Source organism: Leucobacter salsicius M1-8 (assembly GCF_000350525.1).
Lineage (GTDB): Bacteria > Actinomycetota > Actinomycetes > Actinomycetales > Microbacteriaceae > Leucobacter > Leucobacter salsicius.
The window spans coordinates 1-57,671 of the sequence record NZ_AOCN01000003.1 but is presented as its reverse complement, the minus strand read 5'-3'; the positions used below and the strand labels follow the sequence as shown (position 1 = coordinate 57,671).

The 57,671-nt window shown below is 64.5% G+C and carries 51 protein-coding genes and 6 pseudogenes (1 of these 57 running past the window's edge); 41 read left to right on the top strand and 16 right to left on the bottom strand.

Annotated elements, in window-relative coordinates:
* The 3 genes in view from C795_RS14680 to C795_RS16225 are tightly spaced (at most 58 nt apart) and all read left to right on the top strand, a layout consistent with a single transcriptional unit that may run on beyond the window.
* On the top strand, positions 1-480 hold the 3' portion of the coding sequence (locus C795_RS14680) for a Crp/Fnr family transcriptional regulator (protein WP_026139334.1). It extends 249 nt beyond the left edge of the window; 480 of the gene's 729 nt are visible here — the last part of the coding sequence; the start codon falls outside the window, past its left edge; the stop codon is at positions 478-480.
* Between the two features lie 58 nt (positions 481-538).
* Positions 539-1,078, top strand: a complete 540-nt coding sequence (locus C795_RS17465; RefSeq protein WP_232225397.1) for a P-type ATPase — start codon at positions 539-541, stop codon at positions 1,076-1,078.
* Positions 1,075-2,418, top strand: a complete 1,344-nt coding sequence (locus tag C795_RS16225; protein ID WP_232225396.1) for a heavy metal translocating P-type ATPase — start codon at positions 1,075-1,077, stop codon at positions 2,416-2,418. The genes C795_RS17465 and C795_RS16225 overlap by 4 nt, the downstream gene beginning before the upstream one ends.
* Positions 2,419-2,440: 22 nt before the next feature.
* Here C795_RS16225 and C795_RS0100560 read toward each other — a convergent pair whose 3' ends face one another.
* The 6 genes and pseudogenes from C795_RS0100560 to C795_RS0100535 form a co-directional block, all read right to left on the bottom strand.
* On the bottom strand, positions 2,441-2,752 hold the full coding sequence (locus tag C795_RS0100560; protein WP_017791812.1) for a metal-sensitive transcriptional regulator: 312 nt from the start codon (positions 2,750-2,752) through the stop codon (positions 2,441-2,443).
* A gap of 24 nt (positions 2,753-2,776) precedes the next feature.
* A pseudogene (locus tag C795_RS0100555) lies at positions 2,777-3,172 on the bottom strand (HAD-IC family P-type ATPase); the annotation flags it as partial.
* 94 nt (positions 3,173-3,266) lie between these two features.
* Complete coding sequence (locus tag C795_RS0100550) at positions 3,267-3,674, bottom strand: arsenate reductase ArsC (RefSeq protein WP_017791810.1); 408 nt, start codon at positions 3,672-3,674, stop codon at positions 3,267-3,269.
* 24 nt (positions 3,675-3,698) lie between these two features.
* Complete coding sequence (locus tag C795_RS0100545; protein ID WP_017791809.1) at positions 3,699-4,715, bottom strand: metalloregulator ArsR/SmtB family transcription factor; 1,017 nt, start codon at positions 4,713-4,715, stop codon at positions 3,699-3,701.
* The gene (gene arsB, locus C795_RS0100540; protein ID WP_017791808.1) at positions 4,712-5,779 is read right to left on the bottom strand and encodes an ACR3 family arsenite efflux transporter; all 1,068 of its coding nucleotides are present in this window, start codon (positions 5,777-5,779) and stop codon (positions 4,712-4,714) included. The genes C795_RS0100545 and arsB overlap by 4 nt, the downstream gene beginning before the upstream one ends.
* Positions 5,780-6,269: 490 nt before the next feature.
* The gene (locus C795_RS0100535) at positions 6,270-6,488 is read right to left on the bottom strand and encodes a hypothetical protein (protein ID WP_017791807.1); all 219 of its coding nucleotides are present in this window, start codon (positions 6,486-6,488) and stop codon (positions 6,270-6,272) included.
* Positions 6,489-6,727: 239 nt separating this feature from the next.
* On the opposite strand from C795_RS0100535, the pseudogene C795_RS14670 reads away from it, so the two are divergent.
* The 6 genes and pseudogenes from C795_RS14670 to C795_RS0100510 form a co-directional block, all read left to right on the top strand.
* Positions 6,728-7,162: pseudogene (locus C795_RS14670) on the top strand (IS3 family transposase); the annotation flags it as partial.
* A 40-nt stretch (positions 7,163-7,202) separates the two neighbouring features.
* Positions 7,203-7,289, top strand: a pseudogene (locus tag C795_RS17890) (hypothetical protein); the annotation flags it as partial.
* 60 nt (positions 7,290-7,349) lie between these two features.
* Positions 7,350-8,765, top strand: a pseudogene (locus C795_RS16725) (IS30 family transposase).
* Between the two features lie 8 nt (positions 8,766-8,773).
* Positions 8,774-9,262: pseudogene (locus tag C795_RS14665) on the top strand (IS3 family transposase); the annotation flags it as partial.
* 115 nt (positions 9,263-9,377) lie between these two features.
* Complete coding sequence (gene argS, locus C795_RS0100515) at positions 9,378-11,048, top strand: arginine--tRNA ligase (protein WP_017791803.1); 1,671 nt, start codon at positions 9,378-9,380, stop codon at positions 11,046-11,048.
* Between the two features lie 18 nt (positions 11,049-11,066).
* Positions 11,067-11,828, top strand: coding sequence for an LmeA family phospholipid-binding protein (locus tag C795_RS0100510; protein ID WP_017791802.1), 762 nt, complete (start codon positions 11,067-11,069; stop codon positions 11,826-11,828).
* Positions 11,829-11,838: 10 nt separating this feature from the next.
* Here C795_RS0100510 and C795_RS0100505 read toward each other — a convergent pair whose 3' ends face one another.
* Both C795_RS0100505 and C795_RS0100500 read right to left on the bottom strand, forming a co-directional pair.
* Complete coding sequence (locus C795_RS0100505) at positions 11,839-12,153, bottom strand: hypothetical protein (RefSeq protein WP_017791801.1); 315 nt, start codon at positions 12,151-12,153, stop codon at positions 11,839-11,841.
* 130 nt (positions 12,154-12,283) lie between these two features.
* On the bottom strand, positions 12,284-13,720 hold the full coding sequence (locus C795_RS0100500) for a PucR family transcriptional regulator (RefSeq protein ID WP_017791800.1): 1,437 nt from the start codon (positions 13,718-13,720) through the stop codon (positions 12,284-12,286).
* Positions 13,721-13,875: 155 nt separating this feature from the next.
* On the opposite strand from C795_RS0100500, the gene C795_RS0100495 reads away from it, so the two are divergent.
* The 10 genes from C795_RS0100495 to C795_RS16365 all read left to right on the top strand — a co-directional run bounded on the left by C795_RS0100495 (position 13,876) and on the right by C795_RS16365 (position 28,316).
* Complete coding sequence (locus C795_RS0100495; RefSeq protein ID WP_017791799.1) at positions 13,876-14,973, top strand: alcohol dehydrogenase catalytic domain-containing protein; 1,098 nt, start codon at positions 13,876-13,878, stop codon at positions 14,971-14,973.
* 34 nt (positions 14,974-15,007) lie between these two features.
* Entirely contained in the window at positions 15,008-16,435 is a 1,428-nt protein-coding gene (locus C795_RS0100490) for an APC family permease (RefSeq protein ID WP_026139333.1), read from the top strand.
* Between the two features lie 256 nt (positions 16,436-16,691).
* Positions 16,692-18,161 (top strand): diaminopimelate decarboxylase, encoded by a 1,470-nt coding sequence (gene lysA / locus C795_RS0100485; RefSeq protein WP_017791797.1) that lies wholly within the window; start codon positions 16,692-16,694, stop codon positions 18,159-18,161.
* A 116-nt stretch (positions 18,162-18,277) separates the two neighbouring features.
* Positions 18,278-19,609 carry a homoserine dehydrogenase gene (locus C795_RS0100480; RefSeq protein ID WP_017791796.1) on the top strand — a complete coding sequence of 444 codons (1,332 nt, stop codon included), beginning with the start codon at positions 18,278-18,280 and terminating at the stop codon, positions 19,607-19,609.
* Positions 19,606-20,595, top strand: a complete 990-nt coding sequence (gene thrB / locus C795_RS0100475) for a homoserine kinase (RefSeq protein WP_017791795.1) — start codon at positions 19,606-19,608, stop codon at positions 20,593-20,595. Before C795_RS0100480 ends, thrB begins: the two co-directional genes overlap by 4 nt.
* Positions 20,596-20,782: 187 nt before the next feature.
* Positions 20,783-22,744, top strand: coding sequence for a hypothetical protein (locus tag C795_RS0100470; RefSeq protein WP_232225395.1), 1,962 nt, complete (start codon positions 20,783-20,785; stop codon positions 22,742-22,744).
* Between the two features lie 48 nt (positions 22,745-22,792).
* On the top strand, positions 22,793-23,866 hold the full coding sequence (gene prfA, locus C795_RS0100465) for a peptide chain release factor 1 (RefSeq protein ID WP_017791793.1): 1,074 nt from the start codon (positions 22,793-22,795) through the stop codon (positions 23,864-23,866).
* A gap of 102 nt (positions 23,867-23,968) precedes the next feature.
* Positions 23,969-24,556 (top strand): GNAT family N-acetyltransferase, encoded by a 588-nt coding sequence (locus C795_RS0100460; protein ID WP_017791792.1) that lies wholly within the window; start codon positions 23,969-23,971, stop codon positions 24,554-24,556.
* Between the two features lie 164 nt (positions 24,557-24,720).
* Positions 24,721-26,106: an MFS transporter gene (locus C795_RS0100455; RefSeq protein WP_026139330.1), complete on the top strand. Its 1,386-nt coding sequence runs from the start codon at positions 24,721-24,723 to the stop codon at positions 26,104-26,106.
* A gap of 308 nt (positions 26,107-26,414) precedes the next feature.
* Positions 26,415-28,316, top strand: a complete 1,902-nt coding sequence (locus C795_RS16365) for an HNH endonuclease signature motif containing protein (RefSeq protein ID WP_017791790.1) — start codon at positions 26,415-26,417, stop codon at positions 28,314-28,316.
* A 54-nt stretch (positions 28,317-28,370) separates the two neighbouring features.
* Here C795_RS16365 and epsC read toward each other — a convergent pair whose 3' ends face one another.
* Together epsC and cysK are read right to left on the bottom strand one after the other, a co-directional pair.
* A complete protein-coding gene (gene epsC / locus C795_RS0100445; RefSeq protein WP_017791789.1) occupies positions 28,371-28,940 on the bottom strand; it encodes a serine O-acetyltransferase EpsC in 570 nt (189 codons plus the stop codon).
* 225 nt (positions 28,941-29,165) lie between these two features.
* Positions 29,166-30,101, bottom strand: coding sequence for a cysteine synthase A (gene cysK / locus C795_RS0100440; RefSeq protein ID WP_017791788.1), 936 nt, complete (start codon positions 30,099-30,101; stop codon positions 29,166-29,168).
* A 195-nt stretch (positions 30,102-30,296) separates the two neighbouring features.
* Between cysK and prmC the strand changes: the two genes are divergently transcribed.
* The 14 genes from prmC (at position 30,297) to C795_RS0100370 (ending at position 42,372) form a co-directional block, all read left to right on the top strand.
* Entirely contained in the window at positions 30,297-31,232 is a 936-nt protein-coding gene (gene prmC, locus C795_RS0100435; RefSeq protein ID WP_017791787.1) for a peptide chain release factor N(5)-glutamine methyltransferase, read from the top strand.
* 11 nt (positions 31,233-31,243) lie between these two features.
* Positions 31,244-31,909 (top strand): L-threonylcarbamoyladenylate synthase, encoded by a 666-nt coding sequence (locus C795_RS0100430; RefSeq protein ID WP_017791786.1) that lies wholly within the window; start codon positions 31,244-31,246, stop codon positions 31,907-31,909.
* Between the two features lies 1 nt (position 31,910).
* Entirely contained in the window at positions 31,911-33,071 is a 1,161-nt protein-coding gene (locus C795_RS0100425; protein ID WP_017791785.1) for an MraY family glycosyltransferase, read from the top strand.
* Positions 33,068-33,565 (top strand): hypothetical protein, encoded by a 498-nt coding sequence (locus C795_RS0100420; RefSeq protein WP_017791784.1) that lies wholly within the window; start codon positions 33,068-33,070, stop codon positions 33,563-33,565. Before C795_RS0100425 ends, C795_RS0100420 begins: the two co-directional genes overlap by 4 nt.
* 210 nt (positions 33,566-33,775) lie before the next feature.
* Entirely contained in the window at positions 33,776-34,579 is an 804-nt protein-coding gene (atpB, locus tag C795_RS0100415; RefSeq protein WP_017791783.1) for a F0F1 ATP synthase subunit A, read from the top strand.
* A gap of 56 nt (positions 34,580-34,635) precedes the next feature.
* Positions 34,636-34,860, top strand: a complete 225-nt coding sequence (gene atpE, locus C795_RS0100410) for an ATP synthase F0 subunit C (RefSeq protein WP_017791782.1) — start codon at positions 34,636-34,638, stop codon at positions 34,858-34,860.
* A gap of 35 nt (positions 34,861-34,895) precedes the next feature.
* Positions 34,896-35,444 (top strand): F0F1 ATP synthase subunit B, encoded by a 549-nt coding sequence (locus C795_RS0100405; RefSeq protein WP_017791781.1) that lies wholly within the window; start codon positions 34,896-34,898, stop codon positions 35,442-35,444.
* Positions 35,444-36,220 carry a F0F1 ATP synthase subunit delta gene (locus tag C795_RS0100400; RefSeq protein WP_017791780.1) on the top strand — a complete coding sequence of 259 codons (777 nt, stop codon included), beginning with the start codon at positions 35,444-35,446 and terminating at the stop codon, positions 36,218-36,220. The genes C795_RS0100405 and C795_RS0100400 overlap by 1 nt, the downstream gene beginning before the upstream one ends.
* Before the next feature lie 54 nt (positions 36,221-36,274).
* Entirely contained in the window at positions 36,275-37,900 is a 1,626-nt protein-coding gene (gene atpA / locus C795_RS0100395; protein ID WP_017791779.1) for a F0F1 ATP synthase subunit alpha, read from the top strand.
* A 76-nt stretch (positions 37,901-37,976) separates the two neighbouring features.
* Complete coding sequence (locus tag C795_RS0100390) at positions 37,977-38,867, top strand: F0F1 ATP synthase subunit gamma (RefSeq protein ID WP_017791778.1); 891 nt, start codon at positions 37,977-37,979, stop codon at positions 38,865-38,867.
* A 23-nt stretch (positions 38,868-38,890) separates the two neighbouring features.
* Complete coding sequence (atpD, locus tag C795_RS0100385; protein ID WP_017791777.1) at positions 38,891-40,348, top strand: F0F1 ATP synthase subunit beta; 1,458 nt, start codon at positions 38,891-38,893, stop codon at positions 40,346-40,348.
* 3 nt (positions 40,349-40,351) lie between these two features.
* On the top strand, positions 40,352-40,612 hold the full coding sequence (locus tag C795_RS0100380) for a F0F1 ATP synthase subunit epsilon (RefSeq protein WP_017791776.1): 261 nt from the start codon (positions 40,352-40,354) through the stop codon (positions 40,610-40,612).
* Positions 40,613-40,668: 56 nt separating this feature from the next.
* Positions 40,669-41,466, top strand: coding sequence for a YaaA family protein (locus tag C795_RS0100375; protein ID WP_332248440.1), 798 nt, complete (start codon positions 40,669-40,671; stop codon positions 41,464-41,466).
* 69 nt (positions 41,467-41,535) lie between these two features.
* Positions 41,536-42,372, top strand: coding sequence for a PP2C family protein-serine/threonine phosphatase (locus C795_RS0100370; protein WP_017791774.1), 837 nt, complete (start codon positions 41,536-41,538; stop codon positions 42,370-42,372).
* Between the two features lie 96 nt (positions 42,373-42,468).
* Here C795_RS0100370 and C795_RS0100365 read toward each other — a convergent pair whose 3' ends face one another.
* A complete protein-coding gene (locus C795_RS0100365) occupies positions 42,469-43,809 on the bottom strand; it encodes an aminotransferase class III-fold pyridoxal phosphate-dependent enzyme (protein ID WP_017791773.1) in 1,341 nt (446 codons plus the stop codon).
* A 78-nt stretch (positions 43,810-43,887) separates the two neighbouring features.
* On the opposite strand from C795_RS0100365, the gene C795_RS0100360 reads away from it, so the two are divergent.
* The 7 genes from C795_RS0100360 (at position 43,888) to C795_RS17070 (ending at position 50,167) form a co-directional block, all read left to right on the top strand.
* A complete protein-coding gene (locus C795_RS0100360; protein ID WP_017791772.1) occupies positions 43,888-44,367 on the top strand; it encodes an OsmC family protein in 480 nt (159 codons plus the stop codon).
* A 54-nt stretch (positions 44,368-44,421) separates the two neighbouring features.
* On the top strand, positions 44,422-46,008 hold the full coding sequence (gene metG / locus C795_RS0100355; protein ID WP_017791771.1) for a methionine--tRNA ligase: 1,587 nt from the start codon (positions 44,422-44,424) through the stop codon (positions 46,006-46,008).
* Positions 46,005-46,985, top strand: a complete 981-nt coding sequence (locus tag C795_RS0100350) for a TatD family hydrolase (protein WP_017791770.1) — start codon at positions 46,005-46,007, stop codon at positions 46,983-46,985. The genes metG and C795_RS0100350 overlap by 4 nt, the downstream gene beginning before the upstream one ends.
* Positions 46,982-47,878, top strand: a complete 897-nt coding sequence (gene rsmA / locus C795_RS0100345; protein ID WP_017791769.1) for a 16S rRNA (adenine(1518)-N(6)/adenine(1519)-N(6))-dimethyltransferase RsmA — start codon at positions 46,982-46,984, stop codon at positions 47,876-47,878. The genes C795_RS0100350 and rsmA overlap by 4 nt, the downstream gene beginning before the upstream one ends.
* 47 nt (positions 47,879-47,925) lie before the next feature.
* Complete coding sequence (locus C795_RS0100340) at positions 47,926-48,858, top strand: 4-(cytidine 5'-diphospho)-2-C-methyl-D-erythritol kinase (protein WP_026139329.1); 933 nt, start codon at positions 47,926-47,928, stop codon at positions 48,856-48,858.
* A 395-nt stretch (positions 48,859-49,253) separates the two neighbouring features.
* Positions 49,254-49,946, top strand: a complete 693-nt coding sequence (locus tag C795_RS0100330; RefSeq protein WP_017791766.1) for a DsbA family oxidoreductase — start codon at positions 49,254-49,256, stop codon at positions 49,944-49,946.
* Positions 49,947-49,999: 53 nt separating this feature from the next.
* A complete protein-coding gene (locus C795_RS17070) occupies positions 50,000-50,167 on the top strand; it encodes a hypothetical protein (protein ID WP_017791765.1) in 168 nt (55 codons plus the stop codon).
* A 23-nt stretch (positions 50,168-50,190) separates the two neighbouring features.
* Here the strand turns inward: C795_RS17070 and C795_RS16220 are convergent, their stop codons facing one another.
* From C795_RS16220 to C795_RS0100315, 4 genes and pseudogenes are all read right to left on the bottom strand, one after another.
* Positions 50,191-51,117 (bottom strand): alkaline phosphatase family protein, encoded by a 927-nt coding sequence (locus C795_RS16220; protein ID WP_017791764.1) that lies wholly within the window; start codon positions 51,115-51,117, stop codon positions 50,191-50,193.
* 124 nt (positions 51,118-51,241) lie between these two features.
* Positions 51,242-51,553, bottom strand: a pseudogene (locus tag C795_RS17645) (alkaline phosphatase family protein); the annotation flags it as partial.
* Between the two features lie 123 nt (positions 51,554-51,676).
* A complete protein-coding gene (locus C795_RS17455) occupies positions 51,677-51,961 on the bottom strand; it encodes a hypothetical protein (protein ID WP_017791763.1) in 285 nt (94 codons plus the stop codon).
* Between the two features lie 60 nt (positions 51,962-52,021).
* Entirely contained in the window at positions 52,022-53,830 is a 1,809-nt protein-coding gene (locus C795_RS0100315; RefSeq protein ID WP_017791762.1) for a lipase family protein, read from the bottom strand.
* A 96-nt stretch (positions 53,831-53,926) separates the two neighbouring features.
* Here C795_RS0100315 and C795_RS0100310 point away from each other — a divergent pair, with 96 nt between their 5' ends.
* Positions 53,927-55,735: an ABC-F family ATP-binding cassette domain-containing protein gene (locus C795_RS0100310; RefSeq protein ID WP_017791761.1), complete on the top strand. Its 1,809-nt coding sequence runs from the start codon at positions 53,927-53,929 to the stop codon at positions 55,733-55,735.
* A 633-nt stretch (positions 55,736-56,368) separates the two neighbouring features.
* Here C795_RS0100310 and C795_RS0100305 read toward each other — a convergent pair.
* A complete protein-coding gene (locus tag C795_RS0100305; RefSeq protein WP_017791760.1) occupies positions 56,369-57,427 on the bottom strand; it encodes an IS110 family RNA-guided transposase in 1,059 nt (352 codons plus the stop codon).
* Positions 57,428-57,671 lie beyond the last annotated feature (244 nt).

Here is a 57,671-nt window from a genome sequence, read left to right as displayed (position 1 = left end):
CGGGTCCTCGGTCCGGGCGACTTCATCGGAGAATCCGCGTTTCTCACCGGCACGAGACCCGATCACGCAGCAGAAGCGCTCGTGCATACCGAACTGTGCGTGTTCCGTCATGCCGATCTCGGGCGTCTCGTCGAGAAGCATCCGAGCATCGGGCTGCGCATGCTGCAAGGAGTGAGTCAGCGCTTGGATGATACTGAGGCGCGGCTGGCTTCTGTCATCTCGGGAAACGTGAGCTCTCGTCTCGCCGATTACCTGCTCTCGCTCCCTGCGACGCCAGGGCCGCGAGGAGCCATCGACGTGACGCTGCCGCTCGCAAAGAAGGACATCGCTTCGCTCCTGTCCACGACACCAGAGTCCCTCAGTCGGCAACTTCGCAAACTCACCGACACCGGGGTGATCTCACAACAGGAACAGGGGCGGATCACGATTACTGATGTGACCGCGCTCACCGCACTCTCAACCCTCACGAAGAGAGACTGAGAACAGCACCGTGCCAGCCCAGACCATCGCCCCACGTACCTCGGAAGCGTCACACGCAATGTCATCGACGGTGGAATTTCTTCGCAACCGCAAGCTAATGATGTTCGTGCTCGTCGGTTTGGTGACCGGGGTTATGCTCTGGCTGACCGGCGCAGAGATGGCTCTCGGGGTCACCGCATACTTGGTGCTCGGTATCGTGATCGTGATCACCGCGATCGACATGTTCAAAGATCTGATGCGCGGGCATTGGGGGCTCGACATTCTTGCGGTCATCGCCATGATCGCGACACTCGCCGTACAGGAATATGTCGCGGGGCTCATCATCGCGTTGATGCTCACCGGAGGGGAAGCGCTCGAAGACCTCGCCGCTCGCCGCGCGAGCCGAGAACTCGACCAACTGTTGAACCGAGCCCCAGCATTCGCGGGTCGAATTCACCCGGTAACAGGTGAGGTCGAACGCATCGCGATCGAAGAGGTGAAAGTCGGCGACGAACTGCTGGTGCGCTCCTCAGAGATCCTCCCCGTCGACGGGGTGCTCCTATCGGATCACGCGACGATTGATGAATCATCCGTGACCGGTGAACACCGATCCCGGTGAACTACCGCGCGGGCGACCCACTGCTTTCTGGAACGGTCAACAGCACGACGAGCTTCACGATGCGCGCGCAGAAGGTGGCAGCCGATTCGAACTACGCCTCGATCGTACGGTTGGTCGAGGAGGCCGTGGACTCCCGGGCACCGATGGTGCGACTCGCCGACCGTTATGCGGTGCCGTTCACCATTGTGTCATTGCTGATTGCGGGCTTCGCGTGGTTTCTCAGCGGGGACCCGGTGCGATTTGCCGAGGTGCTCGTCGTGGCGACGCCGTGCCCGCTGCTCATCGCCACCCCGGTCGCGTTCATGGGCGGGATGAGTTCCGCGGCAAAGCTCAACGTCATCATCAAAGACGGTGGCGTGTTAGAGGTGCTCGCCCGGGTCCGTGCAGTCGCATTCGACAAGACCGGCACCTTGACCGAAGGTAAAGCCGACGTCGTCGAGATTCACCCTGCTGCTCGCACCGTAGACGAGACGCTGCAGCTCGCGGCCGCCGCCGAGCAGTACTCCGTGCACGTGTTCGCCGATCCGATCGTGGCATCGGCACGCACACAGCAACTTGAGCTTCCCGAAGTGGTGACGGCCGACGAGGTGGCAACAAACGGTGTCCTCGCCTCCCTGGCAGACGGCACCTCGGTGCGAGTGGGCAAGCCCTCATTTATCGAAGAGGTGACCGGGGCGATCGATCGACCCGTACTCTCAGCTGGGGAGACGGCCGTCTACGTATCGGTCGGTGACGAGCTCGCCGGAGTGATCATCTTGTCCGACCCGATTCGTGAGCAGTCTGCAGACACGGTGTCCCGTCTTCGCCGAGCAGGCGTAGCCGAGATCGCGATGGTGACCGGTGATATCACGTCGACCGCGGAGTCTGTCGCACACGCGGTCGACATTCAGACGGTGCACGCTGAGACCACTCCCCAGACCAAGGTGCGGATTGTGCAGGCGATGCGGCCGAGACCCGTACTCATGGTCGGCGATGGGATCAATGATGCCCCGGTGCTGGCGGCCGCCGACGTCGGTGTTGCGATGGCGGGCAGGGGTGCAACGGTCGCGAGCGAGTCAGCAGCGGCGGTGATCACCTCGAACGACATCGCGCGAGTGGCAGATGTGGCCTATGTCTCGCGGCGCACGGTGCAGATCGCCCTGCAGTCGATCTGGATGGGCATCATCATCTCAGTCGGTTTGATGCTCGTCGCCGCATCCGGCTATTTGCCGGCGGTGGTGGGAGCGCTGCTGCAAGAGATTGTTGACTTTGTGGCCATTCTGTCGGCGCTCCGCGCGCTCCGAGCGCACCGGGGTGCGCGGCGCGAGAGCCCTGCTCGGCGGGAAGTGCCGGTAGGCTAACCCGCGAGGCCGACTCACACAGTCACGATCGGATCAGCCGGTTGACCGCGGCAGTGGCCTCCTGAATCTTCTCGTGGGCGGCCTCGTCGCTAAGCTTGGCGGCATCGAGCACACAGTGCTTCAGGTGATCATCGAGCAGCCCCGTCGCCACCCCCTGCAGCGAGCGGGTGAGCGCACTGACCTGGGTCAGAATGTGGATACAGTAGTGCTCTTCGTCGATCATGTTCGCGATGCCCCGGGCCAAACCTTCGATTCGTTTCATGCGCTGCAGGTAGCGCTTCTTATCGCCGATATACCCGTGGTGCGACGCGTGCGATTCAGTGGTTGATGACATGTGCTGATCCTGGGCTGCGTGAGGTCAGTTCGTGCGTTCGAGCACGGCGCGAGTGCTGGCTTCTGGGCTGAGATCGATGCGGCGCAAGAGCTGGGCATTCAGCGCCACGACGATCGTCGACAGCGACATCAGAATCGCTCCGACCGACATCGGCAGCACGAACCCGACGCGGGCGAGCACACCGGCGGCAAGCGGCACCGAAATCAAGTTGTACCCCGCCGCCCACCACAGGTTCTGTTTCATCTTGCGGTAGGCAGCACGTGAGAGTTCGATCACTGAGAGCACCGAACGCGGGTCAAAGCTGGCGAGGATCACCCCTGCCGACGCGATCGCCACATCGGTGCCCGCCCCGATAGCGATACCAACATCGGCTTGCACGAGGGCGGGGGCATCGTTGACGCCGTCGCCGACGGCTGATAGAAGTCCCATTTACCGCTGCTCTCGAGTGACGAGTCCCGCCTCGACGAGCAGTTTCATGTGGTGTGAAGCCCTGAGAGAAACCCCACCGAGATGCTCAGTCGAGAAGCTCCGCGAGCAGAGCTTCAACGCGTGCCTTGATCTCGTCGCGGATGGGTCTCACCGCATCGATACCCTGCCCTGCCGGATCCTCGAGTTTCCAATCCTCGTACCGCTTGCCGGGGAAGAACGGGCATGCGTCACCGCAGCCCATAGTGATTACGGCATCAGACGCCTGCACCGCTTCGGTCGTGAGGATCTTCGGCTGCTCAGCGGTGATGTCGATGCCGACCTCGCGCATCGCTTCAACTGCGACCGAGTTAATCATTTCCGCGGGCATCGAACCCGCAGAGCGTACCTCGACGCGGTCGCCGGCGAGTTCGCGCAGCCAACCGGCCGCCATTTGCGAGCGCCCGGCGTTGTGCACGCAGACGAAGAGTACGGTGGGCTTCTGTTCGGTGGTCATGTTACGTCTTCTCTTCCAGTTCCGTCAGTGTGAGGTGAGGGTGTCGAGCAGTGTGCGCACGCGGGCTGCGATGTCGTCGCGAATCGCCTCAAGCTCTTCAGCGGAGGCGAGGGCGGGATCGCCGACGGCCCAGTCTTCGTAGCGGACCCCGGGAATGACCGGGCACACGTCGCCGCACCCCATGGTGACCACCACATCAGCCGCGCGTACAGCGTCATCGGTGAGCGGTTTTGGGAATCGCTCCTGCGCCTGGTCGCCCTCGATTTCTGTGAGGAGCGACTTGATACGTGGGTGCACGTCGGTTGCTGGGGTGGATCCTGCAGACCGTGCGAGGACCTTTCCACCCGAGAGCTGGTTGACGAGTGCTGCCGCGAGATGTGATCTGCCCGCGTTCTGCACGCATACGAAGAGCACCTGCGGGATCCCGTTTTCGTGGTCGCGGGTGAGATCTGTGAGCCGCTGTCTCGCGAAGCGCTCGGTCAGTGGAATGAGGTGTCGCGTCACCTTCGCCGAGCGTGCGAGGCTCGCGTACGACTCGCGGACGACGGTCACAACCAGGTCGCGACTAATCACGGCGTGTTCCGCGGCGAGCTCGTCCGCGAGGTGGGTGACACGTTCGTCGAGGTTCTCTACCGGTTCGGCTGGCGTGTGGGAACACTCGTGCTCCTCAGGCGCCTCGGCGGCGAGCACTGCCGCGGGCGCGAACGACTCTAACAATGCTCTGACCGCCGCCTCTTGGGTGGGCTGTAGCCGGTAGTACACCCAGGTGCTGCGGCGCTCGGAGGTGAGGAGGCCGGTGTCTTTGAGTACTTTCAGGTGGTGTGAGATGGTCGGTTGCGACACGTCGCCGAGTTCGGCGAGGTCGCAGACGCAGGCCTCACCGCGCGGATCGGAGACGATCGCTGACAGCATACGCAAGCGCAGCGGGTCGGAGAGTGCCTTGAGCCGACTCGCCACGACGGTTGCGGCATCGATCCCGATCGGGTGTGACCCATCGGGTTCACAGGTGCGATCGGTGGGAGCGGGGATGGTGTTGCTCATGATGTCCTCACGGGTGTCTCGATCGCTACCGGGGCGTAGGGGTCGGTGTGAAACCATGCTCGGGCCGCCCACAGCGACACATACACGAGACCCACCAGTACCGGCACCTCGATGAGTGGGCCGACGACACCGGCAAGGGCCTGCCCACTCGTGGCGCCGAAGGTGCCGATCGCAACCGCGATCGCGAGTTCAAAGTTGTTGCCCGCCGCGGTGAAAGCGAGCGAGGTGGATCGGGCATACCCCATGCCGAGCGCTTTGCCGAGCAGGAGACCCGCGAACCACATCACGCCGAAGTAGATGAAGAGCGGCAGTGCAATGCGTGCCACGTCGAGGGGGTTCGCGATGATCGCATCACCCTGGAGTGCGAAGAGCAGCACGATCGTGAAGAGGAACCCGTACAGCGCCCACGGGCCGATAACAGGGAGAAAGGATACCTCGTACCAGTCCCGTCCTCGCCGCCGCTCCACGATCCACCTGGAGGCGAACCCGGCGATCAGGGGGACCCCAAGGAAGACGAGCACGTTCAGCGCGATCTGCCAGACCGAGACCTCAAGGCCTTGCGTGTCGAGGCCGAGCCAGCCGGGCAGCACGGTCAGGTAGAACCAGCCGAGCAGCGCGAATGCGACCACCTGGAAGACGGAGTTGATGGCGACCAGCACCGCGGTCGCTTCCCGGTCGCCGCAGGCCAGATCGTTCCAGATCACGACCATCGCGATGCAGCGCGCGAGCCCGACGATGATGAGGCCGGTGCGGTACTCCGGCAGGTCGGGGAGGAAGAGCCACGCGAGCGTAAACATGACCGCGGGGCCAGCGATCCAATTCAGCAAAAGCGAAGAGATGAGGAGCCGTTTGTCGCCGGTGACTGCCGCGACTTTGTCGTACCGAACCTTCGCGAGCACGGGGTACATCATGACGAGCAGCCCGATGCCGATCGGCACCGAGATACCGCCCACCTCGAGTCGGGCGAGGAAGTCGGAGAGAGCGGGAACGAAGCGCCCCAGTAGGAGGCCCACGACCATGGCGAGGCCGATCCACAGCGGCAACCACTTATCGAGCGTCGACATGCGTTTCGGAGTTGCCCGGGGTGGTGCAGTTAATGAGCCGCTTCCTTGATTCGACATTCTTCTATATTGGTGAGTATCGATGGCTGAAGCAACTTCTGGCGAAGGGGTTCATGCCTTGCTCTTCCGTCGTTCACTTGCCGTTCACGAGGCGAGCGTACGACCGCCGTAGATCAGGCTTGCTGCGCGGGTGACGCCGCTACGCGGCAGTCGGGGCCGAGAATCTTGATGTCCATGTGTGTGACCTTTCGAGAGTGGATCTGCCAGCCAGTCGGCGCGATGGCCTTGGGGGCGGCTATCCAGCGATCGGGATGAGGTTGAAGATGAAAGCAGATGAGGAACGAGTAGCCCCATGAGCAGTAAAGTGATGCGAAGCTTGGGTGCGAAGGGATGTGGGCTCACTATTGATCTGACCGACAGTTTGGTTTCCACTCTCACCTCAACGAGCGGGAGGCCCGAGAGCGACTGTGCGCCTGTCGAGGAGGGCTTTATCTCAATTCATGGTCGAGGAGTTGGTGACAATTGCACCAGCTGCGATGAGTGAGATGCGCACCTGCTTGCGGTCTACACCGAGAGTGCGGGCGATCGCGCGCATCGAGATGCCGCCGCCGTGCAGCTTCACTGCTTCAGCGGCCTCGTCGATCGTAAGCCCATGCTGACGGCGCACGACTTCCTGCCGGGTGAGGTGCTTCGAGACTGTCGCGCGGTGCACACCATACTTCTGAGCGAGATAGCCGACGCTGAGACCAGCGAGGTAATCATCGACGAGCCGGTCTGCTTCAGAGGGGGTGAGAAAGGTTTAAGGTTTCCCAATCCTCCTGACACAGGGCCCTCGAGCGTCCCGAATCGGGGTGTTATCGACCCGCTGAGACACCCGGTATACCCCTCGTTTCCAGCGTGATATCAACGTTTCTAGTGCGGGTCCGGGGTTTGAAAACTGTCTACGCAGGGACCCCCAAAATAGTGTTCCCGCTCGTCCAAGAGATGGCCGCAGTAGGTGCCCCAGTGAGGGTGCCTGTCGCGGTGGCGTGCAGGGTGCTGGGATTTACGAAGCAGGCGTACTACCAGTGGGTGAAACGGCCCCAGTCCAAGCGTGAACTCGAGGAGCAACATCTCATCGAGGTGTTGCGCGAGATTCATGCGGAAGACCCCGAGTTCGGGTACCGGTTCCTCGCCGACGAGCTCCAAGGCCTGGGCTACGAAGTGTCAGAACGGCGTGTGTGGCGGCTGTGCCGTGTCGCTGGCATCCGTTCGGTGATCACGAAACGTAAGCCACGTAACGCCCGTGCTGGCGCGCCGGTGGGTGACGATCTGGTCGAGCGTGAGTTCACCGCGGAGCAGCCGAACTGGTTGTGGCTTACGGATATTACGGAGCAGTGGACGACTTGGATTCCAGCAGTCGTCGCAACACCATCCGGAAGGTGTGATGATGGCTGGAAAGAAATACACAGACGCGCAGCGGGAAGAGTTCTTTCGGCTACTCGACAAAGGCGGGACCGTTCGCGCAGCCGCGAGAGCCGCTGGCGTTCATGAGGACGCCGGCTACAACTGGTTACGGAAAACCGGCCTGACGATGCAGCGGGCTACCCCTCGCCAGTATTCCCCAGAATTGAAAGCAGAGTTTCTACGGCTGGTTCGCGAACGGCAGATCATCTCAACCGTTGCCCGTGAGTTGGATATCCACAAACCCACAGCATATGCCTGGGCACGGAAAGCTGGCATCTCAACGAGTGCAGCACGACGGGTGAACCCTCGCCGCGAGGAGTTCCTACGTTTGCGTGCTGCGGGGCTTACGCGTGCGGAGGCCAGAGTACGAGTAGGTGCCGACGCCCGATCAGTCACTGACTGGGACAAGGGCATCACGATCATCAAGCGCGGCAGAATTTATCCCGACGGCCGGATTGTCCGTTACCCTGAACGCGACAATGGAGGCATGCCCGAACGCAGATCCCGCGCTATTGGCGGGAGTGTCGACCTCAACGTTGTCGAGAGAATCATCGACCCACGATACCTCAGCGTCATTGAACGGGAGCAACTTCAAGATCTGAGAGGCACCGGATTATCGATCCGGCAGATCGCTTTGGAGATGGGAGATCACCATCAACGATTAGTCGTGAACTGCGCCGCAACACAGTCTCGACCAGGGGCTATCTGCCCCATACTGCGCACCGGCTTTCGGTCAAACGACGAGCCCGGCGGAGGCAGCCGAAGTTGCTTTCCAATGATGCTCTTTTCGCCTACGTGCAAGAGGGGCTGGCGATGAAGTGGTCGCCGCAGCAGATCAGTTGCAGGTTGGCGAAGGACCTTCCCTACCGACACGGGGATGCGTGTAAGCACCGAGACGATCTACCAAGCGGTCTATGTCCACTGCCGCGGAAAACTCAAACGAGAACTCAGCAAGCAGTTACGACGCGGCCGAGTGGCTCGTAAACCGCATCGACAGTCCGATGCCCGCCGCCCCCGGTTCATCGATCCGATGAACGCGATCTCCCAGCGGCCCGATGAAGTCGAGTCACGGGAGGTGCCCGGGCATTGGGAGGGCGACCTCATCATCGGGTCGCTGAATGGCTCGGCGATCGCTACCTTGGTTGAGCGATCCACACGGTTCGTAATGCTTGGCCACCTGGGCCAGGAACGAACCGCCGAAGCAGTTCGAGATTCACTCATCGCTACAGTCGAACATCTCCCAGCCTCGTTGCGTGGCTCGCTGACCTGGGATCAAGGAGCAGAAATGTCAGAGCATCGAGCGTTCAGCGCCGTGACTGGCTTCAGCGTCTACTTCGCTGATTCGGCATCCCCTTGGCAGCGTGGCAGCAACGAGAACACGAATGGTCTTCTGCGGCAATATTTCCCCAAGGGGACCAATCTGGCCGAACACACTCTTGAGCGCCTCGCGGCCGTTGCTACCGAGCTCAACGGTAGACCCCGGAAGTCGCTCGGGTGGGACACTCCCGCTGAGCGAATGGCTGCTTTAATAGAAGCCTTGTAGGTGCAGGTGTTGCAACGACTACTGGAATCCAAGCGAAAGAAGGCAGACTCTATCTCTGCGCGGTGAAAGACGTGTGGTCGAACCGGATCGTGGGCTACTCGATCGGTGACCGAATGCAAGCGGCCCTTGCTGTGGCCGCGCTCACGAACGCGGTGGAGCAGCGCGGGAATCCGGTAGGCACGATTGTGCATTCAGACAGAGGCGGTCAATTTCGATCGCAGAGCTTCCAACACGCGCTCACCAGGCACCAGTTGCAGGGGTCGATGGGGCGTGTAGGGGCGGCGGGCGACAACGCGGCGATGGAAAGCTTCTTCTCGCTCCTGCAGAAAAATGTGCTCGACCGGAAGGTGTGGGAAACGCGGCTGGAGCTTCGTCTCGCGATCGTGGCGTGGATTGAGGGGAAGTATCATCGCAAGCGTCGCCAGCGTGGGCTTGGGAAGTTGACCCCGGTCGAGTTTGAAGTTGTTAATGTAGGCAGCGTCGCACTCGCGGCCTGAAGAAACCCGAGTCAATCAAAGCTTCAGCAGACCCCCCGAGTGCGCAGCCGTCTACGGAAACACATAGCCACAACCTGGCAGAATGATCATCGCGAGACGAGTAGACTTACCCCTTGTGACGCCACAAGAACTCTCCGCAGCAATCGCCCGCATCCTGACCGCTATCGTCGCCGACCGAGGCAGTGACATCGAGGTCACCGAGCTTGATACGCAGGTGGAGCGACCGAAAAACCGAGCGCACGGTGACTGGGCCTCGAACGTGGCCATGAAGTTTGCCAAGAAGCTGGGCGTCAACCCGCGCGAACTGGCGGAGCAGGTCGTCGCTGAGGCTACCGCCATTGACGGTGTAGCCAAGGCCGAGATCGCCGGCCCCGGCTTCATCAACATCACCCTCGACGCCGCAAGCGCTGGCGAGACCGCCCGCCGCGTGGTCGAGCAGGGCTACGAGTACGGCCGCACCAACACGCTCGCGGGTGAGAACATCAACCTCGAGTACGTGTCGGCAAACCCCACGGGTCCGCTGCACATGGGCCACACCCGCTGGGCCGCCCTCGGTGACTCGACTGCCCGCGTACTGCGTGCCGCTGGCGCGACCGTCACGAGCGAGTACTACATCAACGATGCAGGCGCTCAGATGGACAAGTTTGGCCGTTCGGTGCTGGCTGCCGCCCTCGGCGAGGAAGCTCCCGAGGACGCGTACCCGGGAGCGTACATCCAGTCGCTCGGTGCCCGCATCAAGGAGCAGATCCCCGGCCTCGCCGAGCTCGCTGCCACGGACCGCCAGGCCGCGCAGGAGCAGGCTGAGGAGCTCGGCTACCAGATGCAGCTCGCCGAGATCAAGGATTCACTCGAGCGCTTCAACGTGCACTTCGACGTCTTCTTCTCGGAGCGCACGCTGCACGCGAAGGGCGAGAACGGCGAACCCAGCCCCATCGAGTCCGCGATTGAACGCCTGCGCGAGCAGGGCCACGTCTACGACGAAGACGGCGCCACCTGGGTGCGCACGACCGACTTCGGCGACGACAAGGACCGCGTCTTCACCCGCGGCAACGGCATCTACACCTACTTCGCGGCCGACGCGGCATACTACCTGTCGAAAAAGGATCGCGGCTTCGGCGAGAAGATCTACCTGCTCGGCGCAGACCACCACGGCTACATCGGACGCCTCACGGCAATCGCCGGTGCCGCGGGGGACAACATCGAGACCGACGTCACCGTGCTCATCGGCCAGCTCGTGAACCTCAACGGTGCACGCCTGTCGAAGCGCGCGGGCAACATCATCGAGCTCGACGACCTGCTCGAGTGGCTCGGTGCCGACGCCCTGCGCTACTGGCTCGCACGCTACCCGGCAGACTCGCCGCTCGCGCTCGACGGCGAACAGGTGCGCAGCCGCTCCAACGACAACCCGGTCTTCTACGTGCAGTACGCCCACGCGCGCACCTGCGCCGTTGACCGCAACGCTGAGGCGGCAGGCATCGACCGCAGTGCCTTCGCGCCCGAGCTGCTCACGCACGAGACCGAGGCCGAGCTGCTCGGCAAGCTGCAGCAGTACCCCGGCATCGTCGCGGGTGCCGCGGAGCTGCGCGAGCCGCACCGCGTCGCACGCTTCCTCGAGGAGCTGGCTTCGGCGTACCACAGCTGGTACGACGCTTGCCGCGTGCTGCCCCTCGGCGAGGAGCCGATCGGTGACCTGCACCGCACCCGCCTGTGGCTGAATGACGCCGCGGGTCAGGTGCTGCGCAACGGCCTCGATCTCATCGGTGTCTCGGCGCCCGAGCGCCTCTAGATCTCGATCCGGATCGCAATGACACAGCGCAAGCCACGGTGGTGGGCGCGAGCACTGGGCGTGGTTGCCGTGCTCGCGCTGCTCGTGGGCGCGGCAGAGGTCGCGCTCAGGCTCATCATTCCGGGGGTCATCGAGGGGGCGGTGCGCAGCGAGCTCAAGCTCAGCGACGACCATCCCATCGATGTTGAGCTGGGTGGTTCTACGGTGATTGGTGCGCTGCGCGGCGGCGTGAACGATGTGGCCGTCATTGCGCCCGGGGTGCCCATCATTGAGGGGCTCACTGCCGACGCGCGCGTGCACGCGGACTTCACCCCGTTCAACCCGACCACCGGCGAAATTCAGGGCGCGACCGTGGCGCTCACCGTTCCCAAGGACGAGCTCGGCCCCACGATTGAGATGCTCACGCAGGGAATCGCGCAGTCGGGGGAGGTGCGCGGAGACGACCTTGTCGTTGGCCGCTCGCTCGAGCTCTTCGGCCAAGGGGTGTCGTTGGAAGCCTCTCTGCACTTGGGCGTCGAAAACGGTGAGGTGACGGTCGAGCCGACCGGCGTGAAGGCCGCAGGGTTTGACCTGTCCGCTGAGCAGCTGGGGGCGGCGACCGGCTCGCTACTAGACCCGATCTTGAAACCGCAGAGCGTGTGCATTGCGGATCGGCTGCCGCGAGGGATTGAGCTCACGGCAATTGATCTGTCGAGTACCGGATCGGTGACCCTGCGGGCGGCGCTGTCCCCGACGATCCTGTCAGACCCTGCGCAGCAGGAACCCGGGACCTGCGCGTAGTTCGAGTCAGCTACTCGTTCCCGGTAGTGCCTGGGCTCGAGACAGTAAACCAGTTCGCGTCGTCAGCTCCGCCACAAACGACGCTGACATTCGCTGGGATACCGTAGCCCCCACCAAAGCTTGCCTTACTACCGAGTTCGTACTGGGCGCCGTCATAGGTCAACGTGGTTCCTGAAACGACGGGTGCACCCACCGAGGTGAATACCAGAAATGTTTCGGTGCCGTCATCGGCCAGCAGCGAGACGCAACCCTCGCTGTAACGCAGCTCTCCAGTGATGAGTGCCTCGGGCCCGCCCCCTGCGGGAGCATCATAGGTCGGTGGCATGTCTTACCCAGGATCGGTCGGCGTCAAACCGCTCGTGCACCCACCTAATAGCAGTACGCACGAAATCGCCGAGGCGAGTGCCCAAGCTCTATTGCTCGTCATGCTCGATTACGGTACCCGACCTGGGTGCTCATTGACCAGATGCGCGCAGGGCAAACCAGGCCGCCGCGCGGTCGTCGGCGCGGTCGAGCGATAGACCTGTGAGTTCTTCGATGCGCTGCAGACGAGCGTGGAGTGTTTGTCGATGAATGCCCAGTCGGCCGGCGCTGCGCCGGTGGGCACCGTGTTCTGCAAGGAATACCCGCAGGGTGAGTGTGAGGTCACCTTGGGCGCCGTCTGCCTGGGTCAGCGGCTGTAAGAGCAACTTGAGGGAATCGTTTGCGGGCCCGGCTAGATTCTTCAGCACGAGTTCGACGGTCGCGAGCCGGGAGAACCGAACTGTCCGCTCACCATTCTCGAGTGCGGACTCTAGCGCTTGGCGTGCCTGCGCTGCGCTGCGTACGAGCCGGTCCACGGGGGAGGGCTCACCCAACCCCAGTGAGAGAGGCACGTCACCGACCGCGACGTGCCTGGAGACGAGTGACACGAGGGCGTCGGCCAGATCGGCACGCACATACCCGCGCGCCACACTGCCTGAGAATGTAAACATATGCTCGGCCCCCAGTTCATCGAGCCATCTGCGCACGAGCCGCTCGACATCGATGGTGCGGGTTCGCGTCCCAACAGCGAAAGCGGTCAGGACCTGCTCGTGCACACCCCAGCGACGCAAGAGGTCCTGGGAAGGACGTCCGCCGGCATCAAGGACGTCGATGAGAGCCGCGCGGCCGAGGTTCTCTGTGCGCGATGGATTGCTGGTGCGTAACAGCAAATCACAGAGTGCCGCAGCTTGCTCGGCAAGATCCCGAGCGCGACTCGTGGCGCCGGAGCGTGTGGCTATGACGAGGTGGCCGACGAGATCCTGGTCCGTGCCCACCTGGTGCACCTGAAGGCCAGGATGCCGCACCCGAACGGCCCTGCCCAACGCGACGGAAATCGCGTCGGCAACGTGCAAGCGCCCGGCACCGGCGGTCGCGATGGGGTCGCCCGCGGCATCGAGAAGCACCGCCCAACCATCCACTCGGTGCACGAGTTCGGCCATGACCGCGGTTACACCGCCACGCCGTGCGACCTGGGTGAGTACATTCATGCCCGCTGTTGCGAGACGGTCAGATGCCGCGACGTCCTCCGCGAGCATGGCACGCAACGACTGAAAGAGGGTGGCCCCAGAACACCTGCAACCGAGCACCGCGGTCATCCCGTGTTGACTGAGCAACGCCCGCAGCTCGGTCGTATCTTTGTTCGTGACGAACACCGCACCGAGAATCGCATCTTCCGAGGTGCCAGCCTGAGCTAGGCGAATCTCGAGACTATCGGCCTCTCCGGTGACCAGCGTTGAATACTCGGGGTTGCCCACGACGAGAAACTCGTCCAACGGGGTGACCCGATCGACGCGGGTCCGCTCGGTGATTCCGTGGGCGGCGACAGTGCCGCCCAACCTGCGCGCGATCGCCTGTACATCTAATGCCATGTGTCGAGTGTACCGTTCGGTCACTTCGGTGAATCATAACCATCCAATGGCACAGTGTGGCGGTGGCGGATTACCTCGTACGATCTCAGGAGCACTGCGCACCCCGCCATCGGAGGCGGGGCTAAACGCAGGTGGTAGATCACAAAGGAGTACCCATGAAAGCTGTCGTGTTTCGCGATCCCGCTACTCGAGCAGAGGTGGCCGACGTCACCCTCGCTGCACCTCGTGCGGGAGAAGTTCGCGTCAAGATTGCCGCTGCCGGCGTATGCCACTCAGACCTTCACGTGAAGCGCGGCGAGTGGGACGCCCCCGCCCCAATGGTGATGGGTCACGAGGGCTCGGGTGTCGTGGTTGAGCTGGGTGAAGGCGTCACCTCCCTCGCTGTTGGCGACCACGTCGTGCTGAGCTGGGTGCCGCCGTGCGGCGAATGCCGCTACTGCCAGCAGGGCCACGAGGCACGATGCCAGAAGGTTGCGACTGTGGTGGCGCCGAAGGGCGTGCTGTTCGACGGGACCTCACGCCTGACGCTGGGTGATGAGCAGATCCATCACTACCTCGGGGTCTCATCGTTCGCCGAGGAGGTCGTGGTGCCCGCCTCGGGCGCCATCAAGGTGCGCGATGATGCGCCGCTCGACGTCATCGCCGTTGTCGGATGCGCCGTTGCCACGGGGGTGGGTGCGGTGCTGAACACCGCCGCTGTTGAGCCGGGATCAACCGTCGCCGTGATTGGTTGCGGCGGCGTGGGCCTCAACGTTGTTCAGGGGGCGAAGCTCGCAGGCGCCGAGCGAATTATCGCGATCGATGTGGTGCCCGAGAAGACCCACATGGCAGTTCAGTTTGGGGCGACCGATCGTATCGACGCGTCGGAGCGCGATGCAGTTGAACAGTTGTTCGAACTGATCCCTGATGGCGTCGACTACGCGTTTGACGCGATCGGACGCACGATCACCACGGAGCAGTCGATCCGGATGCTCGGTCTGGGCGGTGCCTCTGTGATTGTTGGGCTGCCGCCGACGGGTGCGAAGGCGTCGTTCGAACCGCTCGTGCTCGCCGAAGCAGATCAGCGCATTCTTGGCTCAAACTATGGTTCGGTGCGACCCTCGATTGATATTCCGGCGCTCGTTGACCGCTACATGGACGGCCAGCTGCTGCTCGATCCGCTGATTTCGGGGCGCCGACCGCTCGACGAAGCGGCAGAGGCACTCGATGACCTCGAAACCGGGGGCGTGTTGCGCACGCTCTTGATTCCGTAAATCCCTCAAATTTAGTCAACTCATCGGAGAGATTATGACGCAAACGACTACCCGTAAATCTGACGCTGGCCTTCGCGAAGGGGTCATGTCGGGCCCCGAACTCGCCGCTCAGGCCATCGCAAGTATCGCCCCCAGCGCCGTCATTGCATTCACGGCTGCCTCGATCTTCATAGGCGCGGGCAACGGCACGATGTTCGCATTCGTGCTCGCAACGATCGTGATCCTCTGCGTGGGCTACATCGTTTCGATGTTCGCTCGCCGGCACGCCTCGGCAGGTTCGCTCTACACCTATGTCGCCAAGGGCCTGGGGCCCACTGGAGCATTTGCGGCCGGGGTGGCACTGCTCATTGGGTCCTGGGGCATCGCGGCCGGATCCTTGGGTGGCGCGGTCTCGTACGCCGCTGACTTCCTGGGTATCTTTGGGATCCAGGCGGCCGAAAGCACTGGATGGCTCATCGGCCTCGCGATTGTCATCGGCGGCCTGGCAACGTTCTTCACGATCCGCGGCATCAGGGTCTCAGCTCGGGTGTCGCTCGTGCTCGAGCTGGTGTCGGTTTTCATTATTCTGGTGCTGCTCATTGCGGCACTCATCTGGCTCGGGCCTGATGCGTGGGACCCCGCACAGTTCTCGTTTGAGGGCGTTCAGTTTCAGGGCGTAGCCGCCGGCATGGTGCTCGGTATCCTCGGTTTCGTGGGATTCTCGTCGGCTGACGCACTCGGGCGTGAGGCGAAGAATCCGCACACCGCGATTCCGCGCGCGATTATGTGGAGTGCCGTCACCGTGGGTGTGCTGTACGTTTTCGCCGCGTACACCCAGATCGCCGTGCTTGGTGACGACCTGGGCACTGTCGCGAGCCCGCTCCAGGCCATTGACGAGCGCATCGGCATGCCTGCCTGGTTTGCGCCCGTGCTGGTGCTGGGCGTTGCAGCGTCGTTCTTTGCCGTCGTGGTGGCACCGCTGAATGTTGTCGGACGCATCGTATACGTGATGGGTAAGGAAGGCATCGTGCCCGAGCGTTTCGGCCGCACGCACGAGCAGCACCTGACTCCGCACCGTGTCTTGCTCATCGCTGGCCCGGCTGCGATCGCGCTCGACATTGTCCTACTTCTCATAGGAACGCACCCGATGGAAATCGTCGTGTGGGTCGACACTTATGGCACCTACGGCTACATGGTCGCGTATGCGCTCGTCGCAATCGCCGGTGTCGTCTACACGACCCGCGAACGGCTTCCCAACCGCCTGGTGTGGGTGTGTGCCACGATCGCAGTGCTAGCCATGTCATACGTGTTCTTCGCCAATGTGTGGCCCGCCCCCGCCTTCCCGATCAACTTGATCCCGTACCTCTTTGCAGCCACGATGCTCGTTGCCTTCGCGCGATTCTGGTGGATCAAGGCGAACCGGCCCGAGGTACTACTCAACGTCGGTAACACGCATACTGAGATGCTCGAGGGAGTCGGGTAGTTCCTCTGACGACAGCGCTCGGAAGGGCTCGCTCGTACTGGGGCGGAACCTTCCGGGCGCTTTCGTGCATCGTCATATGACGTGTCCGTGGCACCGACCGCATACGAGCCGCGATAGGCTAGAGGGGTTCGTTCTGAGACCCACGTCTCCGTTCGCACGGCTTCAGGGGCCAAGCCGGGTCCGCTCGCCACGCGTTGCATGATGCAACCGATGCGAGCGCGTCCTTGAACCCGTTTCCCCCTCTCAGGAGCCCCCAGTGACCGAGCAGACTCAGCCTGCCGCCCTGAACGCCATCGACACCCGCGTGTTTCCGCCCTCGGCGCGACGCGGCAACCAGTGCCGTGAACTAAAGATTGGCGAGATTCGCGCCACCGATCTCACCGCGCAGTTCGGCTCACCGCTGTACGTCATCGACGAAGACGCCGCTCGATCCAAGGCCCGCGAGGTACGCGATGCCCTCAGGAGCGAGGCCGAGCGCATCGGCACCACCGCGACCGTCTACTACGCGGGCAAGGCGTTTCTGTGCGTCGAGGTTGCCGAGTGGATGGCCGAGGAGGGCCTCGCGATTGACGTCGCAAGCGGGGGAGAGCTCGCCGTCGCACTGGCGGCCGGCGTAAAGCCCGAGACCATCGGCTTCCACGGCAACAACAAGTCGATCAGCGAGATCGAGCGCGCCGTAGCGGCGGGCGTCGGCACCATCATCATCGATAGTGCGATCGAGATCGAGCGCATCGCCAGCGTCGCGACCGCCCAGGGCCGCGTGCAGCGCGTGCGCCTGCGCGTCAACAGCGGCGTGCACGCCTCCACCCACGACTTCCTTGCGACGTCGCACGAGGATCAGAAGTTCGGCAACCCGCTCGCCGACGCCCCCAAGCTCGTCGCCCAGATTCTCGGCCACGACTCGCTCGACTTCGTCGGACTGCACTGCCACATCGGCTCACAGATCTTCGCGACCGAGGGCTTCCGCGAGTCGGCACGCCGCCTGCTCGGTGTATACCCCGAGCTCGCGAAGCTTGCGGGCCGAGACATTCCCGAGCTCAACCTCGGCGGTGGCTTCGGTATCGCTTACACCCCGGCTCAGGCAGACGAGGCACCCGAGGTGTCGCGCATTGCCCGCGAACTCGCTGACATTGTTGCCGCGAGCTGCGAGGAGTTCGGCGTGCCCGTGCCCAAGCTCGCCTTCGAGCCCGGCCGCTCGGTTATCGGCCAGGCCGGCGTCACGCTGTACACGGTCGGCACGACCAAGTCCGTGCAGCTCGCGGGCAGTGATGCCGCAGCCGACCCGGCAGACCTCGGCTTCGGCGAGCGTTTGTACGTGAGCGTCGACGGCGGCATGAGCGACAACGCACGCCCCGCACTCTACGGCGCCGACTACCACGTCGTGCTCGCGAACCGCGAGAGCTCGGCGGCACCGGCCCTGGCCCGCGTCGTCGGCAAGCACTGCGAGTCGGGCGACATTGTGGTGCCGCGCGACCTGCTGCCCGGCGACGTGCGCCCCGGCGATACCCTCGCGGTGGCGACGACCGGCGCCTACTGCTGGTCGCTGGCGAGCAACTACAACTACGTGCCCCGGCCGCCCGTTGTTGCCGTCACTAACGGCACCGCCCGCCTCATCGTGGAGGGCGAGACCGAGGAACAACTGCTGGCGAAGAGCGTGTCGGGCGCAACACCCTGGAGCCCCGCACCCCGGGCTGCAGCGTGTGAGATTCCGCCGGCTGCGCACTAACCAAATCGGCGCGGGCAGAAGCGGCGACAACGCCTCGCACATGTCCAGCACTGCACCATCGCAGCGCCACGCGCCGACCCCACGACCTGCCGCGCACCACGTGTGCGGCGCAACACATGACGATCGGAGACAGTGAAGTGAACGAATATCGTGACCTACGTGTCGCCCTGCTGGGCTGCGGCTCGGTGGGCGCCCAGACCGCCAGGCTTATCCTCGAGCACGGCGACGAGCTCGCCGCGCGCATCGGCGCACGCCTGACCCTCGCCGGCATCGCCGTTCGCGACGTGAACGCGAAGCGCGACGTCGACCTGCCCCAGGAGCTTTTTACGAGCGACGCCGAGCGTCTCGTGCAGGGTGCCGATATCGTGATCGAGCTGATGGGTGGCATTGAGCCTGCCAAGACGCTGATCCTGCAGGCGCTGCAGGGCGGCGCCGACGTCGTGACCGCCAACAAGGCGCTCATCGCGGCGCACGGCCCCGAGCTTGCTGAGGCCGCGGAGCAGGTTGGTGCGCAGCTGTCGTACGAGGCAGCGGTCGCCGCGGCGATCCCAATCCTGCGCCCGCTGCGCGAGAGCCTCGCGGGCGACCACATCACGCGCGTGATGGGCATCGTCAACGGTTCAACAAACTACATCCTCGACCGCATGGACCGTTTTGGCGACAGCGCCGAAGACGCCATGCGCGTGGCAAGCGAGCTGGGCTACCTCGAGGCCGACCCGACACTTGACGTCGAGGGCTACGACGCCGCGCAGAAGGCGACCATCCTCGCCTCGATCGCCTTCCACACCGTGGTTCCCGTCGACGCGGTATACCGCGAAGGCATCGCGAACATCACGCTCGAGCAGATCGAGACCGCGAAGAACGCCGGATTCGTCATCAAGCTCCTCGCGATCGCCGAGCGCATCACCACGGCCGACGGTACCGAGGGTGTTTCGGCCCGCGTGTACCCGGCCCTGATTCGCCGCGACCACCCGCTCGCTGCGGTTTACGGCGGCAAGAACGCCGTCTTCGTCGAGGCCGTTGCCGCAGGCGAGCTCATGTTCTATGGCGCGGGCGCTGGCGGCGCAGAGACCGCCTCGGCAGTGCTGGGCGACCTCGTCTCGGCGGCTCGCCGCCACGTCGTTGGTGGCCCCGGCATCGCGGGTTCGCTGCACGCCGACCTGCCCCTGCTGCCCGTTGGCGCGGTCAACACGGCCTACCAGGTGATGCTCGAGGTGCGCGACCAGCCCGGTGTGCTCGCCCGCATCGCCGGCATCCTCGCCGAGCACGGTGTCTCGGCCGCCAGCGTCGAGCAGAACATTGCCGACGGCGCGCCCGATCGCGCATCGCTCGTGATCGGAACCCACGTCGCTCGCGAGGCCGACCTCGCTGCCATGGTCGATGCGCTGCGCGCTACCGACCTGGTGCACGAGGTTACCAGCGTCCTGCGTCTCGAGGGCAACGCGTGAGCGCGGCAGCGGTAGCTGCAAGCTCCGGATCGCCCGCCGCCGGCCAGCGTGCGGTGCGAGTGCGGGTCCCCGCAACCAGCGCCAACCTGGGCCCTGGATTCGACACGCTCGGCATCGCGCTCGCGTACGGTGACGAGCTCGTCGCGGTCACCCGCTACGAGCCGGGCGCCTTCGTGCACGTGACGGGCGTAGGCGAGGGCGAAGTGCCCACCGACGCCACGAACCTCGTGGTGCGCTCAGCTGCCCACGTGTACAAGCGCCTGGGCCGTGACCTGCCCGGGCTTGAGCTCGACGCGCACAACCGGATCCCGCACGGGCGCGGCATGGGCTCATCGGGCTCTGCGATCGTTGCCGGTGTGATGATTGCAGCGGGGCTGCTCGAGAGTGACCCTGAGTCGCCCGTGACGCTTACCGACGCCCAGCTGCTCGCGTTCGCGACGGAGCTCGAAGGCCACCCCGACAACGTGGCCCCCGCACTGTTCGGGGGTCTTACGATCGCGTGGACCACGCCCGAGGGTCCTAAGTTCAAGAAACTGATGGTGGATCGTGGCGTGGCGCCGCTCGTGCTTGTTCCGAGCTTCACGATGTCCACGGAGCTGGCACGCAGTCTGCAGCCGCAGCAGGTGCCGCACGAGGACGCCGTGTTCAATGTTTCCCGTTCGGCGCTGCTGATTGCGGCGCTCACGCAGAGCCCCGATCTGCTGTTTGAAGCAACCGAGGATCGGCTGCATCAGAACTACCGCGGTGCGGCGATGCCGGGCACGCGCGACCTGATTGCGGAGCTGCGTGACGCAGGCCACTCCGCCGTCGTTTCGGGCGCGGGGCCGTCGGTGCTCGTGCTGTCGAACGGGCCTCAGGAGCGCATGGCGGCGGCCGATCTGGTGGCTGAGAAGCACCCGGATTGGCGAGTTTTGACCCTCGCAGTCGATACGAAGGGTGCTACAGTGGAGCCGATCCCCGCGGTTTCATCGCGAGTTTCCCAGTAGCGCTCCGTCGTCATCGTCTGATTCGGCGCACGGTGTCTTTGCCGCTGTGGAAGTGTGGATCGTTCCCTTGCTGAGGCTTTTGCCCGGCGATCCCGAAGCACAATCTGTGCGAGTTCGCGGGAGGGTAACGTGCGTAGCACTTTCCCCCGCGACATTCCGATAGGAAAACACTGTGGAGGAAAACACCGTGGAAGACAACGTAATCGAAACTCAGGCTGGCGCAGTTGCTGGCTCAAACACCGACGCGGCTGCCCCGGCAGCTGAGAAGCCGGTGCGCAAGCGCGCATCGCGCCGCGTCACCGCACCGGCCGGCGAGGCCGTAGCGCCCGTAACGGTGGAGGCCCCCGCAGCAGCAGCTGTGGAGGCCGCCGCCGCCGAGGCCGCTGCCGAGGCTCCCAAGAAGCGCGTTACGCGCAGCCGCAAGAAGGTCGTCGAGGCACCGACCGAGCAGGTAGAGGCACCCGAGGCCCCCGCTGCTGAGGCCGCCGCTGACGTAGCTGCAGACGCGGAGGTGCCCGCTGAGGCTCCGAAGAAGCGCGCTACGCGCAGTCGTAAGAAGGCTGTCGAGGCTCCGGCGGATGACGCTGCCCCCGCAGAGTCGGCTGCAGGAGACGCAATCGCTGCGGCACCGGCTGTTGATCCGGCACCTGCAGAGCAGGCCGCTCCCGCCGAGGAGCCCGCTAAGCGCACCCGTCGCGCCCGCGTCACGAAGGCCACAAAGCCCGCCGAGGCCGAGGAAGCTCAGGCCTCGGGCGACCAGGCAGCGACCCAGAACGATGCTGCTCAGGCAGCAGAAGCTCAGCCCACCGAAGACTCGGTGAAAAGCGACGCTGCCAGCACCGACGATGCGAAGGGCGACGCGGCTCAGGCCGATGCTACTCAGGGCGACGCCGATCGGCCGGCACGCGGTCGTACGCGTGGCCGTCGCGGTCAGAAGCAGGACGCGGCTGAGGCCACCGATGCACCGCAGACTGAGTCGGAGTCGGATGACGCGAAGACCCAGAACCAGAAGAATCAGCGCGGCCAGAAGAACGGCGAAAGCCAGAACGGCCCCGATTCGAACAAGCAAGGCGACAAGAACGGCGAGACCCGTTCGAGCCGCACCCGCCAGCGCGACCGCAAGCGTCGTGGGCAGGGCGATGATCTCGAGCCCGAGATCTCTGAGGACGATGTATTGCTGCCCATCGCGGGCATTCTCGACGTGCTCGACAACTACGCGTTTGTGCGCACGAGCGGCTACCTGCCCGGCACCAGTGACGTGTACGTATCGCTCGGCCAGGTCAAGAAGTACGGCATGAAGCGCGGCGACGCAGTCGTCGGTGCCATCCGCCAGCCCCGCGAGGGCGATCAGGCCGGGCGCCAGAAGTACAACGCCATCGTGAAGGTTGACTCGATCAACGGTCGCACGCTCGAGGAAAATGAGACGCGCGTCGAGTTCGCTGAGCTCCCGGCGGTCTACCCCGAGCGTCAGCTCAAGCTTGCGACCGGCGCAGGCATCGGCCGCGAAATCGACTCAGCAGCTCCCATTGGCTTCGGCCAGCGTGGACTGCTCGTGGTTCCGAAGCCCGCTCGCGGCGTCGAGGTACTCAGCCAGCTCGCAGCAGCGGTCAGCGCCAACGCCCCCGACGCACACCTGATGCTGCTGCTCTCGAACGCGCAGCCCGAGGACATCACCTACCTCACCCGCACGGTGAACGGTGAAGTTGTCGCAGCCTCGTTCGAGCGCCCCGCAGAGGATCAGGCCACCGTTGCCGAGCTGGGCATCGACCGGGCCCGCCGCCTGGCCGAGCTCGGCCACGACGTGGTCGTGCTCATCGACTCGGTCGGTGACCTGGCCCGTGCATACGCGCAGGCTCAGCCCGTATCGGCTCGCCCCGCACACGGTGTCATTGACGAGTTCGCCGTCACGCAGGTGCGCCGCGTGCTGGGCGCCGCCCGCAACGCCGAGAACGCCGGTTCGCTGACCGTTCTCGCTACCGCCGCTTCGAAGACCGGTGTCGCGGCAGACAAGCAGCTGCTGCGTGAACTGCGTCCCGTCGCAAACTGCGAGATCCGCTTTGCTGCCACCTCACCCGCCAAGGTGACCGTGGACGCCGAGCGTTCGCACACGCGCGGCGCGGCAGCGCTCCAGACCACCTCCGCGGCCTAGCGCCCACGCGCTCACGGTCACGACACGACACTAATTCCCGGAGGAAACATGTTTGAACAGGTCGAGACGCTGCTCAAGGAGCACGCGGCGTTGCAAGAGACGCTTGCCGACCCCGCGCTGCATGCCGACGCGGCACGCGCGAAGAAGGTGAACCGCCGTTACGCCGAGCTCAACAAGATCAAGGTCGCCTACGAACAGTGGCAGCACCAAGGTGAAGACCTCGAGGCGGCGCGCGAGCTCGCGAAAGAGGACGAGGCGTTTGCCGAAGAGATCCCAGATCTCGAGGCTGGCCTCGCCGAGGCTCAGGAGAAGGTTCGCCGTCTCCTGATCCCGCGCGACCCCGACGATGCGCGCGATGTCATCCTGGAGATCAAGGGCGGTGAGGGCGGCGCTGAGTCGGCGCTCTTCGGCGCCGATCTGCTGCGCATGTACATGCACTACGCAGAGTCCAAGGGATGGAAGACCGAGATCCTCGAGAAGGACGAGAGCGATCTTGGTGGGTACAAGAACGTGCAGGTCGCCATCAAGACCAAGGCGACCGACCCTTCGCAGGGCGCTTGGGCGCACCTCAAGTACGAGGGTGGCGTGCACCGCGTGCAGCGCGTGCCCGTCACCGAGTCGCAGGGTCGCATCCACACCTCGACAACGGGCGTGCTCGTCTACCCCGAGGCAGATGAACCCGAAGAGGTCGAGATCGCGCAGAACGATCTGAAGATCGACGTCTACCGTTCGAGCGGCCCCGGCGGCCAGTCGGTCAACACGACCGACTCCGCGGTGCGCATCACCCACATCCCCACGGGCATTGTGGTGGCGATGCAGAACGAGAAGAGCCAGCTGCAGAACCGCGATGCGGGTATGCGCGTACTGCGCGCGCGCCTGCTCGCGCGCATGCAGGAGGAAGCCGCGGCCGAGGCCAGCGCGCACCGCTCGAGCCAGATCCGGACCATGGATCGTTCCGAGCGCATTCGCACGTACAACTTCCCCGAAAACCGCATTGCCGATCACCGCACGGGATACAAGGCGTACAACCTTGATCACGTGATGAACGGCGCGCTCGACGCCGTCATCGAGTCCTGCATTCGCATGGACGAGGAAGACCGCCTGGCGAACCTCGGCGAGTAGTCCACTCGGCGGTGCCGTTCTGAGCCCCGAGTCCCACGCATCGCGTGAGACTCGGGGCTTTGTGCGTGCGTGAGTGTCTGACCTTACGCGTATTCTGTACGCATGACCGCAATGATGCACGAAGACTCAATGCCCGCCGCTGTAGCTCCGGATCGCGCCCGGGTATCTGGCCCGCTCGTCACACTGCGGCCCCCGGTCGCGGCGGATGCGGGACCGCTGCTCGAGATTCTTCACGAGCCAGAGGTGGCGCTGTGGTGGGTCGGTTACACGCCAGAGCGGGTGCATGAGGAGATCATTGTGTGCGGCAATGTCGCGCAGATCATCGAGGTCGAGGGACGCTGCGCTGGTGCGCTGTTTGTCTACCGCGGCGACGACCCCGAGTACCCGACGACCGTCATGCACATCTTTATCGGCACCGGGTTTCGCGGCCGCCGCATTGGTGAGGAAGCGATCGCTCTCGCGACAGCGCAGGAGTTTGCGGAGGGGGTCACCCGCATCACGCTCGACCCAAACGTCTTCAACGAGGGCGCAATTCGCAGCTATGAGCGGCTCGGATTTCAGCGCATCGGTGTGCTGCGCGACTACCAGGTGCGCCCCGGCGGGGCGCTCGAGGACGCCATGTTTATGGATCTGACGAGGCGCGACTTTCCGGCGGGACCGCCGCTGCCCGATCGTAATGCGGTTGCATAGAAGTTAGGGCGGGGCGGGAACTTGATCCGGAGCAGTAGTTTGCAGACGTCGTATGGCTCGTGCGGCATTCTGGTTGAGAGCCAGGGCAGAGTCAGCGGCACAGAGCCCAGATAGGCGACAGGTAGTGCACTCTAGCTGCCGTGCAGCGGCGATAGGGTAGGGACATGCGAACCGCCCGACCTCTACTGCCATGGGTCGTGTGGAGCGTCGCCGCGATCGCCTACGCCGTGGCCGTAATCAACCGATCCTCGCTCGCATCGCTCGGACCCGCTACCCAAGAGCACTTCGGAATCGATGCGACGACGCTCGCTGCGTTTCCCGTCATCCAGTTGATTGTGTATGCGGCGCTGCAGATTCCGGTCGGTCTCATGCTCGATCGGGTGGGTACGACCGCCATGGTGCTGGGTGGCGCTGTGCTCATGATTATCGGTCAGGTCGCGATGGCGACCGTGGCCGATGTGTGGCTCGCGATTTTGGCGCGCGTGCTGGTGGGGGCGGGAGATGCCTGCACTTTTATTAGCGTGATGCGGCTGCTGCCCGAGTGGTTTGCGGTGCGTCAGCTGCCCACGGTGAGCCAGCTGACGGGGCTCATTGGGCAGTCCGGGCAGCTGGTCTCAGTGACGCCGCTCGCGCTGCTGGTGGGGGTCGCCGGTTGGACCAACGGTTTCCTGGGCCTCGCGGCGGTCGGACTCGTTGTAACGATCGTGGGGGCGGCCGTGCTGCGCGATCGGCCGGGCACTCCGACTCTGATTGAGCGGATGACCGGCAGACGGGGCAAACTCACCCTCAATGCTCGTTCTCTGGCGGGGGAGCCTGAGGCCGTGACATCATCGATCGCGCCCCCGGCAACCGCCATGATTCCGGTGGTGGCCTCGCGCCCCGGCTTCGGCTTTTTCGGGCGCGCCCGTCGCATGCTGCGGGTCCCGGGGATCAGGCTCGCGTTCTGGGTGCACTTCACCTCTCCGTTCGCGGCAAACGTGTTTCTGCTGCTCTGGGGCACCCCGTTTCTGACCGGCGGCATCGGTCTCAGCCCCGCCGAGGCCGGTGGCCTCCTCAGCATCACGGTACTGTCGTCGATGTTTGCTGGCCTAGTGCTGGGACCGGTGAGCTCGCGCTTCGTGGAGCGCCGCGTGTGGATCAACGTTGCGATCACAATCGCGATCGCAAGCGTCTGGATCACCGTGTTTCTCTGGCCGGGAACTCCGCCGATGTGGCTCCTCATCACGCTCATTCTGGTGATGCCGTTGGGCGGGCCGGCCTCGATGATCTCGTTTGAGGTGCTGCGATCGCACTCGCCTCAGAGCTTCGCTGGGTTTGCTACCGGGCTCGTGAATACGGGCGGCTTTGTCGCGACGCTGCTCGCGATCCTGTTTATCGGCCTGGTGCTCGATGTGCAGGGTGCCGGATCACCCGAGGACTATTCGCTCCACGCCTTTAAGTGGGCCTTCGCCGTGCAGGTTCCGCTGTGGATCCTGGGGCTCACGATGATCTTTGTGGAGACCCGTCGCACGAAGCGCTGGATGGCGGAGCACGGGCGCAGGCTGCGGTAAATCGGGTTGGGGTGGGGCTGCTGAGCCGGATTGGGGCCGGATTGTGGCCTGAACGGGGCCGGTTTGGGCGTATTCTGGGTCTGTTTTGTAGGGTCCTCACCTAACGTTTCGCGGATTCACTGTGGACTACCGAGAAGAATTCGGGCACTCGAGAATGGCGAATTTACGCCAGATTTGTTGATTCTCGTGCGGTTCTGGTCGGGGATCCGTCCTGTTTCTGCCTCTCTTGGCGCCGATTCTGGCTCGGAGTCCGGCGTGCGTGCGGCGACCTCGCGGGCAATGTCGGTGACATGGTGTCTACTCGAAACATGGACGCGATACACGGAAGTAGCGCAGGGCGCGACGGCGACGAACCGTCCGGTCCGAAGCGCTCTCGCGTTCGGTTCGGCGCTCCCGTCGATACCAAGCTCGACCTCGACCGGGTCGCGCGACTCCGCGACGAGTTCGTCGAGGCAACGAGAGCGCTCGCCCAAGCCCAGTCCCGTCAGATGGCAGTGCTGGCCGAGCTGCAGGAGGCGGTGCTCGAGTGCGAGCGCGGGCCACAAGAGACCGCCGTGATGCTGCGGTCGGTCGCGACAGCGTGCGCGGTTCCCGCCGGGCTGAGCGATCGCACGGTGCTCACACTGATGGGCAGCGCGCACGCCCTGTGTTACCTGTTTCCCGATACGTTTACCGCGCTTGCCGACGGGCGAGTATCGCTGCCGCACGTGCGGGTGATCGTGAATGAGGCGGCCGCATTGACGCCCGAACAGCGGGCGCAATACGAAGCGACGTGCCTGGCGCAGGCTGTCGAAACGACTCCGGGTCGGCTTGTGAAGCAGGCGCGGGCCACCGCGGAGTCGCTGCAACCGCGTTCGGTGGACGAGCGGCACTACGACGCGGCAGCGGCGCGCACGGTCTGGGTGAAGAATCTCCCCGACGGCATGGCTGAGCTGGGCGCGATCCTGCCGGCGGTGTTGGCGTATGCCGCGAAGAGTCGCATCGACCGGATCGCGAAGTCAGTGAAGCTGCGCGCCACCCAAGATGCGACCGCGCGGCGCCAGGCTAGGCCGACGCCGGTTCCGGCGTCGGCGTTGGAGCCGGACGAGCTGAATCCACGCACGAAGCTCCCGGCAAACTATGCGCGACTTTCAGCGGCGGCGCAACAGGTGGCACGCGCCGAGGCCCAGCGGCTCCGGGACGCCGAAGCAGTCTGGAGCCTCGACACGCTCCGCGCCGATGCGTTCGCAGAGATCCTCCTGACGGGCACCCTGGGCGATACCGCCGGGCCCGGCAGGGGCGGCATCCTCAGCATCGCTAGCAGCACCGACAGCACGGGGAGTGCCAATGGTGCCGATGACACTAACAACGCTGGTGCCACTGGTGCCACAGGTGCCACGGGTGCCACAGATGCCACAGTCACGGCAATCAACCGAGGCAACGATGGCAACCACGGCATACCGGGCGAGGCTAATCGCGCCGGCGGTGAAAGCCCGATGGGAGCAGCGGGCCCACGCGGGCCAGGTTCCCAGCACATACCGAAGACATCGACCTCAGCATTGCCCACGACTACGAGCCAGGTGGCGTCCGGAATTCAGGCCTCGATATCGATTACGATCCCTAGCGGCGGCACCGCGACGCTCGACGGCTACGGTCCCATCGATACGATCACGGCTCGCCAGTTCGCGGCCGTCGCGCCGGGTTGGGACCACACCATCGTTGAAGCGGATGGAGCCGTACTCACTACAGACCGGCGGCAACCTACCGAGGCCATGCGGCGGATCCTGATCGCCCGGGACGGCCGTTGTCGGTTCCCCGGATGCAGCGTTTCGACCTCAAGTTGTGAAATCGACCACACCATTGAGTGGGCGCAGGGCGGGTCCACCACGATCGGCAACCTTGCGCACCTCTGTCCCAAGCATCATCTCCTCAAGTATCCCGATCTGAAGCCCGAGCTCCGGTGGAGCGTAACTCAGGACGCCGACGGGATACTGACCTGGACCAGCCCCACCGGGGACAACTATGTCGATCGGCCCGAGCGCCGGTACCGCACCAAAACGAACGTCCAAGCAGACCGCGTAGGAAGCTCGGACGAGTCGAGGGGTACTTCGGGCGCGGGCTCTAGCGAGCATCTCAGCAGATTCGGCTTGGGTTTTGGTCCCGGCCCTGGTCCGGGCTCTCCTCCGGGGCTTGATGTCGACAGCCTTCCCGATTTCACCACGCTGCCGTAGCGCGATTCGCCGCTTGGAATGGCTTGTTGCCTAAGTGAGTGCCCCAGAACCTGGCTAGATGATGTAGAAATCCGCCATGTCGGGCTGCTCGGCCCGAGGCGCCCCGCGTCGGGGGCGGGCCTGCGCCGGGATACCGGTAAGCGTCGTCCACGGGGGAGCCGAGCGCACCACGACCGCGTTCGATCCGACAGCGCTATCGTGGCCCAGCTCAATTGCTCCCAACAGCTGGGCGCCCGCACCGACAACAACGCGATCCCCGAGGGTCGGGTGCCGCTTGCCTCGGCCGTGCCCGGTGCCACCCAGCGTGACCCCGTGATAGATCAGCACGTCATCGCCGACGACGGCGGTCTCGCCGATGACGACGCCCATGCCGTGGTCGATAAACAGGCGGCGGCCAATGGTCGCCCCGGGGTGGATCTCAATGCCAGTAAAGAAGCGGGCGGCCTGCGAAATCGCGCGCGGCACGAACCGTGCGCCCCGCCGCCACAGCGCGTGTGCAATGCGATGCCACCACACGGCATGCAGGCCCGAGTAGATAAAGAACACTTCGAGCGATCCCCGGGCCGCCGGGTCATGGTCGCGTGCCGACCGCACATCCTCACGGATCCTCGACAAGATGCTCACTCTGCCTCGCTTCACTTCTCGGGTAGGGCTGATCGGACAGAAACCGATTCCATTCGGGATCGAATCGGGTCGCCCAAACCCTTCTCGATCATGCCAACGCGGGGGCCCGGCAGAATATGCCCGACCCCCGCGATGCGGCGTGTTAGATGCGGCGTGCGAAACACGGCGCGTTGGATGCTGCGTGTGGGCAGCGGCTAAGCGCTGCTCGCGACGCCGCCCGCCAGCTTAGACCTCGAGGTCTGCGAACAGGAGCGTCGAGAAGTAACGCTCGCCCGAATCCGGAATGACGGTGACGATCTTCTTGCCAGCGTTCTCGGGACGGCGAGCGACCTCGAGCGCGGCAGCAACAGCGGCACCGCCCGAGATACCAACGAGGATGCCTTCCTTCGTCGCGAGCTCGCGCGCGAGGCGCAGCGAGTCTTCCAGTTCCACGTCGATGACCTCGTCGTAGAGCTCGGTATCAAGCACCTCGGGCACAAAGTTGGCGCCGAGGCCCTGAATCTTGTGCGGGCCAGCCTGGCCGCCCGTGAGGATGGGGGAGTCCTTCGGCTCAACTGCCACGACCCGCACCTCGGAGTTCTGCTCCTTCAGGTACCGGCCCGAGCCCGTCAGCGTGCCGCCGGTGCCAATACCCGCCACAAAGATGTCAACGCTGCCGTCGGTGTCGGCCCAGATCTCGGGGCCGGTCGTTGCGTAATGCACGGCCGGGTTCGCGGCGTTGCCAAACTGGTTCGCAAGAATCGCACCGGGGGTCTCGTCAACAATCTCCTGCGCCTTGTCGACTGCGCCGCGCATGCCGGTAGCCCCGGGCGTCAGCACAATCTCCGCGCCGTACGCCTTGAGGAGCTTGCGACGCTCGATGCTCATGGTCTCGGGCATCACGAGCACGACGCGGTATCCACGCGCCGCGCCAACGAATGCCAGCGCGATACCGGTGTTGCCGCTCGTGCCCTCGACGATCGTGCCGCCGGGCTTCAGTGCCCCCGACTCTTCGGCCGCGTCAATGATCGCGATGCCGATGCGGTCCTTGACCGAACCCGCCGGGTTGTAGAACTCCAGCTTGGCGTACACCTCGGCACCCGCGCCCTCGGTAACGCGGTTGAGGCGCACGAGGGGCGTCTTGCCAAAAGCCTGCGTGATGTTGTCGTAAATCCGAGCCATGGGGGCATCCTCCTGCAATTGTTGAACCTCGCCTACTATAGCCCCACCTTATCGGAGCGGTTATAGAAGGTTATGCGACGTGTCACAGTGTTACGCCCGCGCGCAGAGGGGGAGCAGGGAGTGCGCGGAATATGCACGGAACATGCAAAGTGGTCGCGCAGGAGCCGCGCACCGCGAGTGTGGGAAAGTGGTGACATGGCTCAAGACCCCCTCTCGTTGCAGCACCTGCTCGCCCAACTCAGCGAAGCGTTTCAGGCCGTCGGCATCGCCACCCCCGAAGCCGACGCTGAACTGCTCGCCGGCCACGTCCTCGGCGAGTCCCGCGGCCGCGTGCAGGCCCTCGCGATCATGGGACGCGCCCTGGATCCCGCCGATGCTAGCCGCTTGCTGGCGCTGGGGGAAGATCGCGCCAGCCGGGTCCCGCTGCAGCACCTCACCGGTCGGGCCCCGTTTCGTCAGCTTGAGCTGCGGGTCGGGCCGGGCGTCTTCGTGCCACGGCCCGAGACCGAAATGATCGCGCAGCTCGCGATCGACGAACTGAACACTGTCCCGGATCCCATTGCGCTCGATCTCTGCACGGGGAGCGGGGCCATCGCCCTCGCGATGGCGAATGAGGTGCCAGAGGCCCGCGTCTGGGCTGTTGAGAAGAGTCCCGATGCGCACGCCTGGGCCGGCCTCAACGTCGCCACGTGGGGCGATGACCGCGTCACGCTGCTGCTTGGCGACGTGACGGATCTCGACGCACCGGCCCTCAAAGCGGCGCAGCTCGACGGCGGGAATGCCGTCCAAAGTGTGATTGCACCACTCGCGGGCAAGGTCGCCGTGCTGGCCTCAAACCCGCCCTATATTCCGTCGGCCGCGGTGCCCGTTGACCCCGAGGTGCGCGATCACGACCCCGAGCTCGCCCTCTACAGCGGCGACGACGGTCTCGACCTGATCCGGGTTCTGAGCCGCGTCGGGCTCCATCTTCTGGCTCCCGGCGGGCTCCTCGTGCTCGAGCACACCGAGCAACAGGGGGCCGCGATCCGGCGCCTACTCGAGCGCGATGGCTGGCACGCCGCGCGCACACACCCCGATCTCACGGGGCGCGAACGGGCCACCACGGCCCGATCCGCAGCCGAACCGGAGTAAGCTGGGGCGCTATGGCAGAGGTCTACGATTGCAGCGACACCACTCAGCTCCTATCTGCGATGCGCGCCGCGAGGCGCGCGATCGGTAGCGGGCAGCTGGCAGTGATCCCCACGGACACCGTTTACGGTGTCGCAGCCGACGCTTTCACGCCCGAGGCGGTGCAGCGCCTGCTCGACGCCAAGGGTCGTACGCGCCAGTCACCGCCCCCCGTGCTGATCCCCAACGTCGCGACGCTCGATGCCCTCGCGGCCGAGGTCACTACGCCGCTGCGCACCCTCGCCGAGACCTTTTGGCCCGGTGCGCTCACCATCGTGACGCGTGCCAACGCAGCCCTCAGCTGGGACCTCGGCGAGACGGGCGGCACGGTCGCGCTCCGCATCCCGAATCATCCCCTCGCCCTCGAGCTGCTGCAGGAAACCGGCCCGCTCGCCGTGTCCTCGGCGAACGCGACGGGCGAGCCTGCGGCGCGCACCGCCGAAGCCGCCGAAGCCATGCTCGGCGAGTCGATCACGGTCTATCTTGAGTACGGCGAGGCTCCGGATCACCCCTCGGCCTCGACCATTATTGACGCCACCGGGCTCACCGAGGAGGGTGGCACTCTTCGTATATTGCGTCAGGGGGGCGTGACTCGGGAGGCGCTGGCTGAAGCGCTCCCGCAGGTGACGATCGAGGACTGACGTGCTCTCGTACTTCATTGTCGTGGCGGTTGCGGCCGTGGTCACCGCGGTCGCCTCCTACGTCATGCTGCGCTTGAGCCGACGCTTTAACCTGGCCCCCGAAGTGCGTGCCCGCGACGTGCACGACACGCCCACCCCTCGGCTCGGCGGGGTCGCCATGTTCGTGGGACTGATCGCGGCCTTCATGACGGGTGCCCTGCTGCCCGAGTTTCGGCCGCTCTACACCGAGAGCACCGAGATGTGGGCGCTCGCCGGGGCCTGCGTGATCATTGCGGGCGTGGGCATTCTTGACGACCTGCTCGACCTCGACTGGATGATCAAGCTCGGCGCCCAGTTCGTGGCGACCGGACTGCTCGCCTGGAACGGATTGCAGATCGTATCGTTGCCGTTCGGTAACACGCTCGTCGTCGGCTCGGCAGTGCTGAACTTCGCGCTGACCGTCTTTCTGATGACTCTCGTGATGAACGCCATCAACTTTGTGGACGGCCTCGACGGGCTCGTCGCCGGCGTCGCCATCATCTCTAACTCCGTGTTCTTTATCTACACCTTCCTGCTGCACGACCGCATTGGGCAGATTGATGCGGTGACGCTCGCTGGCTTTATCGCGTGCATCGTGGTGGCGGTGTGCATCGGCTTTCTGCCCTATAACTGGCACCGCGCCAAGATGTTCATGGGGGATACCGGGGCATTGCTCGTGGGTCTGCTCATGGCCGCGAGCACGATGTCGGTCACGGGCAAACTCAATCCCGCAGCCCTCGACCAGAAACTGGTGATCGCGAGCTACATTCCGATCATCTTGCCGGTCGCGGTGTTCGCGCTCCCGCTCGCCGACTTCACGCTTGCGGTCGTGCGTCGGTTGCGCGCAGGCCAGAGCCCCTTTACTGCCGACCGGCAACATCTGCACCACCGCCTCCTCAATATGGGCCACTCGCCGGTGCAAGCGGTCGTGATCTTCTACCTCGGCACCGCGGTGGTGTCCGTAGCCGCGTTGCTCGTATTTACGATGCAGGACTACCTTGTACCGCTCCTGGTGCTGTTCGTGGGCGGCACCGTGTGTGTGCTCGTGCTCCTGTTTCCGCTCGCACGGGTGCGTACAGCTATCGCTACCCGAAGCTTGCTACCGTTGAGTTCACGTGTGCCCAACGAGAGGACCCCTGAGTGACCGAACAAGATCCGAGGCCAAACGCCGACGGACCTGCAGGCGACGCAACCGCTGACGCCGCCGACAGCATGATGCCGACTTCCCAGCCCCTATTGCTGCGCGCAGTGAAGTGGGGTGTCATCGTGTCAGTGCTGCTGGTGCTGGTCTTTGCCGGAATCGGTTGGCTGGTCTCGGGTATGACGGGTGTGGTGGGTGGCGCGATCGGAGCCGGCATCGCGGGCCTCTTCCTTACGCTCACGGCGGGAAGCATTGCGTTCGCAAACCGTTTCTCGTCGAGCCCGGCGTTTCTTCAGATCTTTTTCAGCATCGTTATGGGTGCGTGGCTGCTGAAGATCGTGGTCTTCTTCGCGGCAGCACTGCTACTGAAGGATCAGCCCTGGCTGAACTCGACCATGATGTTCATTGGCGTCATTGTTGGAGTGGTGGTCTCGCTTACCGCGAACGCCATCGTTTTCGCGCGCGGTCGCATTCCGATCGCAAACTATCCAGAGTAATCCTTGCGCGGCGAAAACCAAACATCTGGCGTCAAACTAATTTGACCGTTCGGTTTCGCTGACAGCGAGAGTATTGTTAGACTTACGTATGTCCCTGCCGGGCGTCACTTGACGTGCGCATAAAACGTGCTGGGGGCACGTCCATCGTTCGAAGCCGTGCGGCTTCATCCGCACCCCGAATACAGGAGAATGGCGCTGTTCCCTAACGCTATGCACCTCGTTGCCCCCGGACTTTTCGGTACCGAAACGGGTGGCTTTCACGGCCCCACTCTCGATGACTTTTTCCCTGCAGCGGTGCTCTTTGAGGGCACGCCGTTCGAGATGAACCGCATCATGATCATTCGTTTGATCATGGTGGCTCTCTTGCTGCTGCTGTTCTGGCTCGGTACTCGCAACCTCAAGGTTGTTCCGAACCGTGCGCAGGGTGTCCTTGAGTTCGCGCTCGATTTCGTTCGCAAGAACGTCATTGAAGAACAACTCGGCGCAAAGGAGGGGCGTCGTTTCGCTCCTCTGCTGATGACGATGTTCTTCTTGATCTTTGCGTTCAACTTCACCGCAGTGGTGCCCTTCTTCAACATCGCCGCATCGTCGGTTGTTGGCTTCCCCATCTTCATGGCGGTCGTCGCATACATCGCGTTCATTTACGCGGGTTTGAGGAAGCACCCCGGCAAGTTCCTGAAGAACTCACTCTTCCCGGCAGGCGTGCCGAAGGTCATGTACCTTCTCGTCACACCCGTCGAGTTCCTTTCCACCTTCGTTATGCGCCCGGTTACCCTTGCGCTGCGACTCCTGATGAACATGCTCGTGGGTCACATGATCCTTGTGCTGCTCTTTGCAGCCACGAACTTCTTCATCATGGAAGCCGGTGGAGCATTCCCGGCTCTCGGCGCTGGCACCTTCGTGTTCAGCCTCGCGTTCACGCTCTTCGAGCTGTTCGTTGCCGGTCTTCAGGCTTACGTCTTCACATTGCTTACCGCGCTTTACATCCAGCTCGCGCTGGCTGAAGAGCACTAAGAACCCCAACGGGCGTCGGCAACCGCCGCGCTCACATACGGAAGGAAACACATAACGTGTCTGTTCTCGCTGAAATCTCGGGCAACATTGCAACCGTGGGCTACGGCCTCGCAGCTATCGGCCCCGCCATCGGCGTTGCCATCGTTGTTGGCAAGACCATCGAAAGCACCGCTCGCCAGCCCGAGCTCGCCGGCAAGCTCCAGGGCATGATGTGGATCGGCATCGCCTTCACTGAGATGCTCGCGCTCATCGGTGTTGCCACCTACTTCATCTTCGTTTAAAGACCCTCTTTCCCTAGTCTCGAAAGGGAGGCACGATGAACCCCGCATCGCTGTTCGTTGCAGAGAGCTCGGCCCGTAACCCGCTGCTCCCCGCAACGTACGATATTGTCTGGTCCGCGGTAGCTTTCATCATCATCCTTGTCGCCTTCTGGAAGGTTTTCCTTCCGAAGGTTCAGGTCATGCTCGACGCCCGCGCAGAGGCGATCGAGGGCAACATCGCTAAGGCAGATGAGGCTCAGGCTAAGGCGGAGGCTGCTCTTCAGGAGTACACCGCCCAGCTCGCAAGCGCCCGCCAGGAAGCCGGAGAGATCCGCGACGCTGCACGTGCAGACGGCGCAAAGATTGTCTCGAAGGCCAAGGAAGATGCAACCGCTGAGCAGGCTCGCATTACGCAGACTGCCCAGGCGCAGATCGAGGCTGAGCGCCAGAGCGCTGTTGTCTCGCTCCGCAAGGACGTCGGCTCGCTCGCTATTGATCTCGCTTCGAGCGTCGTGGGCGAAAGCCTCAACGACGATCAGAAGGCGTCGGCACTCGTCGACCGTTTCCTTGCTGAACTCGAGGCATCCGAGAAGGCGGCCAAGTAATGGGTAGCGCGTCACGCGAAGCACTTGCGCAGGCCCGTTCCGCTCTGCGGGATGGCCTGGCCACGACCGTCGGTGTCGAGCTGCTCGAGGTTGCAGGCGTTATCGCCGGTAACCCCGCGCTCGCATCCGCGCTCGGAGATTCCTCCGCTGCGGCCGAGGCGAAGAACACCGTGGTTGCACGGCTCTTCGGCGCGCTCTCCGATGACGCGCGTGCGGTCCTCACCGCTGCGGTCGCTGGCCGCTGGTCAAGCTCAGAAGAGCTCGTTGCTGGTGTAGAGGAACTCGGCCTTCGGGCAGAGGGAATCGCTCAGCCCGGCCTTTCTGATGAGCTTCTCTCAGTAGCCGATCTGGTAGCACGCAATCACGAACTGCAGCTCACCCTCGGCAGCAAGCTGGTACCGGCCGAAGGTAAGGTGGCACTCCTCGAGCGCCTCCTCACCGACAAGGTCTCCGCCTCGGCAATCGCCGTCGTGAACCAGCTTGCGTCGTACCCCCGTGGTCAGCGCCTGGAGGCAGCCCTGCGTAACGCAGCGCGCACCTGCGCAGATCAGGTGGGGTTCGAGCTCGCCACCGTCACCGTTGCTGCCCCGCTCACCGCGGCGCAGCAGGCTCGACTCGCAAGCGTTCTTGAGCGCACTGCGGGTCGCACTGTGAAGGTCACCACCGTGATCGATCCCGCAGTCATCGGCGGAATCCGCGTCCAGATTGCAGACGACGTGATCGACGGCAGCATCCGTTCCCGGTTGGCCGACCTGCGTACGCAGCTCGCCGCTTAGGGCACAACTTTTCACCCCGGGGGCGGCGCTTCCGGATCAGACAGAGGAAACGAAATGGCAGAACTCTCAATCAGCCCGGACGAGATTCGTAGCGCGCTGAATGACTTTGCAGCGTCGTACGAGCCGGCCCAGGCAGATAAGACCGAGGTCGGAACGGTTATCGACGCCGCTGACGGCATCGCACACGTCGCGGGTCTCCCCGGCGTTATGGCCAACGAGCTCATCCGCTTCGCGGACGGCACGCTCGGCCTGGCTCAGAACCTCGATGAGGACGCCATCGGCGTCGTCGTGCTCGGTGAATTCACCGGCATCGAGGAGGGCCAGCAGGTCACCCGCACCGGAGAGGTTCTCTCCGTACCCGTAGGCGAGGGCTACCTCGGCCGCGTGGTAAACCCGCTGGGCGCGCCCATCGATGGTCTCGGCGAGATCACCGGTCTCGAGGGCCGTCGTGCGCTCGAGCTCCAGGCACCCGGCGTTATGCAGCGTAAGTCGGTTCACGAACCGCTGCAGACCGGTATCAAGGCAATCGACGCGATGATCCCCGTCGGCCGTGGTCAGCGTCAGCTGATCATTGGTGACCGCCAGACCGGCAAGACGGCTCTTGCGATCGATACGATCATCAACCAGAAGGCCAACTGGGCTTCGGGTGACAAGACCAAGCAGGTGCGTTGCATCTACGTCGCAATCGGCCAGAAGGGCTCGACCATTGCTTCGGTAAAGGGCGCGCTCGAGGAAGCCGGCGCGATGGAGTACACCACCATCGTGGCATCGCCTGCATCGGATCCCGCAGGCTTCAAGTACCTCGCCCCGTACACCGGCTCGGCCATTGGCCAGCACTGGATGTACGACGGCCGCCACGTACTCATCATTTTTGATGATCTCTCGAAGCAGGCTGAGGCCTACCGTGCTGTGTCGCTGCTGCTGCGCCGTCCGCCGGGCCGCGAGGCTTACCCGGGCGACGTCTTCTACTTGCACTCGCGCCTCCTGGAGCGTTGTGCAAAGCTGTCCGACGAGCTCGGCGCGGGTTCGATGACGGGCCTGCCCATCATCGAGACCAAGGCAAACGACGTCTCCGCGTACATCCCCACGAACGTGATCTCGATCACCGACGGCCAGATCTTCCTCCAGTCAGACCTCTTCAACGCTAACCAGCGCCCCGCGGTCGACGTAGGTATCTCGGTCTCGCGTGTGGGTGGCGACGCTCAGGTGAAGTCGATCAAGAAGGTTTCGGGCACGTTGAAGCTGGAGCTCGCTCAGTACCGCGCGCTCGAGGCATTCGCGATGTTCGCTTCGGATCTCGACGCATCCAGCCGCAAGCAGCTCGAGCGTGGCGCACGCCTCACCGAGCTCCTGAAGCAGGGCCAGTACTCGCCGTACCCCGTCGAGGACCAGACCGTTTCGATCTGGGCTGGCACCAAGGGCTACATGGATGAGGTTCCGGTTGAGGATATCCTCCGCTTTGAGCGCGAGTTCCTTGACTACCTCGGTCGCAACTCGCAGGCGCTCAACACGCTGCGCGAGACGAACGTCCTCGACGACGCTACCGTCGCCGAGCTCACGACTCAGATCGAGAAGTTCAAGAGCGAGTTCCGCACCCGTGCGGGACTGGCACTGAACGAGCAGTTCGGCTCGCTCGACGAGGCAGAGATCAAGCAGGAGCAGCTGGTCGTAAAGAAGTAGTGATGTGTCGCGGTGGGGGCGAGAGCCCCCACCGCACCACCACCACCAGCCAGCACCGACCAACCACAGGAGAGACATGGGAGCGCAACTTCGGGTCTACCGGCAGAAGATTAAGTCTGCCCAGACGACCAAGAAGATCACCCGTGCGATGGAGCTGATCGCAGCCTCTCGCATCCAGAAGGCCAAGGCTCGGGTCGAAGCATCCACGCCGTACGCCAACGCGATCACCCGCGCCGTTTCGGCCGTGGCGACGCACTCGAAAAACGACCACCCGCTGCTCATGGAGGCCGACAAGGTCACCCGCGCAGCGGTGGTGATCTTCACCTCTGACCGCGGTCTCGCGGGCGCCTTCAACTCGCAGGTGCTCCGGGAAGCAGAGCAACTCACTGAGCTGCTTCGCTCCGAGGGCAAGGAAGTTGTGTACTACCTGGTCGGCCGCAAGGCGCAGGGATACTTCTCCTTCCGCCAGCGCTCGGCCGAGCGGATCTGGATGGGCGACACCGAGAACCCCAGCTACGACACGGCGAAGGAAATTGCCGATGCCGTGCTCGAGGTCTTTGGTCGTTCGGCAGACGAGGGCGGTGCACAGGAAATCCACCTCGTGTTCAACCGTCTCGTCAGCATGGTGAGCCAGGTTCCCGAGGTACACCGCCTGCTGCCCCTCGAGGTAGTTGAAGGTGTGGCCGAGGCCACCTCAGAGCCCGAGCCGCTGTACGAGTTCGAACCCGAGGCAGATGCGGTGCTCGAGCAGCTGCTGCCGGCCTACATCGAGTCGCGCATTTTCAATGCGCTGCTCGCATCGGCCGCGGCTAAGCACGCAGCAACGCAGAAGGCGATGAAGTCGGCAAGTGATAACGCCGACACGCTGATTCGCGACTACACCCGCCTCGCGAACAACGCTCGCCAGGCCGAGATCACCCAGCAGATTTCCGAGATTGTGGGCGGCGCTGACGCGCTGTCCAACTAGTCGAAGTACGAAGAGAGAGAATCATGACCGAAACCGCCGTAGCGGCGAATGAGGCCAAGGTTGTCGGGCGGATCGCTCGAGTAACCGGCCCCGTTGTCGACATCGAGTTCCCGCACGACGCGATCCCTGGCGTGTACAACGCGCTTGAGACCCAGGTAACGCTCGGCGAGGGCGCAGAGCCGTTCACCCTCGTGCTCGAGGTTGCTCAGCACCTGGGCGACAGCCTCGTCCGCGCCATCGCACTGAAGCCCACGGACGGCCTCGTCCGTGGCCAGGAAGTCATCGACACGGGCTCGTCGATCACGGTTCCCGTGGGCGACATCACCAAGGGCAAGGTCTTCGACGTTGCCGGTAACGTGCTCAACCTCGCCGAGGGCGAGACGATCGAGGTCACCGAGCGTTGGGGTATCCACCGCACGCCTCCCGCCTTCGATCAGCTCGAGTCGAAGACTGAGCTCTTCGAGACCGGCATCAAGTCGATTGACCTTCTGACCCCCTACGTACAGGGCGGCAAGATTGGTCTCTTCGGTGGTGCAGGCGTCGGCAAGACCGTCCTCATCCAGGAGATGATCCAGCGTGTGGCTCAGGACCACGGTGGCGTCTCGGTGTTCGCCGGTGTCGGCGAGCGTACCCGTGAGGGCAACGACCTGATCCACGAAATGGATGAGGCTGGCGTCTTCGACAAGACCGCTCTCGTGTTCGGCCAGATGGATGAGCCCCCCGGGACGCGTCTGCGCGTTGCGCTGTCGGCTCTGACGATGGCTGAGTACTTCCGTGATGTTCAGAAGCAGGACGTGCTCCTCTTCATTGACAACATCTTCCGCTTCACGCAGGCAGGCTCCGAGGTTTCGACCCTTCTCGGTCGTATGCCTTCGGCCGTGGGCTACCAGCCCAACCTCGCGGACGAGATGGGTATCCTTCAGGAGCGCATCACCTCGACGCGTGGTCACTCGATCACCTCGCTGCAGGCGATCTACGTGCCCGCCGATGACTACACCGACCCGGCGCCGGCAACCACCTTCGCCCACCTCGATGCGACCACCGAGCTTTCGCGTGAAATCGCATCGAAGGGTCTGTACCCGGCTATCGATCCGCTGACCTCGTCGTCGCGCATCATGGATCCCCGCTACTTGGGTGACGATCACTACCGCGTGGCCACCACGGTCAAGCAGATCCTTCAGAAGAACAAGGAGCTGCAGGAGATCATCGCCATCCTCGGTGTCGATGAGCTCTCCGAGGACGACAAGATCACGGTATCGCGCGCGCGCCGTATCCAGCAGTTCCTCTCGCAGAACACCTACATGGCGAAGAAGTTCACCGGTGTTGAGGGTTCGACGGTTCCGCTCAAGGAGACCATCGAGTCGTTCGACGCTATCGCCAAGGGCGAGTTCGATCACGTCGCAGAGCAGGCATTCTTCAACGTCGGTGGTATCAACGACGTCGAAGAGAAGTGGGCTCAGATGCAGAAGGACCTGGCGTAAGTCATGGCCCTCAACGTGAATGTCGTCTCGGCCGACCGCGAGGTCTGGACGGGCTCTGCCTCCCAGGTCGTCGCTCGGACGGTCGAGGGCGAGATCGGCATCCTCAGCGGTCACCAGCCCATGCTCGCGCTGCTTGCGCAGGGCGAGGTGCGGGTCACCACTGCGAACGGCGAGAAGGTTGTCGTTGACGCCGAGGGGGGCTTCCTCTCGGTAGACCACGACGCCGTCACGATCGTCGCTGGCAAGGCCACGCTGGTCGCGTAGCTTTTCCTCTCTCGAAGGCCGGCCGTACACCCCGTGTGTGCGGCCGGTCTTTTTGCTTGACACCCTACCGAAAGGCCCCCATGCAGATCCTGCTGCCGCCCTCTGAAACCAAACGCGAAGGCGGGTTTGGGTCTCTCGATGATTCACTGCTGTTTGCGCAGGGCGAACTCGAAGCGGCTCGCGCGACGGTACGCGCGGCGCTCGAGGAGCTGTGCGCTCCAAACGCTGACGAAGATGCGGCCGTGAAGTCGCTCAAGCTCGGCGTGAAGAACCGTGGCGAGCTGCTGCGCAATCGAGATCTCGGGGAGAGCGGCGTCATGGCTGCCCTCGACCGCTATACGGGGGTGCTCTACGACGCGCTCGATTCGAGCACGCTCGGGCTCGACGGGCGTGTATGGGCCGGATCGCATGTGCAGATTCAGTCAGCCCTGTTCGGCCGTGTACGGGCACTTGACCCAATCCCGGCCTATCGGCTCTCGGCGAGCTCCAAGTTGCCCGCCCTGGGCGCTCCGCTGAAGCGGGTTTGGGGAGCGGCACACGCGGTGCTCCCGCCGTGCGGAACATTCACACTCGACCTCCGCTCCAAGGACTACGCCGCCCTCGCGCCGCTGCGGGACGGAGAAGGCTACGCGCTGCATGTGGCGCAGCGCGGTGCAGATGGCGAGACCCGAGCACTCAACCACTTCAACAAGGCCGCCAAGGGCGACCTCGTGCGCCGCCTCGCGCTCAGGGGGCGTGAAATTTTCTCCGTCGACGACCTGATCTCCTGGGCGCGCAGCGAGGGGCTAGAACTCGAGTTCCAGGGCGGCACTCTCACCCTGGTCACCGAAATTGGGGCCTCGGCACGGGTGTAATCATCGCTGCGATGTGAACGGAGCATAATGGGAGCGATAGGATGGACCGATGTCTAAAAGGTGGAAGCAGTGACGGAACGCGGAGAGAATGCTGCGCGGCGACGTTTGCGCTACCGAAACGACTGTGAGCTCGAGCTCGATCTGTCGTGGTTCGCGATGACCGACGTCGGGCTTCGTCGAGAGACGAACCAGGACAGCTATGTAGTTACTCCGCCCATTTTTGCCGTGGCAGACGGCATGGGGGGACACTCGGCAGGTGAGGTCGCTTCGGCCGCCGTCGTGCGCAGGCTGTCCGAGCTCGCGGGCGCGACTCGGGTGTCGGACGCCGACATCGATGCGGTGCTCGCCGACGCGGTCGAGGACATCGAACTCGACGCTGGCGATACCGAGCTGGGCACGGGAACGACCGTGACGGGTGTCTGCCTGAGCACGGAAGACGAGCCGACCTGGCGCGTCTTTAACATCGGCGACTCGCGGGTGTACCAGTACTTTAAGGGCGCCCTCAGCCAGATCACCGTGGACCACTCGGTGGTGCAGCACCTGATCGACACCGGTGCGATCACCCCCGAGGAAGCCGAGACCCACCCCCACGCCAACGTGATTACCCGCGCCGTGGGCTTTGGTGAGGCTCCGATTCCTGACTACACATCGCTCGCCCTGATCCCCGGCCAGCGGCTGCTGGTCTGCTCAGACGGACTCACCAAAGAGCTCACCGACGTGGGCATTCAGCACTTCCTCGCCACCTGCGAGTCGGCCGAAGAGGCAGCGCGCACACTCGTGCAGCAGGCACTCGAGAACTCGGGTCGGGACAACGTCACGGTCATCGTGATTGACGTGCACGCCGTGGGTGATGTGGTTGACACCGGCAGCGTCGAAGCCGCGGGTATCTCGCTCGAGGACTACTAGGTTTCATCCAGTCGCATCACAACGCCGCGAGCCGTAGCCGCGCATGCAAAAGGCCGCCCCACCGTGCAGGTGGGGCGGCCTTTTGCGATCCGGAACTTAGGCCGCGGTGAGCGCCTCGTCGAGCACGCTCAGCACGTCTGCAATCAGCTCATCGGTGATCTTGAGCGACGGCAGCAGGCGAATGGCCTGGTTGTAAACGCCGGTCGCAAGCAGCAGCACGCCCTGCTTCGCAGCGAAGTCGATGACGCGCGCGACCAGATCGGCGTCGGCCTCGGTGGTGCCGGGCTTCGTGAGCTCAAACGCGAGCATCGCGCCGCGACCGCGCACCTCAGCGATCGCTGGGTGCTTCGCCTGGAGTGCCTTGAGGCCCTCGGTGAAGCTGGTCTCGATGCGCTTGGCTTCGAGCAGCAGCGCGTCGCGCTCGATGCTCTCGAACACGGCGACGGCGGCCGCGCACGCGACGGGGTTGCCGCCGAAGGTGCCGCCCAGGCCACCGGGCTGCGACTTGTCCATGATCTCGGCGCGGCCGGTGATGCCAGCGAGGGGGAGACCGCCCGCGATGCCCTTTGCCGTGAGAATGATGTCGGGCTGAATGCCGAACTGCTCGAAGGAGAACATGGTGCCGCTGCGCGCGATGCCCGCCTGTACCTCGTCGGCGATGAAGACGATACCGTTCGCGCGGCACCAGTCCTGCAGCGCGGGCAGGTAGCCGTCGGCGGGAACGATGAAGCCGCCCTCACCCTGAATCGGCTCGAATACGAGGCACGCGAGATCCTCGGCGCCCGCGAACTTCTCGAGGAACGCGATCGTGCGTGCGGCTGCCTCGGCGCCCGAGAGGCCGTCGTGGAGCGGGTACGAGTTGGGGGCCTTGTAGATGTTGCCCGCGCGGGGGCCATACCCTGCGGCGTAGGGGGCCGCCTTGTGGTTCATGCTCGAGGTGAGCATGGTGCGGCCGTGGAACGCATTCTCGAGCACCGCGACGCCGGGGCGGCCCGTGTGCTTGCGCGCGATCTTGACGCCGTTCTCGACGGCCTCCGAGCCCGAGTTGACGAGCAGCGTCTTGTAACGCTCATCGCTCGACGCGTACTTCGCGAGGTACTCAGCGACCTCCACGTACTTCGCGTACGGGGTCATCGTGAAGAGGGTGTGCGTGACCTTGCCGAGCTGCTCGGTCGCAGCCGCGACGACCGACTCATCAGTGTGACCGATGGTCATGACACCGATGCCGCCGCAAACGTCAATGATGTGGTTGCCGTCGACGTCAACCACGATCGAGTCGTGGGCGCGGTCGATGTACACCGGCAGCACGCTGTGCACACCGGGGGGCACAACCTCTTGGCGGCGGGCGTGCAGCTCCTGCGAACGAGGCCCGGGGATCTCCGTGACGAGTCGGCGCTGTTGGGGGATGCTGGTTTTCGTAGCGGTGGCTTCACTCATGCCCTCCAGCTTACTCCCGCAGTATTCGGATTCGCCGCGTAGGGCACCGTGCGGCGGTAGCCGGTTTAGAGTGGGGCTATGGACGGACGACACGAGTACGCGATTACGGTCGAGTGGGTGGGCAACCGCGGCACCGGCACGAGCGGCTATCGGGAGTACGGACGTGAACAGCTGATCCACGGTGCACACAAACCGCCGCTGGCCGGTTCCGCGGATCCCACCTTTCGCGGCAACCGAGATCGTTGGAACCCGGAGGAGATGCTGCTCAGTGCCCTCGCACAGTGCCACATGCTCTCCTACCTGCACGTTGCCGTGCGGGATGGCGTCGTCGTCACCGATTACGTCGACGACGCGACCGGTGTGCTGCTGCAGCGGGGCATGGGCGGGGCCTTTGAAAGCGTCACCCTGCGGCCTCGCGTCACGGTGGCCAGCGCCGACATGGTCGAGGCGGCCCGCGCGGCTCACAGCGACGCCCAAAAGTTCTGCTTCATCGCAAACTCCGTGAACTTCCCAGTGCACCACGACCCCGTGATCCTGGTGGCGGAGCGCGGCGCGTAATACTCGATGTAACACGGGACAAGTGCTCGGGCGCCACCAGATAGAATGGGGGCCATGCCCAATCCCTCCTCGTTCTTCCTGACGACGCCCATCTTCTATGTGAACGACGCGCCCCACATCGGGCACGCCTACACCGAGGTTGCGGCCGACGTGCTCGCGCGGTGGCACCGGCAGGCGGGTGACGACACCTGGTTCCTCACCGGCACTGACGAGCACGGCCAGAAGATCCTGCGCACCGCCACCGCAAACGGCGTGCACCCGCAGGAGTGGGCCGACCGCCTGGTCGAGTCCGCCTGGAAGCCGCTGCTTGACACGATCAACATCTCGAACGACGATTTCATTCGTACGACCGAGAAGCGCCACGAAGAGGGCGTCGCCAAGTTCCTGCAGAAGCTGTACGACGACGGTCACGTCTACGCTGGCGAGTTTGAGGCGCTGTACTGCGTCGGCTGCGAGGAGTTCAAGCCCAAGAGTGAGATCGTCGACGGCGAGGGCGCCTTCGTCGGTGAGAAGGTCTGCGCGATCCACTCGAAGCCGCTCGAGCTGCTGCAGGAGAAGAACTACTTCTTCAAGATGAGCGCGTTCCAGGATCGCCTGCTCGCGCTCTACGAGGAGCGCCCCGATTTCGTGCAGCCTGCGAGCGCGCGCAACGAGGTTATTGCCTTCGTACAGCAGGGGCTCGAGGATCTGTCGATCTCGCGCACCTCCTTCGACTGGGGCATCCCGATCCCGTGGGACGACGCGCACGTCACCTATGTCTGGTTCGACGCGCTGCTCAACTACGTCACCGCGATCGGCTACGGCCAGGACGACGCCGAGTTTGACCGCCGCTGGCCGGCAAGCCACCTCGTGGGCAAGGACATTCTGCGCTTCCACGCCGTGATTTGGCCCGCGATGCTGATGGCCGCGGGGCTCGAGGTACCGGATCACGTGTTCGCGCACGGCTGGCTGCTCGTCGGTGGCGAGAAGATGTCGAAGTCGAAGCTCACGGGCATCGCGCCCAGCGAGGTCACCGACACGTTCGGCTCCGACGCATTCCGCTACTACTTCATGCGCGCGATCTCCTTCGGCCACGACGGCTCGTTCAGCTGGGAGGATCTCGCCGCGCGCTACCAGGCCGAGCTTGCCAACGGCTTCGGTAACCTCGCGAGCCGCGTGCTCGCGATGAACGCCAAGTACTTTGAAGGTCGTGTACCCGCCGCCGGCACCGAGACCGCCGCAGACGCCGAGATTCGCGAGCTCGCGGCCAGCGTCGCGGTGCGTGCCGACGAGAAGATCGAGACGTTTGCGATTCACGAGGCGATCGCCGCTATCTGGGAGCTGGTGGATGCCCTGAACGGCTACATCACCGAGCAGGCGCCGTGGGCGCTCGCCAAGGATCCGGCGAACGACGAGCGACTCCAGACGGTCCTCAACACCGCCACCGAGGGGCTGCGCGTGCTTGCCGAGCTGCTCGAGCCCGTCGTTCCCCAGGCAACCGCCAAGCTGTGGAGCGCACTCGGTGCCGAGGAAGCGCTCGGTGCACTCGAGGGCCAGCCGATCAGGGAAGCAGGCCGTTGGGGCCGTCTCCCCGCAGGCACCCAGCAGCACCCGCTTGCCGTGCTCTTCCCGCGCATCGAGACGGAGGAGAAGGGCAAGTGAGCGGCGCCGAGCGGCCCGAGGCGCCGGCCGGGGGCCTGCGCAAGCGGGCCGTCGGGGAGCGAGACCCCCGCGATCTCGAGCGGCCGGGCTTGCCCGAGCCGCTGCCGATCGCGGTCTACGACAACCACACCCACCTCGAAATTGAGGATGGGATCGACACGCTCGATCCGCTCGAGTCGCTCGATCTCGCAGAGCGATCGGGTGTGCGTGGCGTCGTGCAGGTCGGCACCGACCTGGCCACGAGCCGGTGGAGTGCCCAGCTCGCGGCGAGCGACCCGCGTGTGCTTGCCGCGGTCGCGTTGCACCCCAACGAGGCTCCCAAGCTGTTCGCCCAGGGCAAGCTGAGTGCCCACCTGTCCGAGATTTCACGGCTCGCAGCCGAACCGCGCGTGCGCGCCGTCGGTGAGACCGGGCTCGACTTCTTTCGCACCGGCGAGGATGGTCGCGACGCCCAGATCGAGGCGTTTGAAACGCACATCGACATCGCGAAAGCCAACGGCATCGCGCTGCAGATCCACGATCGGGATGCCCACGACGAGGTCGTAGAGATTCTCTCGCGCGTCGGCGCGCCTGAACGCACCGTGTTTCACTGCTTCTCGGGCGACGTGCGCCTCGCGCGCATTTGTAACGAGCACGGATGGTACATGTCGTTCTCTGGCACATCAACGTTCAAGAACGCCGTGCCGCTGCGGGAGGCCCTGCAGATTGCGCGCCCCGAGCTGGTGCTCGTCGAGACGGATGCGCCATTTCTCACCCCCGAACCGCTGCGCGGTCGGCCCAACGCGCCGTACATCATGCCCCACACCGTGCGGCGCATGGCCGCGACGCTCGAGGAGCCCCTTGACGACGTCTGTAGGCGGCTCGTGGCGAACACCGAGCGCGTGTACGGATCCTGGGCGGACGAGGCGGCGCCGGACACGAGCAACGCGCGTGCGAGCCGCGACGCCCGCGACACTCACGAAGGAGTAACCGCATGAGCACAGAACGCCCGACCCTATTGGGACCGGTCGAGGTTCGCGAGCTCGCTGAGCGGCTCGGGGTCTCACCGACGAAGAAGCTCGGCCAGAACTTTGTGATTGACCCGAACACGGTGCGCAAGATTGTGCGCCTCGCCGGGGTCGTCGAAGGTGATCGCGTCATCGAGGTCGGCCCCGGTCTCGGATCGCTCACCCTCGGCATCACCGAGGCGGGCGCCGACGTTACCGCGGTGGAGATCGACCACCGCCTCGCGGCGGAGCTGCCCGCCACCGCGCGCTCCATGCAGCCCGAGATCTTTGCGGACGAGGCGGCACCGCGCCTGCGCGTGGTGCGAAGCGACGCGCTCGACATCACGGCGGAGCAGATCGCAGAGCTCCCCGCACCGCCCGAGGTGCTGGTGGCAAACCTGCCCTACAACGTGTCGGTGCCGATCCTGATGCACTTCCTTGAGCTGATGCCCTCGCTGCGTGCGGGGCTCGTCATGGTGCAGGCCGAGGTGGGCTACCGCATCGCCGCCGTGCCGGGCTCGAAAGAGTACGGTTCTCCGAGCGCTAAGGCCGCCTGGTACGGCCCCTGGCGGATCGCCGGCACGGTGAGCCGCCGCATCTTTTGGCCGGTGCCCGGGGTGGACTCGGTGCTCGTCGGCTACGAAAAGCTCGATACGCCGCGCGGCACGGAGGAAGAACGGGTCGCCACGTTTGCGCTCGTGAACGCCGCGTTCGCGCAGCGCCGCAAGATGCTGCGCCAGGCACTGCAGCCCGTACTCGGCTCCCTCGATCAGGCGGTCGCCGTCATGGAGGCCGCGGGCATCGATCCGACCGCCCGCGCCGAGCAGCTCAAGATCGACGACTATCTCGCGATCGCGCGCGCTGCGGCCCAGACAGGCGCGTGAAGACACGTGTGTCATTCGAGCCTGTCAGAGTGCGCTAGCGTGGAGTCATGGTAGACGTTCGAAGAAGATCTGTCACGGTAAGGGCGCCCGGCAAGATCAATGTGTACTTCCGCGTGGGCGCTTTGCAGCACGACGGATATCACGACGTGGCTTCGCTCTACCAGGCGGTGTCGCTGTGTGAGGAAGTCACGGCGGAACACAGCGATGACTTCTCGGTACGCTTCACCGGCCCGATCGACACGAGCGAGCTGGCGACCGACGGCTCGAACTTGGCGATCCGCGCAGCGCGCGCACTCGCCGAGCACACTGGATACGCCGGCGGAGTCTCGCTCACGGTGCTCAAGCGCGTACCCATCGCAGGTGGCATGGGCGGCGGCTCGGCCGACGCCGCCGCCACCCTCGTCGCGTGCGACGAGCTGTGGGGCACCGGCCTTGGCCGTTCAGGGCTGCTGCCGCTCGCCGCGACGCTCGGGGCCGACGTGCCGTTTGCGCTTGAGGGCGGCACGGCCGTGGGCACGGGCCGGGGCGACGAGCTCAGCCCGGCGCTCGCGAAGGGCGCCTTTCACTGGGTGCTCGCGCTCTCTGACGCGGGGCTCAGCACACCCGAGGTGTACGACGCCCTCGACCTGCACCGCGACCGCCATGCGCAGGATCTCGGCCCGCAGCCCGACCTCGTAAAGGTGGACACTGCCGTGTTGCAGGCGGTGCGCGTGGGCGATGCCGACTCCCTCGCAGACGCCATGCACAATGACCTGCAGACCGCGGCGATCAAGCTCGCGCCCGATCTGATGGAGCTGCTCGAGCTCGGGGAGTCGCGCGGCGCACTCGCCGGGATCGTCTCCGGATCAGGCCCCACCGTGGCCTTCCTGGCACAGGACGCGCAGGCGGCCTCTGAGCTGCGCGGCGTGCTGACCCGAGCCGGGGTGCGCGCGCTCACGGTGACCGGACCCGTGCACGGCGCTCGCATCATCGAGGGGTAAAGATGCCCCGGCGCACGGGAAACGGGCCGCGCGTGGGGGAGTAAGGCCCCCCCCAGCCCCCTCTCAAGACGCTGCCCGCGGAATACCGCCTCGCACCGGGCATGCCGAGCCGTTACAGCGGAGGGGAAGCCGAGTGTCTGCACGAGTTTGAGGGCGTGCCGCTAGAGCAAGCCAGGTGCACGATTCCCGCAATCGAACGTGCCGCGGCCGATGACGGAATCGAGCTTTCCTTCGAGAGCCTGCAGCTGGTGAACACGACACCGGGCCACCGCGTGGTTCAGTACGCCCAGGCGCAGGGGGGGGCGGAGAAGCACTGATCGATCAGCTGTTCGCGGCATACTTCGTCGAGCATCGGGACCCAAAAACAGCCGGTGACGCGCGGGAATAAAAGTGCCGTGGCCCGCGCTGCATTCACCGTGACGAAAACAATGCGCGTAGAAATCTGGTCCGACATCGCCTGCCCGTGGTGCTACATCGGCAAGCACCGCTTCGAAGCGGGTGTGGCTGCCTTTCGCTCCACCCACCCCGACGTTGAATTCGAGGTGACGAGCCACAGCTTTGAGCTGGCGCCCGACACCCCGGTCGACTACGCGGGCAGCGAGGTCGACTTCCTCGTGAAGCACAAGGGCATGCCGGCCGACCAGGTGAAGCAGATGCTCGCCCAGATGACCGAACTGGGCGCGGGCGAGGGGCTCACCTTCAACTTTGACGACGTGAAGCATGCCAACACCCGGCGTGCGCATCGCATGCTCCACCTGGCGCTTGAGCGCGGCGTGCAGCCCGCGGTGCAGGAACGCCTGTTCGAGGCGTACTTCGCCCAGGGCGCCGACATGTCAGACGCCGAAACGCTCGCGAACCTTGGGGCTGAGGCCGGGCTGGACGCCGACGAGGTGCGGGCCGTACTCGAGGACGACGCCTACGGCGAAAAGGTAGACGCCGACATCACGCGTGCGCAGATGCTCGGAGTCACGGGCGTCCCATTCTTCCTGCTCGAGGGCAAGTACGGCATCTCGGGCGCTCAGAGCGCGGATGCGTTCGAGGGCGCCTTTGGTCAGGTGCTCGACCTCGAAGCGCAAGCAGCGCAGTAGCCTGTAACCAACCGCGCCCGGCATTATGCCGGGCGCTCAAGCAAGGAGTATTCATGGACGACAAGACCACAGCCCCGGCCGCACTCAACACCGATGCCGGGATGGAGAGCGCAGCAGCGTTCGCCGATGCCGAGACACGCGAGATCCTGAACCTCCTCGGCGGCAACGACTCAGCCGAGGACGCAGGCGGCTGCTGCGGCGGAGGCTGCTGCAGCGTCTAGGTCGCAGCGGCGGAGCTGCCCGGTCAGAGGTTTGCGTGAGCGCCAAAGAGCCCCGAACCGTACTTGACGAGTAGCTCGTACGCCTCACCGAATGTCTGTGGTGGGTGCGCCTTCTCCTCGGCCGTTCCGTACTTCGTAATGATCAACCCGATGAGCCCGTTGGCAGGCGGGCTCATCGGGCGATCCGGATGCTTGTCGGTGGGATGCTCGCCAGCCTCGGGATTCGGCGGCACATAGGCGGGCGAGGTTTGCGGCCAGTCCGAGACGTGCAGCGGCACCTTCCGGTTAAAGGCGCTCGCGAGCGACGTCGCCTTGTCATCGCGTCGGGTGAGCGGATGCAACCCAAAGCGTTCAGACAGGGTTGCCGCGAGTGCTCCGTGATGCATCTCGTGCTGAAACACGCTGCCGCGTTCCACATGCGCCGAGATCAGGATCGACGGGACCCGGCACCCCAGCCGATCAAACGTGAATCCCATTTCGCCGGCACCCAAGTCGTCGAGTGGTATTGCCGCGGGGGGCGTCACATGATCGTAGGTGCCACCGTGCTCGTCGAAGGTGATGAGCAGCGCGGTGTTCAGATAGTTTGATCCGGTGCGCGACATGCCGCCCCGCACCGCAGAATAGATCTCGTGGATGAGGGCCTCGCCCGCGCGCGCGTCTGACACCGCGCCGTTCCAAATCTCGGTGGATCCGACGTCGCCCTCGCGGGGAAGCCCCACCGGCGGGTGAAAATCGTTGTGGTTGAAGATCATGCGGGGCTCGATGAACGCGTACTCGGGCAGCGTACCGTCGGCCACGTCCTTGTGGAACTGCTCCATCGAGGCGAATCGTTCGGTCTTCCAATACTTTTCGAGCACGGGGGCGTGGAGCACACCCGTGAACGAGATGAGCTGTAACTTGTCGAAATAGACGCGCCAGCTCAGCCCCGCCTCCTCGAGACGATTGAACACGGTGGGAGTAGGGGGCGGCCGAGAGCCATTTGTCGTAGCCGCCGCCGTGCCGGTTCGTGACGAAGCCGTGAGAGGTGTTCGCGTGAAAGAAGCTTCGGTTGCAGAACGTCTGGCTAGGCACGGCGCAGTGCCAGCGGTCAAAGACGCCAAACTCGCGGGCGAGTGTCGTTACTACGGGGAGCATCCCCGGCGTAAACGAACCCATGATCTGGTCGCGCTCGGCCGTGTCTGGAGCACGCCCCTTGAGGTGAGTGAACTCGCCCTCGTAGTCGAGCACGAAACCGTCCATCGTTGCCTTCGCCCCGGGCTTGGGGGTGTTGTAGGGCGGCGACATCTCGCCTACGTCCTTGGCCCGATTGGCTTCGTCGACCTGACCGAACAATTGAGTATTGACGTGCGGATACTCTTCACCCGGGTCGGGGTTGGGCTGGGCCATGATCTGGTCGGTCGGGCCCGAGTAGGGGTGTGCATGCACCACGGTGCCGTCGCTGGCAGTGTTGCTGTGCTTCCCAAACGCGAGGCCGTCGAACTTCTTGCCCGGGGGCGGATTCTCGGGGGTTTAGGCGTAACCGAGCATGTTGTCGAAGGAACGGTTCTCGCCCATGACTACGACGAGATGATCAAACCCGGGTGTCTTGCGCGGCTGCGGGATCGCAAACTCTTTAGGAATGTACACCTTTCCAGCCTGCTCCGCGCTCCGTGTCAGCGCGACGCCCCCGGCCCCCGCAACACCACCAACGGCGAGCCCCGCGGCGATCAAGCCGCCGGTCTTGAGGAGGCCGCGACGGCTGGGCTGCTGCGGCGAAGGTGCCTCACCGGCGGAGTTGAGATCATCCTCAGTCATGCCATCACTCTGCCATACCGGTGGCGCATCAGTTTCAACTGATCAACGAAAGTTTTGATGTCACTGTGGCAGATCCTGGCAGTTGGGAGTTGGTGCGTCGCCCGCCCAACGGTCGAGCGTCCACTGCACGATCTGCGGGGTAAGCGGAGAATCTGCCGCAACGAGTGAGTTGTGATCGAGACCCGGGTAAGTTCGATAGTCGATCTGCTCGCCGGCGTTACACCGGCCCTCGACCCAGTCGTGCTGCATGTTGGGCTTCACGAGCGGGTCGGCCAGGCCCTGCGCGACCAGCACGGGCGAGGGGAAGGGGCCCTTTGGTTCCTGCTCCTTGAGCTTCTCGCCGAAGTCGCCCTCGAGGAGGCGGTCGGGGAAGATCTGGTTGGGTACCTGCGTGCCGTACAGGATCGCGGAGAGTACGTCGGAGCCGTTGAAACAGAGATTCTGGATCTTGCGCACCCCGCCCGCTGAGCCCGGAGTGAGGTGCCTCCTGAGCTCGAGTTCGGGGTAGATCGTGTTCCACGTCGCCGCAATGTACGCCGACACGGTCTTGCCGGGTGCGCTGTTCTTGTCGGCGTTGGCGAGCCCGTAGAGGTCGGCCGCCGGCGCGAATGCCGCGATGCCCTCGACTTCGAGTTCGGGAGCATAGTCCCGCGCAATCTGCCCGGTCCACAGCGCGCCCTGCCCGCCCTGCGAGTGCCCCCACACGACCGTGCGGGTGGTGACGTCGATGCCGGTGCCAGAGGCCTCACCGAACTGCTGTGCCGCCCGTGACGCATCGAGCACGTTGCGGGCCTCGGCGTCACCGATGAGATACGGGTGCGTGCCCGCGGTGCCGAGCCCGATGTAGTCGGCGGTGACGGCCGCCCAACCGTGCTTCGTGACGATCTCCTCGAGCGCGGTGCCCGCGCCGTCCGCGAAGGGGGTCGCGCTGAGCGACGGGGCACACTTCGCGGCCACCCCAGTGGTGCCGTGCGACACCGAGAGCAGGGGGAGCGGGTTCGCGCCACGCTTCTGGGGCACGACGATCGTGCCGCTCGAGATCGCGGGGGAGCCGTCGGGATGGGTCGTCGTGAAGAGGATCTTCCAGGCCTCGGCGCCCTCGGGCACGCCCGTGGTGAGGGGCTCCGTGCGAACCAGTTGACCGGGCTGCGACGGGAGCCGCTCGGGTGCCGCATAGAACGCGTCGGGCTCGGGGAGCGGGGATCCGCCCAAAATAAAGGCGCTGCCCGCCGCCGCGGCCGCCGCGAGCAGCAGCGCGAGCGCGGCCGCGATTGTGCGTGTCCAGCGCCGGATCGGTCCGGACGACGCCTTCGCGGGCGTGCCGGGAACCCTGCGCAGCACCACCGACAACAGGATCTGCAGCCCCAGGAAGGCGAGCCAGCCTCCGACCGCGAATCGAAATACGCTGAGGGTGAGTACCGGCCACGAGAACGTGACGGCGCCGACAAGAAGCGTCGCAACGGCCGCGAGGAGCCCCGCAACGCGCAGGTCTGCGCCGCTCCGTAGCGCCTCAACCGCCGACACCGCACCGTGCACGAGCAACGCGGCACCCACCAGAAAGGCGAGCCACGGAGCCCCCGCGTTGGGCCACAGCACCATGACGGCGCCGAGCGCGACGAGGAGCCCGCCCGCCCACCGGCCGAGGGCGGTCGACGTGGGACGATCCGGAGCGCGCAGCAGGGTCACGACACCCGCAACGACGATGCCGAGCCCAGTCACGAGCGCCACCCGATGCACCGTGAGCGGCGCGAAAATGAGGAGCGCCGCGAGCGCGAGCGCGCTGGCGCCCGTGAGCAGACGTGCCGGGGGTGCCAGACGTGCAGTGGCACTCAAGACTCGGTGCTTCAGCGAGCTCGTGGTGATGGGCATGTTCAACCTCGTCGTAGGGGCTGCCCGCGTGACAGCAATGGGATCAGCCTAGCGATGCAGCAGGTTCATATCTGGGTGAACTACGCTAGAACTCTTATGGCACATCTCTTGGGGGCCGAAGCCCTCCACCTCGAAGTCCCTACGAAGACCGTGTTCGACTCGGTGACGCTTGGCGTCTCTGAGGGCGACCGCATTGGCATCGTCGGACGCAACGGCGACGGCAAGTCCAGCCTGCTCATGATGATGGCGGGGCGTCGCGAGCCCGACAGCGGGCAGGTGACGATGCGCGGCGGCACCACGATTGGGGTGCTCGACCAGGCTGACGTGTTCGAGCCTGGCGAGACCGTTGGTAACGCGATCGTCGGCGACCGCCCCGAATACGAGTGGGCTGGTGACTGGAAGACGCGCGAAATCATCGACGGCCTCGTGTCGGATCTTGGCTGGGACGCTCCCATCGAGGGGCTCTCGGGCGGTCAGCGCCGCCGCGTCGCGCTCGCACGCGTGCTCGTGGGTGACCATGACATGGTGTTCCTTGACGAGCCCACCAACCACCTCGACGTCGAAGGCATCGCCTGGCTCGCTGAGCACCTGAAGCGCCGCTGGCCTGCGGGCCAGGGTGCACTGCTCGTCGTGACGCACGACCGTTGGTTCCTCGACGAAGTCTGCACCATGACCTGGGAGGTGCACGACCGCATCGTCGAGTCCTTCGAGGGTGGCTACGCAGCCTACATTCTGCAGCGCGTCGAGCGCGACCGTCAGAACGCCACCATTGAGCAGAAGCGTCAGAACCTGGCGAAGAAGGAGCTGGCGTGGCTGCGTCGCGGCGCGCCCGCTCGCACGGCGAAGCCGAAGTTCCGCATCGATGCCGCCAACGAGCTCATCGCCGATGTGCCCGAGATTCGCGACAAGGTGAAGCTGCAGTCCATGGCGGTGAACCGGCTGGGCAAGGAAGTTGTCAACCTCATCGACGTCGGTGTCTCTTATGGCGATCGCGAGATCATCAAGGACGTCGAGTGGCGGCTTGCCCCCGGCGAGCGCACCGGCATCCTCGGCGTCAACGGCGCCGGCAAGTCGACGCTGCTCGGGCTCATCTCGGGCACGGTCCAGCCGACATCGGGCACCGTGAAGCGCGGCACGACTGTGCAGGTCGCGACGCTCACGCAGCGCCTCGACGAGCTCAAGGACCACCAGAATGACCCCGTGCGCGTCGTGGTGAGCCGCTTGCGCGCGAACTTCACGGTGGGATCCGGATCAAAGTCGCAGGAAATCACGCCCGGGCAGTTGCTCGAGCAGATGGGCTTCACGAGCGCCCAGCTGTCGACCCCCGTGAAGGATCTGTCGGGCGGGCAGAAGCGTCGCCTGCAGCTGCTCATGATCCTGATGGAACAGCCCAACGTGCTGATCCTCGATGAGCCAACGAACGACCTCGACACCGACATGCTCGCGGCGATGGAGGACCTGCTCGATTCGTGGCCCGGCACGCTGCTCGTCGTGTCGCACGACCGGTACTTCCTGGAGCGCGTCACGGATCAGCAGTACGCGATTCTGGATCACAAGCTGCGGCACCTTCCCGGTGGCGTCGACCAGTACCTGGAGCTGCGCGCGGCCGAGGACGCGGCGGCTGAAGCTGGGGCAGGCCCGGCGGCAGCGGCGAAGCCCGCTGCGAAAGCCGAGCCCAAGCTCTCGGGCGCGGAGCGTCGCAACGCTGAGAAGGAGCGGTCGGCCGCGGAACGCAAGATCGCGAAGCTGCAGCAGCAGGCTGCGACGACCCGTGACGGGCTCGCGAACCTCGACCAGAGCAAATTCGAGCAGCTGAACGCCGAGATGGCAAAGATTGCCTCGCTCGAGGCTGAAGCTGAGGCACTCGAGCTGCGTTGGTTGGAGCTCTCAGAACTGCTCGGGTAGTTTCCCCTCCTCTCAAGAATTAGTGCCGGCGCTCTGTGAGCGTCGGCACTTTTTTGTGCGGTCTCGGTGTGCCCCGTGCCGAAGTCTGGCGTAAAAGTAGACGGGCGTAGCCGTACTGAATGTGGATAGGATGAAAGCAAGAGTTCCTTCATGCTCGGATCTGGTCACTCAGTGAGAATCCATATCGCTACCGATTTACTACGTCGTTGACCGGAGCCATTTACTATGAGATACGCAGGCGCTGCCCCGAAAACCACTTGTGTGTTCTATGCCAGAAGGACTCCGTGCGCCAATGGCGTGAGTCCGACGATACCGGGGCTGACCAGTCGTTTGAAACTGGCTTCGACGCTGAAGCAGCAGTAACTCATTGAGCCGGCGAGGGTTGTGCTGCGCTCGGATGGATCCAGTCGGATTGCCGGCGTTCATCTGGGCCTGGTGCACATGCCGTCCCTGGCTCACTTTTAGGCCGAAGGAGATGGCCGAACATCGATCGAGAAACCGCTCTCGCAACGTCGCAAGAAGGAATCTGTATGTTGAGGAACATCGTTGAATAACGCCGTGAAAGTACTGCTCCGGGACCTTTGATTTGGCCTGGTTAAAGTTCGGGTCTGCTGAAGGACGGTCCTATAGATGTCAAGCCGCGATTAGGTCGTTCCTGAGATCGTTGAACACCTCACGTGCGATGAACCGCTTCAAACACCTCAGTACGTCTTTCTTGGAGAGTCCCTCAGCGAGCCTGCGCTGCATATAGTCGACCGTTCGGGCGTCATATCGGAGCCTTACCACTGCGATCATATGCAGCGCACGGTTTGCTTTCCGGTCCCCGCCTCGGTGGAGCCGCATCCGATGGCTCTTGCCAGAAGACACTGGCACTGGGGCGGTCCCGCACAGCCTCGCAAATGCTGCTTCGCTGCGGAACCGTTCAACGTTCTCGCCCACGGTGATAAGCAGCTGGGCCGCATGAATGGCCCCAATCCCGACTCGGGATACGAGCGTTGGTGCAGTAGCGTGCACCAGTGTGGTGAGTGAGCGTTCGAGTTCGGTGATCTCTGCGTCAAGATCAGCGATACGCGCCGCGAGGGTGCGCAACGCGAGCTTCACAGCTTGAACGGGATCGTTGAGGCGTGCGCGGTCGATACGGAACTTTCGGCAGTGACGTGCTGCAGCCAGGCCGCCAGAGGGCACGTTTTCTCGAAGGTTCGCTGGCGCGGTAACGAGGATGTCCTGTAGTTGCACGATCGCTGCGGTACGAGCTTTCACCGCGGAATCACGCGTGAGCGTGAGGAACCGAATCGACTCGATGACGCTATCGGTTCGTTTCGGTATAGCGCTCGCGACACCAGCAAGCACTTTTCGAGCGGCAGCCTCAGCGTCGATAGCGTCGTCCTTTCCCACTCTGGCTTTTGTGTGTGCGTGCGGGGTGTTCACTTCTCGCACCTCGACCTGGTGATCGATGAGGAATCTTGCGAGGCCAGCAGCGTAGGAGCCGGTGGATTCCACCCCAAACGCCTGAATAGTGCCGTGGTCGTGAGCCCAGGAGAGCATGTCGGCATAGCCGTGAGTATTTGCAGGGAATTCTTGGTCTGCAATTCGGTTTCCAGTGTCGGTGATGATCACCGCGTGGTGGGTGTTCTTGTGCGCATCAACCCCGATGATGACTTCTGGTTGACGCGCGAGGGAGCTGGTGGTCATGATGGTGGTGTCTCCATTCACTTCGTTGTGTTGGATGACCAAACCGGGCCGGGCGGACACAACAGTGACGGGGCACTCTGAGCAGGGTCCTATGAAGTCACATCCCCGCCTGGTCTGGCCTCTCCCTTGCGGGAGTAGTGGCGTTGGGGCGGCGACGCGTCCTTCACGGGACACCATCGAAGATGAGTCAGTTTGATTGCCGGTCAGCCGTTCCCAGCGCCACTACCTCTATCTTCACTGTTTG

Bases quoted from the DNA above. Each gene is read 5' to 3' on its own strand.
- prfA (WP_017791793.1), top strand. From the start codon at position 22,793: ATGTTTGAACAGGTCGAGACGCTGCTCAAGGAGCACGCGGCGTTGCAA.
- C795_RS0100310 (WP_017791761.1), top strand. From the start codon at position 53,927: ATGGCACATCTCTTGGGGGCCGAAGCCCTCCACCTCGAAGTCCCTACG.
- rsmA (WP_017791769.1), top strand. From the start codon at position 46,982: ATGAGCACAGAACGCCCGACCCTATTGGGACCGGTCGAGGTTCGCGAG.
- C795_RS0100500 (WP_017791800.1), bottom strand. From the start codon at position 13,720: ATGGCATTAGATGTACAGGCGATCGCGCGCAGGTTGGGCGGCACTGTC.
- C795_RS0100380 (WP_017791776.1), top strand. From the start codon at position 40,352: ATGGCCCTCAACGTGAATGTCGTCTCGGCCGACCGCGAGGTCTGGACG.
- C795_RS0100460 (WP_017791792.1), top strand. From the start codon at position 23,969: ATGACCGCAATGATGCACGAAGACTCAATGCCCGCCGCTGTAGCTCCG.
- atpA (WP_017791779.1), top strand. From the start codon at position 36,275: ATGGCAGAACTCTCAATCAGCCCGGACGAGATTCGTAGCGCGCTGAAT.
- C795_RS0100455 (WP_026139330.1), top strand. From the start codon at position 24,721: ATGCGAACCGCCCGACCTCTACTGCCATGGGTCGTGTGGAGCGTCGCC.
- C795_RS0100480 (WP_017791796.1), top strand. From the start codon at position 18,278: ATGACGATCGGAGACAGTGAAGTGAACGAATATCGTGACCTACGTGTC.
- C795_RS0100405 (WP_017791781.1), top strand. From the start codon at position 34,896: ATGAACCCCGCATCGCTGTTCGTTGCAGAGAGCTCGGCCCGTAACCCG.
- C795_RS17465 (WP_232225397.1), top strand. From the start codon at position 539: ATGTCATCGACGGTGGAATTTCTTCGCAACCGCAAGCTAATGATGTTC.
- C795_RS0100365 (WP_017791773.1), bottom strand. From the start codon at position 43,809: ATGAGTGAAGCCACCGCTACGAAAACCAGCATCCCCCAACAGCGCCGA.
- atpD (WP_017791777.1), top strand. From the start codon at position 38,891: ATGACCGAAACCGCCGTAGCGGCGAATGAGGCCAAGGTTGTCGGGCGG.
- C795_RS0100430 (WP_017791786.1), top strand. From the start codon at position 31,244: ATGGCAGAGGTCTACGATTGCAGCGACACCACTCAGCTCCTATCTGCG.
- C795_RS0100560 (WP_017791812.1), bottom strand. From the start codon at position 2,752: ATGTCATCAACCACTGAATCGCACGCGTCGCACCACGGGTATATCGGC.
- C795_RS0100305 (WP_017791760.1), bottom strand. From the start codon at position 57,427: ATGACCACCAGCTCCCTCGCGCGTCAACCAGAAGTCATCATCGGGGTT.
- atpB (WP_017791783.1), top strand. From the start codon at position 33,776: ATGCACCTCGTTGCCCCCGGACTTTTCGGTACCGAAACGGGTGGCTTT.
- C795_RS0100505 (WP_017791801.1), bottom strand. From the start codon at position 12,153: ATGCCACCGACCTATGATGCTCCCGCAGGGGGCGGGCCCGAGGCACTC.
- C795_RS0100550 (WP_017791810.1), bottom strand. From the start codon at position 3,674: ATGACCACCGAACAGAAGCCCACCGTACTCTTCGTCTGCGTGCACAAC.
- C795_RS0100400 (WP_017791780.1), top strand. From the start codon at position 35,444: ATGGGTAGCGCGTCACGCGAAGCACTTGCGCAGGCCCGTTCCGCTCTG.
- metG (WP_017791771.1), top strand. From the start codon at position 44,422: ATGCCCAATCCCTCCTCGTTCTTCCTGACGACGCCCATCTTCTATGTG.
- C795_RS0100490 (WP_026139333.1), top strand. From the start codon at position 15,008: ATGACGCAAACGACTACCCGTAAATCTGACGCTGGCCTTCGCGAAGGG.
- C795_RS17070 (WP_017791765.1), top strand. From the start codon at position 50,000: ATGGACGACAAGACCACAGCCCCGGCCGCACTCAACACCGATGCCGGG.
- C795_RS0100545 (WP_017791809.1), bottom strand. From the start codon at position 4,715: ATGAGCAACACCATCCCCGCTCCCACCGATCGCACCTGTGAACCCGAT.
- C795_RS0100360 (WP_017791772.1), top strand. From the start codon at position 43,888: ATGGACGGACGACACGAGTACGCGATTACGGTCGAGTGGGTGGGCAAC.
- cysK (WP_017791788.1), bottom strand. From the start codon at position 30,101: ATGGCTCGGATTTACGACAACATCACGCAGGCTTTTGGCAAGACGCCC.
- prmC (WP_017791787.1), top strand. From the start codon at position 30,297: ATGGCTCAAGACCCCCTCTCGTTGCAGCACCTGCTCGCCCAACTCAGC.
- C795_RS17455 (WP_017791763.1), bottom strand. From the start codon at position 51,961: ATGACTGAGGATGATCTCAACTCCGCCGGTGAGGCACCTTCGCCGCAG.
- C795_RS0100315 (WP_017791762.1), bottom strand. From the start codon at position 53,830: ATGCCCATCACCACGAGCTCGCTGAAGCACCGAGTCTTGAGTGCCACT.
- C795_RS0100340 (WP_026139329.1), top strand. From the start codon at position 47,926: ATGGTAGACGTTCGAAGAAGATCTGTCACGGTAAGGGCGCCCGGCAAG.
- C795_RS0100390 (WP_017791778.1), top strand. From the start codon at position 37,977: ATGGGAGCGCAACTTCGGGTCTACCGGCAGAAGATTAAGTCTGCCCAG.
- arsB (WP_017791808.1), bottom strand. From the start codon at position 5,779: ATGTCGACGCTCGATAAGTGGTTGCCGCTGTGGATCGGCCTCGCCATG.
- C795_RS16365 (WP_017791790.1), top strand. From the start codon at position 26,415: ATGGACGCGATACACGGAAGTAGCGCAGGGCGCGACGGCGACGAACCG.
- C795_RS0100510 (WP_017791802.1), top strand. From the start codon at position 11,067: ATGACACAGCGCAAGCCACGGTGGTGGGCGCGAGCACTGGGCGTGGTT.
- C795_RS0100495 (WP_017791799.1), top strand. From the start codon at position 13,876: ATGAAAGCTGTCGTGTTTCGCGATCCCGCTACTCGAGCAGAGGTGGCC.